General features: G+C 68.3%; 55 protein-coding genes (2 of these 55 cut by a window edge). 25 read left to right on the top strand and 30 right to left on the bottom strand.

Translation table 11 applies throughout. From position 1 onward, the window contains the following. Positions 1 to 383 carry the 3' portion of a hypothetical protein gene (locus BM133_RS06830; protein WP_143100087.1) on the top strand. The gene continues 91 nt to the left of window position 1, outside the view, so only the last 383 of its 474 coding nucleotides appear in the window; its start codon lies off the left edge, out of view; its stop codon occupies positions 381 to 383. Positions 384 to 402: 19 nt separating this feature from the next. On the opposite strand, the gene BM133_RS06825 is transcribed toward BM133_RS06830, so the two are convergent. Further along, entirely contained in the window at positions 403 to 1890 is a 1488-nt protein-coding gene (locus tag BM133_RS06825; RefSeq protein WP_093432537.1) for an MFS transporter, read from the bottom strand. Between the two features lie 277 nt (positions 1891 to 2167). On the opposite strand from BM133_RS06825, the gene BM133_RS06820 reads away from it, so the two are divergent. Continuing rightward, the gene (locus BM133_RS06820; protein WP_093432536.1) at positions 2168 to 2569 is read left to right on the top strand and encodes a VOC family protein; all 402 of its coding nucleotides are present in this window, start codon (positions 2168 to 2170) and stop codon (positions 2567 to 2569) included. Positions 2570 to 2588: 19 nt separating this feature from the next. On the opposite strand, the gene BM133_RS06815 is transcribed toward BM133_RS06820, so the two are convergent. The 3 genes from BM133_RS06815 to BM133_RS06805 all read right to left on the bottom strand — a co-directional run bounded on the left by BM133_RS06815 (position 2589) and on the right by BM133_RS06805 (position 5893). Next, the gene (locus BM133_RS06815) at positions 2589 to 3821 is read right to left on the bottom strand and encodes an SAM-dependent methyltransferase (RefSeq protein WP_093435106.1); all 1233 of its coding nucleotides are present in this window, start codon (positions 3819 to 3821) and stop codon (positions 2589 to 2591) included. A gap of 123 nt (positions 3822 to 3944) precedes the next feature. Further along, on the bottom strand, positions 3945 to 4886 hold the full coding sequence (locus BM133_RS06810) for a cation diffusion facilitator family transporter (RefSeq protein ID WP_093432534.1): 942 nt from the start codon (positions 4884 to 4886) through the stop codon (positions 3945 to 3947). 14 nt (positions 4887 to 4900) lie between these two features. Continuing rightward, a complete protein-coding gene (locus BM133_RS06805) occupies positions 4901 to 5893 on the bottom strand; it encodes an AraC family transcriptional regulator (RefSeq protein ID WP_093432533.1) in 993 nt (330 codons plus the stop codon). 231 nt (positions 5894 to 6124) lie between these two features. On the opposite strand from BM133_RS06805, the gene BM133_RS06800 reads away from it, so the two are divergent. Continuing rightward, positions 6125 to 7159, top strand: coding sequence for an aldo/keto reductase (locus BM133_RS06800; RefSeq protein WP_093432531.1), 1035 nt, complete (start codon positions 6125 to 6127; stop codon positions 7157 to 7159). 5 nt (positions 7160 to 7164) lie between these two features. On the opposite strand, the gene bioD is transcribed toward BM133_RS06800, so the two are convergent. The 6 genes from bioD to BM133_RS06770 all read right to left on the bottom strand — a co-directional run bounded on the left by bioD (position 7165) and on the right by BM133_RS06770 (position 12995). Next, on the bottom strand, positions 7165 to 7893 hold the full coding sequence (gene bioD / locus BM133_RS06795) for a dethiobiotin synthase (protein ID WP_093432530.1): 729 nt from the start codon (positions 7891 to 7893) through the stop codon (positions 7165 to 7167). Further along, positions 7890 to 9122 carry an 8-amino-7-oxononanoate synthase gene (bioF, locus tag BM133_RS06790; RefSeq protein WP_093432528.1) on the bottom strand — a complete coding sequence of 411 codons (1233 nt, stop codon included), beginning with the start codon at positions 9120 to 9122 and terminating at the stop codon, positions 7890 to 7892. Before bioF ends, bioD begins: the two co-directional genes overlap by 4 nt. Further along, complete coding sequence (gene bioA, locus BM133_RS06785) at positions 9106 to 10494, bottom strand: adenosylmethionine--8-amino-7-oxononanoate transaminase (protein ID WP_093432527.1); 1389 nt, start codon at positions 10492 to 10494, stop codon at positions 9106 to 9108. The genes bioF and bioA overlap by 17 nt, the downstream gene beginning before the upstream one ends. Before the next feature lie 304 nt (positions 10495 to 10798). Next, entirely contained in the window at positions 10799 to 11662 is an 864-nt protein-coding gene (locus tag BM133_RS06780; RefSeq protein WP_093432525.1) for an NmrA family NAD(P)-binding protein, read from the bottom strand. A 10-nt stretch (positions 11663 to 11672) separates the two neighbouring features. Then, a complete protein-coding gene (locus BM133_RS06775) occupies positions 11673 to 11984 on the bottom strand; it encodes a plasmid stabilization protein (protein WP_093435104.1) in 312 nt (103 codons plus the stop codon). 117 nt (positions 11985 to 12101) lie between these two features. Further along, positions 12102 to 12995 (bottom strand): LysR substrate-binding domain-containing protein, encoded by an 894-nt coding sequence (locus BM133_RS06770; protein WP_093432523.1) that lies wholly within the window; start codon positions 12993 to 12995, stop codon positions 12102 to 12104. Positions 12996 to 13133: 138 nt separating this feature from the next. On the opposite strand from BM133_RS06770, the gene BM133_RS06765 reads away from it, so the two are divergent. From BM133_RS06765 to BM133_RS06740, 6 genes are read left to right on the top strand one after another with little or no spacing between them, the layout of a single operon-like run. Next, on the top strand, positions 13134 to 14267 hold the full coding sequence (locus BM133_RS06765; RefSeq protein ID WP_093432521.1) for a C45 family autoproteolytic acyltransferase/hydrolase: 1134 nt from the start codon (positions 13134 to 13136) through the stop codon (positions 14265 to 14267). A 45-nt stretch (positions 14268 to 14312) separates the two neighbouring features. After that, on the top strand, positions 14313 to 15200 hold the full coding sequence (locus BM133_RS06760; RefSeq protein ID WP_093432519.1) for an alpha/beta hydrolase family protein: 888 nt from the start codon (positions 14313 to 14315) through the stop codon (positions 15198 to 15200). A 30-nt stretch (positions 15201 to 15230) separates the two neighbouring features. Next, on the top strand, positions 15231 to 16175 hold the full coding sequence (locus BM133_RS06755) for an ABC transporter permease (protein WP_093432517.1): 945 nt from the start codon (positions 15231 to 15233) through the stop codon (positions 16173 to 16175). 5 nt (positions 16176 to 16180) lie between these two features. Beyond that, positions 16181 to 17008 carry an ABC transporter permease gene (locus BM133_RS06750; protein ID WP_093435102.1) on the top strand — a complete coding sequence of 276 codons (828 nt, stop codon included), beginning with the start codon at positions 16181 to 16183 and terminating at the stop codon, positions 17006 to 17008. Continuing rightward, on the top strand, positions 17005 to 18666 hold the full coding sequence (locus tag BM133_RS06745) for an ABC transporter ATP-binding protein (protein ID WP_093432515.1): 1662 nt from the start codon (positions 17005 to 17007) through the stop codon (positions 18664 to 18666). Before BM133_RS06750 ends, BM133_RS06745 begins: the two co-directional genes overlap by 4 nt. Before the next feature lie 34 nt (positions 18667 to 18700). Beyond that, positions 18701 to 20269 (top strand): ABC transporter substrate-binding protein, encoded by a 1569-nt coding sequence (locus tag BM133_RS06740; protein WP_093432513.1) that lies wholly within the window; start codon positions 18701 to 18703, stop codon positions 20267 to 20269. Here the strand turns inward: BM133_RS06740 and BM133_RS06735 are convergent. Genes BM133_RS06735 through BM133_RS06720 form a run of 4 tightly spaced genes read right to left on the bottom strand, consistent with a single transcriptional unit; the run spans position 20256 to position 23324 of the window. Continuing rightward, entirely contained in the window at positions 20256 to 20954 is a 699-nt protein-coding gene (locus BM133_RS06735) for a glycosyltransferase family 2 protein (protein ID WP_093432511.1), read from the bottom strand. The two genes, BM133_RS06740 and BM133_RS06735, sit on opposite strands and share 14 nt — an antisense overlap. Continuing rightward, positions 20951 to 21571 carry a class I SAM-dependent methyltransferase gene (locus tag BM133_RS06730; protein WP_093432509.1) on the bottom strand — a complete coding sequence of 207 codons (621 nt, stop codon included), beginning with the start codon at positions 21569 to 21571 and terminating at the stop codon, positions 20951 to 20953. Before BM133_RS06730 ends, BM133_RS06735 begins: the two co-directional genes overlap by 4 nt. Next, a complete protein-coding gene (locus BM133_RS06725) occupies positions 21568 to 22326 on the bottom strand; it encodes a PIG-L deacetylase family protein (protein WP_093432507.1) in 759 nt (252 codons plus the stop codon). The genes BM133_RS06730 and BM133_RS06725 overlap by 4 nt, the downstream gene beginning before the upstream one ends. Continuing rightward, a complete protein-coding gene (locus BM133_RS06720) occupies positions 22314 to 23324 on the bottom strand; it encodes an acyl-CoA dehydrogenase family protein (RefSeq protein ID WP_093432505.1) in 1011 nt (336 codons plus the stop codon). The genes BM133_RS06725 and BM133_RS06720 overlap by 13 nt, the downstream gene beginning before the upstream one ends. 260 nt (positions 23325 to 23584) lie before the next feature. Between BM133_RS06720 and BM133_RS06715 the strand changes: the two genes are divergently transcribed. Then, positions 23585 to 23797 carry a hypothetical protein gene (locus tag BM133_RS06715; RefSeq protein WP_256219071.1) on the top strand — a complete coding sequence of 71 codons (213 nt, stop codon included), beginning with the start codon at positions 23585 to 23587 and terminating at the stop codon, positions 23795 to 23797. Beyond that, positions 23794 to 24123, top strand: coding sequence for a four-helix bundle copper-binding protein (locus tag BM133_RS06710; protein WP_093432504.1), 330 nt, complete (start codon positions 23794 to 23796; stop codon positions 24121 to 24123). The genes BM133_RS06715 and BM133_RS06710 overlap by 4 nt, the downstream gene beginning before the upstream one ends. Positions 24124 to 24180: 57 nt before the next feature. Here the strand turns inward: BM133_RS06710 and BM133_RS06705 are convergent, their stop codons facing one another. The 9 genes from BM133_RS06705 to BM133_RS06665 form a co-directional block, all read right to left on the bottom strand. After that, positions 24181 to 24810, bottom strand: coding sequence for an ANTAR domain-containing response regulator (locus tag BM133_RS06705; protein WP_093432502.1), 630 nt, complete (start codon positions 24808 to 24810; stop codon positions 24181 to 24183). Positions 24811 to 24870: 60 nt separating this feature from the next. Then, complete coding sequence (locus BM133_RS06700) at positions 24871 to 26019, bottom strand: transporter substrate-binding domain-containing protein (RefSeq protein ID WP_093432500.1); 1149 nt, start codon at positions 26017 to 26019, stop codon at positions 24871 to 24873. A 92-nt stretch (positions 26020 to 26111) separates the two neighbouring features. Beyond that, a complete protein-coding gene (locus tag BM133_RS06695) occupies positions 26112 to 26831 on the bottom strand; it encodes a branched-chain amino acid ABC transporter ATP-binding protein (protein ID WP_093432498.1) in 720 nt (239 codons plus the stop codon). Then, complete coding sequence (locus tag BM133_RS06690) at positions 26828 to 28621, bottom strand: branched-chain amino acid ABC transporter ATP-binding protein/permease (RefSeq protein WP_256219195.1); 1794 nt, start codon at positions 28619 to 28621, stop codon at positions 26828 to 26830. The genes BM133_RS06695 and BM133_RS06690 overlap by 4 nt, the downstream gene beginning before the upstream one ends. Positions 28622 to 28631: 10 nt before the next feature. Then, positions 28632 to 29465, bottom strand: a complete 834-nt coding sequence (locus tag BM133_RS06685; protein ID WP_093432494.1) for a branched-chain amino acid ABC transporter permease — start codon at positions 29463 to 29465, stop codon at positions 28632 to 28634. A 34-nt stretch (positions 29466 to 29499) separates the two neighbouring features. Then, positions 29500 to 30627, bottom strand: coding sequence for a substrate-binding protein (locus BM133_RS06680; protein WP_256219194.1), 1128 nt, complete (start codon positions 30625 to 30627; stop codon positions 29500 to 29502). Positions 30628 to 30724: 97 nt separating this feature from the next. Beyond that, positions 30725 to 31612: a nitrilase family protein gene (locus BM133_RS06675; protein ID WP_256219070.1), complete on the bottom strand. Its 888-nt coding sequence runs from the start codon at positions 31610 to 31612 to the stop codon at positions 30725 to 30727. Positions 31613 to 31827: 215 nt separating this feature from the next. Next, complete coding sequence (locus tag BM133_RS06670) at positions 31828 to 32478, bottom strand: alpha-ketoglutarate-dependent dioxygenase AlkB (protein WP_093432491.1); 651 nt, start codon at positions 32476 to 32478, stop codon at positions 31828 to 31830. Then, on the bottom strand, positions 32465 to 34792 hold the full coding sequence (locus BM133_RS06665; protein ID WP_093432489.1) for an ATP-dependent DNA helicase: 2328 nt from the start codon (positions 34790 to 34792) through the stop codon (positions 32465 to 32467). Before BM133_RS06665 ends, BM133_RS06670 begins: the two co-directional genes overlap by 14 nt. A gap of 144 nt (positions 34793 to 34936) precedes the next feature. Here BM133_RS06665 and BM133_RS06660 point away from each other — a divergent pair, with 144 nt between their 5' ends. The 13 genes from BM133_RS06660 to BM133_RS06600 all read left to right on the top strand — a co-directional run bounded on the left by BM133_RS06660 (position 34937) and on the right by BM133_RS06600 (position 48654). After that, positions 34937 to 38422 carry a response regulator gene (locus BM133_RS06660; protein WP_093432487.1) on the top strand — a complete coding sequence of 1162 codons (3486 nt, stop codon included), beginning with the start codon at positions 34937 to 34939 and terminating at the stop codon, positions 38420 to 38422. A 62-nt stretch (positions 38423 to 38484) separates the two neighbouring features. After that, positions 38485 to 39267, top strand: coding sequence for a CheR family methyltransferase (locus BM133_RS06655; RefSeq protein WP_177224827.1), 783 nt, complete (start codon positions 38485 to 38487; stop codon positions 39265 to 39267). Then, complete coding sequence (locus tag BM133_RS06650) at positions 39264 to 39887, top strand: chemotaxis protein CheB (RefSeq protein ID WP_093432485.1); 624 nt, start codon at positions 39264 to 39266, stop codon at positions 39885 to 39887. Before BM133_RS06655 ends, BM133_RS06650 begins: the two co-directional genes overlap by 4 nt. Further along, positions 39877 to 41094, top strand: coding sequence for a hybrid sensor histidine kinase/response regulator (locus BM133_RS06645; protein ID WP_093432483.1), 1218 nt, complete (start codon positions 39877 to 39879; stop codon positions 41092 to 41094). The genes BM133_RS06650 and BM133_RS06645 overlap by 11 nt, the downstream gene beginning before the upstream one ends. A gap of 73 nt (positions 41095 to 41167) precedes the next feature. Further along, entirely contained in the window at positions 41168 to 41530 is a 363-nt protein-coding gene (locus BM133_RS06640) for a response regulator (protein WP_093432481.1), read from the top strand. A gap of 21 nt (positions 41531 to 41551) precedes the next feature. Further along, positions 41552 to 42070, top strand: coding sequence for a hypothetical protein (locus BM133_RS06635; protein ID WP_143100086.1), 519 nt, complete (start codon positions 41552 to 41554; stop codon positions 42068 to 42070). Positions 42071 to 42165: 95 nt separating this feature from the next. Further along, positions 42166 to 42897, top strand: coding sequence for a FadR/GntR family transcriptional regulator (locus BM133_RS06630; protein ID WP_093432479.1), 732 nt, complete (start codon positions 42166 to 42168; stop codon positions 42895 to 42897). 71 nt (positions 42898 to 42968) lie between these two features. After that, positions 42969 to 43799 (top strand): substrate-binding periplasmic protein, encoded by an 831-nt coding sequence (locus BM133_RS06625; RefSeq protein ID WP_093432478.1) that lies wholly within the window; start codon positions 42969 to 42971, stop codon positions 43797 to 43799. 31 nt (positions 43800 to 43830) lie between these two features. After that, a complete protein-coding gene (locus BM133_RS06620; RefSeq protein WP_093432476.1) occupies positions 43831 to 44496 on the top strand; it encodes an amino acid ABC transporter permease in 666 nt (221 codons plus the stop codon). After that, a complete protein-coding gene (locus BM133_RS06615; RefSeq protein ID WP_093432475.1) occupies positions 44496 to 45155 on the top strand; it encodes an amino acid ABC transporter permease in 660 nt (219 codons plus the stop codon). Before BM133_RS06620 ends, BM133_RS06615 begins: the two co-directional genes overlap by 1 nt. Continuing rightward, entirely contained in the window at positions 45155 to 45919 is a 765-nt protein-coding gene (locus BM133_RS06610) for an amino acid ABC transporter ATP-binding protein (protein WP_177224734.1), read from the top strand. The genes BM133_RS06615 and BM133_RS06610 overlap by 1 nt, the downstream gene beginning before the upstream one ends. Before the next feature lie 33 nt (positions 45920 to 45952). Beyond that, positions 45953 to 47164 (top strand): D-mannonate dehydratase ManD, encoded by a 1212-nt coding sequence (manD, locus tag BM133_RS06605; RefSeq protein ID WP_093432471.1) that lies wholly within the window; start codon positions 45953 to 45955, stop codon positions 47162 to 47164. A gap of 2 nt (positions 47165 to 47166) precedes the next feature. Next, entirely contained in the window at positions 47167 to 48654 is a 1488-nt protein-coding gene (locus tag BM133_RS06600; protein ID WP_093432469.1) for a mannitol dehydrogenase family protein, read from the top strand. 33 nt (positions 48655 to 48687) lie between these two features. Here the strand turns inward: BM133_RS06600 and BM133_RS06595 are convergent, their stop codons facing one another. The 6 genes from BM133_RS06595 to BM133_RS06570 all read right to left on the bottom strand — a co-directional run bounded on the left by BM133_RS06595 (position 48688) and on the right by BM133_RS06570 (position 54633). After that, on the bottom strand, positions 48688 to 49323 hold the full coding sequence (locus tag BM133_RS06595) for a CAP domain-containing protein (protein WP_093432467.1): 636 nt from the start codon (positions 49321 to 49323) through the stop codon (positions 48688 to 48690). Positions 49324 to 49370: 47 nt separating this feature from the next. Then, positions 49371 to 49724: a hypothetical protein gene (locus BM133_RS06590; RefSeq protein ID WP_093432466.1), complete on the bottom strand. Its 354-nt coding sequence runs from the start codon at positions 49722 to 49724 to the stop codon at positions 49371 to 49373. Beyond that, a complete protein-coding gene (locus BM133_RS06585) occupies positions 49721 to 51196 on the bottom strand; it encodes a DUF1501 domain-containing protein (RefSeq protein ID WP_093432464.1) in 1476 nt (491 codons plus the stop codon). Before BM133_RS06585 ends, BM133_RS06590 begins: the two co-directional genes overlap by 4 nt. Before the next feature lie 18 nt (positions 51197 to 51214). After that, positions 51215 to 53041: a DUF1800 domain-containing protein gene (locus BM133_RS06580; RefSeq protein WP_093435096.1), complete on the bottom strand. Its 1827-nt coding sequence runs from the start codon at positions 53039 to 53041 to the stop codon at positions 51215 to 51217. Positions 53042 to 53251: 210 nt separating this feature from the next. Beyond that, complete coding sequence (locus BM133_RS06575) at positions 53252 to 53614, bottom strand: hypothetical protein (protein ID WP_093432463.1); 363 nt, start codon at positions 53612 to 53614, stop codon at positions 53252 to 53254. Positions 53615 to 53685: 71 nt separating this feature from the next. Continuing rightward, positions 53686 to 54633: an adenylate/guanylate cyclase domain-containing protein gene (locus BM133_RS06570; protein WP_093432461.1), complete on the bottom strand. Its 948-nt coding sequence runs from the start codon at positions 54631 to 54633 to the stop codon at positions 53686 to 53688. A gap of 361 nt (positions 54634 to 54994) precedes the next feature. Here BM133_RS06570 and BM133_RS06565 point away from each other — a divergent pair, with 361 nt between their 5' ends. Beyond that, positions 54995 to 55237: a hypothetical protein gene (locus BM133_RS06565; RefSeq protein WP_256219069.1), complete on the top strand. Its 243-nt coding sequence runs from the start codon at positions 54995 to 54997 to the stop codon at positions 55235 to 55237. A 42-nt stretch (positions 55238 to 55279) separates the two neighbouring features. Here the strand turns inward: BM133_RS06565 and BM133_RS06560 are convergent, their stop codons facing one another. Further along, on the bottom strand, positions 55280 to 55462 hold the 3' portion of the coding sequence (locus tag BM133_RS06560; RefSeq protein ID WP_093432459.1) for an LD-carboxypeptidase. Its footprint extends 771 nt past the window's final position; 183 of the gene's 954 nt are visible here — the last part of the coding sequence; its start codon lies beyond the right edge, outside the window; it ends in the stop codon at positions 55280 to 55282.

Raw genomic sequence — 55462 nt, 5'->3', positions numbered from 1 at the left:
TGCAGATCTTCCCCGGGTTCGGTGCAGGCGCCGTCGCCACAGTCACGCTGCTCGCGCTGTTCGGCGGTGTCATGTGGCATGCATCGGTGATTGCCGCGGCCGCGCCGGCGGGCGCGCCCAAGCCCGAGCAGCAGCCGATATCGCGCCCCATCGCCTTTCTGGGCATCGCGCTCGTCGGCCTTCTGGTCGGCGGCGTGTACGACTACCTGCTCTCGTCGGGCCTGATCGCGCTCTCGGTCCTGGTCGTCTCGTCGATCGTGCTGGTCTCGGTGGGCGGGGCGATCACGAAAACGCTCGTCTATCTCAAGGACCTGCTGTTCATGGTGACTGCCCTTGTCGCTGGCTTCGCGACGCCGTGGGCCATCGCCACGCTTCTGGGCTGAGTCGAAAGCCCTTCGCCTGCTACTTCTGCGCCGCCTTGGCTTCCCGCGCCGCCGAGCTTTCCAGCCCTTCCTTCGGCAGCCACAACGCCAGCGCCACCACGCCCAGGCTCACGACCAGCATCATGAGGAACGTGAGGTGCAGCGAACTGCCCAGCGCGAGGCGGATGCCCGCATCGCCCGCGGCGGAGCCGTGCACGCCTTGCAGCAGCAGGCGCAGTTCGTCGTCGGTGAACATCATGCTGCCGTCGCCGCGCGTCAGGCCGAAGTTGAAGACCGCGCCGAAGAACGCCGCGCCCAATGCGCTGCCCAGGTTGCGCGAGAACACGTTCGAGGCCGTGGCGATGCCGCGCTGCGAGAGCTCCACGCCCTCCTGGATCAGGATCAGCGAAGCCAGGCTCATCACGCCCATGCCCAGGCCGATGACGAACGAGCCGATGGCCGGCAGCACCGGCGAGCTGCCGGCACCGAGCAGTGCGAAGGTCGACGTGCCCACCGGAATCAGCGCGGCGCCCACGACCACCATGCGCCAGAGCCCGATGCGGTGAAAGGTGCGCGATGTCAGTGTCGCGCCGATGGGCCAGCCCAGCATCACCATCGTGAGCGTGAGGCCGGCCGTGACCGACGAGCGCTCCAGCACCACCTGCACGTACATCGGCAGGAAGGTCGTGATGCCGATCAGCACCATGCCGGCGAGCATCGCCGCGCCGTTGACGGTCGCGATCATCCGCGCGCCCCAGAGCTTGAGCGACACCATCGGGTCGGCCGCGCGGCGCTCCTGCGCGATGAACAGCGCGAGCGTGACCACGAAGAGCCCCGCCCATGCGAGCGCGACGCCCGAATTGCCCACGCCGAACTCGGTCAGCGCGATCATCAGCGACGCGATGCCGACGGTGAACAGCACGGCGCCCACCATGTCGATGGACGAGCGGCGCACCGTGGGCGCCTCGTGCAGGAAGAACCAGAAACCGGCAGCAGCGGCAAGGCCGATGGGCACGTTGACCCAGAAGATCCAGGCCCACGACAGCTTCTGCACGATCAGCGCGCCGATCATCGGCCCCACGACGGCCGACACGGCCCACACGCTGGCCAGGTAGCCCTGCACCTTGCCGCGCTCGCGCACCGGATAGAGGTCGCCCACGATGGTGAGCGACACGGGCTGGATCGCGCCCGCCCCGATGCCCTGGATGAGCCGAAAGCAGATCATGGCCGGCATCGACCACGAGAAGCCCGCCAGCACCGAGCCGATGATGAAGATGGCGATGCCCACGAGCATGATGGGCTTGCGGCCGTACAGGTCGGAGAGCTTGCCGAACACCACGGTCATCGCGGTCTGCGCGAGCAGGAACGAGGCGAAGACCCAGCTGTAGAGATGCAGCCCGCCGAGTTCGGAGGCGATCTGCGGCATGACGGTGGAGACGATGGTGGCTTCGATGGCGACCATGGCCATGGAGGCCATGATCGACGCGATGACGAGGGGGCGTTTCGTTGTTTTGGTGCTGGCGCTCATGGGGTGTCTCGGGCCCGAAGCTGCCCCGGACGGAGGTGTCCGGCAAGCTGAGGTGAGGTGGCGGGGCCGCGAGGCGTCGATGCTATCGGGGCGCGCGGATTCGTGCTGGCGCTCGGGCACTCGCGCTGTCTTGTTCGCGCGATTCATTGGGCGCGAGATATCGCCTTGGCGCCACGCAGCACTCACCGGCGTAGGCGCCTTCTTTCAGAACGATGCGCCGTGCGCCGCACCCGCCTCGGCATCCGCGAACGAACATGGCTCCTCAAAGGAGACAACCATGTTCGACCACGTCGGCTTTCGCGTGCGCGACCTGCACGCGTCACGGCGCTTCTACCAGGCGGTTGCTGCATCGTTGGGCCTGCAGGTCATCGACAACAGCGACACGTCGTTCCTCGTCATCCGCAGCACCGACCAGCGCATACCGTTCATATGGATCGGCACCGAGGAACCGAAGTTCTGGACACCGCGGCACCGGGTCTCGAACAGCCCGATCCACGTGGCCTTTTCGGCGCGCGGGAAGGCCGACGTCGATGCCTTCCACAAGGCGGCCCTGCAGGCCGGCGGCGCAGACAACGGCAAGCCCGGCCCGCGCGGCCCCGAAGAGGCCCATTACTACGGCGCCTACGTGCTCGATCCGGACGGCAACAACATCGAAGCCGGATTCCGCGGCCCGGCGTAACGCCCGGAGGAGCGCCGGTTCAGCCCGCGTTCAGCGCCGAGGTGCCGTCGTAGATGTAGCGGCGCGACCAGGGCAGCGTCTTCGCCGGCCGCCCGGCCTTGCGGCCCACGATCTGGTAGATCGCCACGTCGTCGTTCTCGAACGCATACGCGCAGCCCGCGAGGTACACGCGCCAGATGCGGAATTTCTCCTCGTCGACCATCGCGTGCAGCTTGTCGCTGTTGGCCTCGTAGCTGTCGCTCCAGTGGCGCAGCGTCTGCGCGTAGTGGCGGCGCAGGTTCTCGATGTCGAAGGCTTCCAGCCCGCCCTGCTGCATGGCCTGCAGCGCGAGGCTGATGTGCGGCAGCTCGCCGTTGGGGAACACGTAGCGGTCGATGAAGTCGCCGCCGCCGTAAGAGACGCCGCCGCCCTCGGGGTCGGACGAGGTGATGCCGTGGTTCATCACCACGCCGTCATCGGCCAGCAGTTCCTGCACCCGCTTGAAGTACGCGGGCAGGTTCTTGCGGCCCACGTGCTCGAACATGCCCACGCTGGTGATGCGGTCGAACTGGCCGGTCACGTCGCGGTAGTCCTGCAGGCGGATCTCGATGCGGTCTTGCAGGCCCGCGGCCTTCACGCGTTCGGTGGCCAGGTCGAACTGGTTCTGCGAGAGCGTCACGCCCAGGCAGCGCGCGCCGAACTTCTGCGCCGCGCGGATCGCGAGCGCGCCCCAGCCGCAGCCGATGTCCAGCAGCGTCTGGCCCGGGCGCAGGTCGATCTTGGTGAGGATGTGGTCGATCTTCTTGAGTTGCGCGGTGGCGAGGTCTTCGTCGCCGTTCTCGAAGTAGGCGCACGAATAGACCATGTTCGGATCCAGCCACTGCTGGTAGAACTCGTTGGACACGTCGTAGTGGTACTGGATGGATTTCTTGTCCGACGACTTGGTGTGCGTGAAGTAGCGCGCCATGTTCTGCAGCGCCCCGCCCTGCTTGTCGATCGATGTCTTTGCCAGGCCGTAGGCGATGTCGATCACGTCGCTGAGCTTGCCCTCGATGTCGATCTTGCTCTTGACGTAGGCCTCGCCCAGGTTGTCGAGCGTGGGCTGCAGCATCAGCGACAGCGCGGCGGGCGACTTGACGTGCAGCGTGACCGAGGGTCCGCTGAAGTTGCCGAAGTCATAGGACTGGCCGTCCCACAAGGTGAGCCGCGCCGGCAGGTTGGCGCGGTCACGAACGGCGGCGCTCCACTGCGCCAGTTTTTTTTCCCAAAGCATGCATCTCTCCGTGTTGTTTGGTTCACCCGGCGCCAGTGCGCCGGGGTGCTGCAGCGAGCAAAACAATAACGAAAAAATTTGAAACCTGCATGGTCGTGACGACGCAAGAAATTGCAGTAAGTGCTACAAGGCGGCGCCGTCTTTCGACGGCGCCGCGTCGGCCTGCGGTGCCTCGGTCGCCTCGATGAAGATGCGCTTGATCGTCGGGAAACGCGCGCGCACCTGGGCCTCGATGGCGGCGATGGCCTCGCCCGCCTCGCCCGTGGAAATGTCGTCCTTGAAGTTCACGTCGACGATCACCAGCGCCTCGTCGGCACCGATGTACATCGACAGCACGTGGCCCACGTCTTCGACGCTGGGCTCGCCCATCGCGATGGCGCGGATGGCGCGCGCCGTCTCGGGGCGGATGCCCTCGCCGATCAGCAGGCCCCGCGCCTGCGCGATGAGCAGCACCGCCACGCCGGCCAGCAGCACGCCGATGACCACCGAGGCCACGCCGTCCAGCGCGGGCATGTCGAGCGCGTGGCTGAAATAGATGCCCAGCGCGGCCACCAGCAGGCCCACCAGCGCGGCGGAATCCTCGGCCAGCACGGTGTAGGTGGTCGGGTCCTTGCTGCGGTCCAGCGCCTGCCAGAACGGCGTGCCCTTGGCTTGCGCGCGGAACTGCTTGAGCGCGATGAGAAAGCTCGTGCCTTCGAACACGAAGGCGGCCGCGAGCACGACGTAGTTCCATGTCGGATCGCGCATCGGCTCCGGTGCACGGATGTGCTGGATGCCTTCGTAGAACGACACGCCGCCACCCAGCCCGAAGATCAGCACCGCCACGATCAGGCTCCAGAAATAGAGCTCCTTGCCGTGGCCGAAGGGGTGCTCGGGCGTCGCGGGCCGCTTGCTGAGCTTCAGGCCCACGAGCAGCAGCACGCCGTTGAAGGTGTCGACCGCCGAGTGGATGCCCTCGGACAGCATCGCCGAGCTGCCGGTGACGCCCGCGACGATGAACTTGGTGATGGCGATCGCAACGTTGGCGCCGATGGCGCCGTAGATCGCGATCTTCGATTCGGCCATCCGGCTCAGGCCACCTAGGCCGCTTCCATCGACGCAGCGCCCATCGCGTCGTTGCCCGCCTCGGAGAGCCAACGCTGCTTGTCGCGCAGCGGCGGCGCACCGAACATGCGGCCGTACTCGCGCGCGAACTGCGACGGGCTTTCGTAGCCCACGCTGTGCGCCGCGCTCGCCACGTCGATGCCGGTCACCAGCATCTGGCGGCGCGCCTCCTGCAGGCGAAGCTGCTTCTGGTACTGCAACGGGCTCATCGCGGTCACGGCCTTGAAATGGTGGTGGAACGACGACACGCTCATGTGCACCGCGCGCGCCATGTCTTCCACCCGCAGCGACTGCGCATAGTTGATGCGCAGCGCGCTGATGGCCTTGGCGATGCGCTGGGTGTGGCTGTCCTGCAGCGCGATCTGGCGCAGGCGCGCGCCCTCGCCGTTCACCAGCAGGCGGTACATGATCTCGCGCTTGATGAGCGGCGCCATGATCGGCACGTCCTCCGGCGTCTCGACCAGCCGCAGCAGCCTCAGCACCGGCTCAAGCACCGGCATCGCGATGCGGTTGACGTACATGCCGCGGGACGCCGGCGCGTTGGCCTTGGCGGGCAGCTTCTCGTCGCCGATGAGCTCGCCGATCTCGTCGAGCGCCAGCTCCAGCCTGAGGCCCAGGTAGGGTTCGTTGTCGCTCGTGAGGCGCACCTGGCCACACACCGGCAGGTCCACCGAGGTCACCAGGTAGTGCATCGGGTCGTACACATAGATGTCGTCGCCCATGATGATTCGCTTGGAGCCCTGCGCGATCAGCCCGAGCGCCGGGGTGGCGAAGGCGTGCTTGGGGCGGTCGGGCTTGCTGATGCAATACACCTGCAGGCCGGCCACCGGCGTTTCCACGGTGCCGTCGCGCCCGCCGGTGATGCGGTTGATCAGCGCCACCAGTTCCTTCCTGGCTTCATCGAGTTCGGGCTCCAGCGGCATCGGCTGGGCAATGGCTGCAGCGATTTCGGGTGTTTCGTCGGACATGTAGAGGGCCTTGTCGCGGTGGGGAACACGGTGGCGCGCACCGTGGAGGATCGGGTGGTTTGCAGCTTAGCGCCGCTCCCATGAAACTGCACGCCCCTGGAGGAAGGTCTGGAGAAATAGGCAAAGACTTTGCAGGAACGCGCTCGCCGCGCCGGGGGCAGCGGGCGGATACTTTTTGCCAACGGCGCTCCCCACACCCTCCAACACCTCTTCCAACACAAAGGACCTCTCATGCAGTACCGCAAATTCGGCCGCACCGGCCTCCTGGTTTCCGAACTCTGCCTCGGCACGATGACCTTCGGCGGCGCCTCGGGCATCTGGGGCCAGATCGGCGATCTCCAGCAGGCCGAGGCCGAAGGCCTGATCGGCCGCTCGATCGACGCCGGCATCAACTTCATCGACACCGCCGATGTGTACTCCGAAGGCCAGTCGGAAGTCATCACCGGCCAGGCGCTCAAGAACCTCAAGATCCCGCGCGACAGCGTGGTGGTGGCCACCAAGGTGCTCGGCGAAACCGGCAGCAAGGGCCCCAACGCCAGTGGCGCCTCGCGCTTTCACATCATGGACGGCGTCAAGGCGAGCCTGAAGCGCCTGCAGCTGGACCACATCGACCTGTACCAGATCCATGGCTTCGATCCGCTCACGCCCATCGAGGAAACCGTGCATGCGCTGGACAACCTCGTGCAGCAGGGCCATGTGCGCTACGTGGGCGTGTCCAACTGGGCGGCCTGGCAGATCGCCAAGGCGCTGGGCATCGCCGAGCGCGACCGGCTCGCGCGCTTCGAATCGCTGCAGGCCTACTACACCATCGCCGGGCGCGACCTGGAGCGCGAGCTGGTGCCGATGCTGCGCAGCGAGAACGTCGGCCTCATGGTCTGGAGCCCGCTGGCCGGTGGCCTCCTGAGCGGCAAGTTCGACCGCCACACCGAAGCCGAAAAGGGCACCCGCCGCGCGAGCTTCGACTTCCCGCCGGTGAACCGGGACCGCGCCTACGACTGCATCGATGCGATGCGCGTGCTGGCCGATGCCCGCAAGGTGTCCGTCGCGCAGATCGCGCTGGCGTGGCTGCTGCACCAGCCGGTGGTGACCAGCGTGATCATCGGCGCCAAGCGCGTGGAACAGCTGGACGACAACATCGCGGCCACCACCATCAAGCTCTCAGCCGACGAGCTGGCCACGCTCGACAAGGCGAGCGCGCTGCCGGCCGAGTACCCGGGCTGGATGCTCGAGCGCCAGCGCGCGAACCGCGACAAGCACCTGGCCTGAGCGGTTCAGGCCAACGCCAGCGCGGCCGAGCGCCGCGCGGCGTGGGCCGCAGTCGCGCGCAGGGCGCGCAGGTCGAGGTGCCGGGCGGCGCCGGCCGCATCGGGCGCGGCCAGGTGCGGCACCACGCCGAGCAACGGCGCACCGAGCCGCTCGCGCAAGGTCTGCAGGTTGGCCTCGGGCGACAGCATCTGCGGCTCGATGACGCTCGCGACCCACCCCGCGAGCACGAGGCCGCGTGCGCGGACCGCCTCGGCGGTCAGCAGCGCATGGCTCAGGCAGCCCAGCCGCAGCCCGACCACGAGGATCACCGGCAGTTCGAGCGCCACCGCAAAGTGGGCGCTGTCCAGGTCGTCGCCGAACGGCACGCAGAACCCGCCCACGCCTTCGACGACCACGGCATCGGCACGCTGCGACAACGCCGCGAAGGCCGACAGCAGCGGCGGCAGTTCGATGCGCACGCCCTCTTCCCGCGCCGCGAGGTGCGGCGACATCGGCGCGCGCAGCAGGTACGGGCAGCGCAGGGCCAGCGGCGCATCGACATTGCCGGCCGCGCGCAGTTGCTCGACGTCTTCGTTCTGCCACGCACCATTCACCCGTTCCAGGCCCGCGGCCACCGGCTTCATGCCGACCGCGCGCAGGCCCGATGCGGCCAGCAGGCTCAGCATCGCGCTGCTCACCAGCGTCTTGCCGACACCCGTGTCGGTGCCCGTGACGAACCAGCGGCGCGGCGTCATGCGGCCTCCTTCCAGGGCTGCGCCAGGGCTTGGCCCAGCGCGTCGACCAGCCGCGCCACGTCGGCCTCGCCGTGGCTGGCCGACAGCGCGATGCGCAGGCGCGCGGTACCCACCGGCACGGTGGGCGGGCGGATCGCGCCGACGCGCAGGCCCTGGGCATCCAGCTGCGCCATCGTCCGCATCGCGCGCGCGTTGTCGCCGACGATCAGCGGCTGGATCGCCGTGGGTGAATCGGGCAGCCAGGCACTGCCATCCGGCGGGAGGATCGCCTTCAGGCCCCGGCGCAGCTGGGCGATGCGGGCCTTCAATTGCGCACGGCGCACGTCGCCCTCCTCGCCTTCGATCAGCGTGAGGCTTGCGAGCAGCGCATGCGCGATGGCCGGTGGCGCGGCCGTGGTGAAGATGTACGGCCGCGCGCGCTGCACGAGGTAGTCGATGACGGTGCGATGCGCCGCCACGAACGCGCCCGCGACGCCGGCCGCCTTGCCCAGCGTGCCGATGAGCACCAGCCGCTCCGAGCGCAGCCCCAGCGCCTGCAGCACGCCCCGGCCCGTGGCGCCCAGCACGCCGAAGCCGTGCGCATCGTCGAGCACCAGCCAGGCGTCGTGCCGCTCGGCCAGTGCGAGCAGCTCGGCCACGGGCGCGATATGGCCGTCCATGCTGAAGACCGCATCGCTCACGATCAGCTTGACCGGCGCATTGCACGCGCCGAGCTGCGCATCGAGCGCCGCCACGTCGCAATGCGGATAGCGCTCCACGCGCGCCTTGGCCAGCCGCGCGCCATCGATCAGCGAGGCATGGTTGAGCGACTCGGAAAAGATCACCGCCTCCGCAACGCCCAGCGCCGACAGCACCGCGAGGTTGGCCATGTAGCCCGTGCAGAAGAACAGGCTGCGCGCCTCGGGGATGAACGGCGCCATCCAGCCGGCCAGCCGCTCCTCGAGTTCGGCGTGCGCGCGCGAGTGGCCCAGGATCAGGTGCGAGCCGCCGCTGCCCGTGCCGTAGCGCGCCGCGCCTTCGGCCAGCGCCGCGGCCAGCGCCGGATGCGCGGCGAGGCCCAGGTAGTCGTTGCTGCTGAAGCCGAGCATGGCGCGCGGCGCGGCCGCGCCGGCCAGCGTCAGCGTCTGCGCGGGCGCGCAAGCCGTTTCGGCGATCTGCCGGCGGCGGCGCAGCGCCTCGGCATCGAGCGTGGCGATCTCGTCCTGCAGGCGTTCAAGCAAGCGCAGCATCGCGGACTCCTTCCTCTTGCGCGAGGCCTGGGACGGACACCGCCTGCAGCGTGGCCAGCGTGCCATCGACCAGCAGATCGATCTCGTCGTCGCCGATCGCATAGGGCGGCATGAGGTAGACGGTCGCACCGATGGGACGCATGAGCAGCCCGTTCGCACGCGCTGCAAGGTGGAAGCGCTCCGCGAACCGGGCGCCGGGTTCGCGCACGTCGAAGGCCGCGATCATTCCGCGCTGGCGCAGGTGGTCGACGGGCATGCCGCGCAGCCCTTCGCGCAGCCGGTCGATCAGCCGTTCGGCGCGGCCGTGGTTGCGCCGCAATGCGTCTTCGCGCTCGAACAGGTCGAGCGTCGTGAGCGCCGCGCGACAGGCCAGCGCATTGCCGGTGTAGGAATGCGAATGCAGGAAGCTGCGTGCCACGTCGTCGTCCACGAAGCCTTCGTAGATCGCATCGCGCGTCATCACCAGCGCAAGCGGCAGGTAGCCGCCGCTGATGCCTTTGGAAAGGCACAGGAAATCGGGCCAGATGCCCGCCTGCTCGCACGCGAAGAAACTGCCGGTGCGCCCACAGCCCACCGCGATCTCGTCGGCGATGAGGTGCACGCCGTAGCGGTCGCACAGCGCGCGCACGAGCCGCAGGTATTCGGGGTCGTGCATCGCCATGCCGGTGGCGCACTGCACCAGCGGCTCGACGATCACGGCCGCGATGGACGCATGCCTTTCGGCCAGCAGCGCTTCGAGTTCGCCGGCGGCACGCCGCGCGACCGCGCTTGCATCCTCGCCCGGCAACGCGGCTCGCGCATCCGGCGATGCCACGAGGTGCGCATTCGCGAGCAACGGCGCATAGGCATCGCGAAAGACCGGCACGTCGGTCACATGCAGCGCGCCCAACGTTTCGCCGTGGTAGCCCTGTCGCAGGGCGACGAAGTTCTGCTTGGCGCTGCGGCCCGCGTTGCGCCACGCGTGAAAGCTCATCTTCAACGCGATCTCCACCGCCGAGGCGCCATCGGAGGCATAGAAGCAATGGCCCAGCGCATGCCCGGTCAGCGCGGCAAGGCGCTCTGCCAGCTCGACGGCCGGCGCATGCGTGCAGCCGGCGAGCATCACGTGCGAGAGCGTGTCGAGCTGGTCCTTCAGCGCGGCGTTGATGGCCGGGTGCGCGTGGCCGAAGAGATTGACCCACCACGAACTCGTGGCATCGAGGTAGCGGCGGCCGTCGTGGTCGAAGAGCCAGACGCCCTCGCCCCGCGCGATCGGCAACGGCGGCACCGCTTCGAGGCGGATGCTCTGCGTGCACGGATGCCAGACGTGGCGCCGGCTGCGCTGCTGCCAGTCGGTGTTGGCGGAGGGTGAAAAAGCAGTCGATGGCGGCATCCGCGCATTCCTTTGTGGGAGCAAGGCGCGGGATCGTATCGACGCTTGCCAGGCGCGACAAACCACGTCGGCGCCTGTCGATTGCCACGTGCTTGGACGACGATGGATGGCGTAGCGCTCGCGTTGCGAACAAGCTCGCGCAACGCGACAGCAATGCGCCGAAGGGGTCCCCGCGTCCTGACTGCAAGTTGTCCGGTCGGCAACAAAGAAAACTGGCGAATGTCGGAGATGCGCCAGATATCAGGTCCACGGCACCTCATCGGACACGCCGATGTCCGATTGAGGCAACCGTCTTTCCAGCCTCTCAGGCCGTGCTCTTTTTCACCAGCGCCGTGATGTAGTCGCGCAGCGAAGTGGCCCCGCGCTCGGGCTTCTCGGGCTCTTCCTTGTTGTCCAGCGTGATGCGCGTCATCGCCGCATAGGACTTCGCCGCCGCCTCCGAAAACCCCAGCGACCGGTACGCCTGCTCCCATTGCTCGGGCGGCGTCACCGCCACTTCCACCGGCCGCCCCAGCGCGTCCGCAAAGGCTCGCGCTACATCGCCCGGCGAATAGCGCTCCGGCCCCTCGACGTAGTGCGGCCCCGAGGCTTCGGCCGCGCCCAGCATCAGCCGCGCAGCGAACTCGCCCAGGTCGCGCGGCGCCACCATCGGCAGCTTGAAGTCGGGCGGGTACATGCTGTGCACCTTGCCTTCCTTGCGCGCGGTTTCGAGCGAGGCATCCCAATTGCTCATGTAGTAGGCCGCGCGGAGGGGGCTGACCGGCACCTTGCCGGCCTGCAGCGCCTGCTCCATGTCGTACAGCACGCCGAGGTCGCCGATGCCGTTGCCCGGCTGCGCGCCGTAGGCCGATTCGCAGACGATCTTCTCCAGCTTGCAGCCCTCGAGCGCGTCCACGATGGCGTACAGGCTCCTGCGCTCTTCGGCGACCGTGTCGGTCGACGGCGGCGCCGGCGGATTGAGCGCAAAGAGCCGGTGCCCGCCCGCGATCACGCGGTGCAGCGCGGCCGTGTCGAACACGTCGACCTCGGCCACATGGGCGCCCTTGGTCTTCAGCGACTCGGCCTTGCGCGCATCGCGTGTGACCACGGTGACCGGCTCGTTGCGCGCCAGCAAGGCTTGCGCGAGTGCCGAGCCGACGTGGCCCGTTGCTCCCAGGATGATGTGCATGGCTGTTTTCCTAAGAGCGCTTCTCGGCGTTGCGCTTGCGCGTGGCAGCGCCCTTCTTCGCGGACGCCGAGCGTTCCGCGGCGGTACGCGATGCCGCAGCCGCGCCGCCCTTGTGGCCGCCCTTGCGCGAAGGCGCGTGGCTCTCGGCCTTGCCGCGGCCCGAGCCGCTCTTCTTGCCGCCGCCGGTCTCGGCATTCACCGTGGCCCAGGCGCGGCGCTCGGCCTCGCCTTTGCCGACACCGCGGTGTTCGTAGCCATCCTCGATGTGCTCGGCCTTGCGTTTCTGCTTGTCCGTATAGGACGACTTGTCACCTCTGGGCATGTTCATCGCTCCTTCAGGTTGAGAAGCTTCACATGCTGGGCGCCTGAACCGCGCCGCGGGTAAGAAGACGGACGCGATGCGCGTCAGCGTTGTCTGTCGCGAGACCGGCGAGACCGGTCAGCCACCGGACTTCATGCGCCGCAGGTGCGCCAGCATTTCCTCGCGGACCACGCTGGTGATGTGGCTGCGCTTGCCGTTCTCCAGCATGCCCAGGCTGCGCGCCACCGGCCGCCCCGGCAGCTGCAGCACGCACAGCGCGGGATCGCTTTCCCAGTCGAAGTTCTTCAATAGCGGCGCCATCGTGAAGCCCACGTTCTTGCGCACCAACTGCGCAATGGCGAGCAGCGAGTTGAGCTCCAGGAATTCCTTGGGCACGTACTGCAGCCGCCGCAGGACCTTGTCGATGCGCGCACCGGTGGGCGTGCGCCGGTCGAAGCGGATGAAGGGATGGTTCGCGAACAGGCTCGCGATGGGGGTGTCGGGCGAGGCGATGCTGGAGTGCGCGATGACGGTGAGCGCCTCGTCGTAGCAAGGCGTCCACAAGAGACCGGGCACCTCGGGCCATTGCCGCTCGACGACCACGGCCGCATCGAGCTCGCCGCTGATCACGTCCTGCATGAGTTGCGTCTGCTCGCGCACGCGCAGCTCGACCTCCAGGTTCGGGTGCAGCGACTTGAGCACCGCGAGCGTGCCCGACAGCAGCCCCATCGCCGAGATGAGCGAGCCCAGCTTGATGGTGCCGGCGATCTGCCGCTGGTCCTGCAGGTCGCGCCGCATCGACTCGTACTGCGCGATCAGTTCCTCGGCGCGCGGCAGCAGCAGGTGGCCGGCGGGGCTCAGCACCATGGTGCGGCCGGTCTTGTCGAACAGCGTTTTCTTCATTTCGGCTTCCAGCGCGCGCATCTGCTGGCCCACGGCCGCCTGCGTCAGCGCCACTTCGTCGGACGCCGCGGCAAAGGAGCCGCCACGGGCCGCGGCCACGAAGGTGCGAAGGAAACGGATGGAGCTCATGGCTGGAAGATAAATAAATCCTTTATCAACTCTAAATGATTTTTAAATTTATTTTTTCCCATTCTTGAAAAACAATGCGATCCATGACGGCGCACTACCGCGTTCCCGCGGCAGGCCGATGACAACCCGCAGCAGCCAATGACCACTCCCGAATACTTTCCCCTCGTCGATGTTTCCGGCACGCCGCATACGCGCGGCGTGCAGCACGGCCGTGCCGTGCCCGAGCGCGTGGCGGGGGGCGTCGCGCTCTACCGCGCCCAGCTGGGCCGCCGCGGCCTGGACGAAGCCACCATCCGCCAGCTCGCGCAGTCGATGCTGCCAATCATCGAGGCCTACGACGCGAGCTATCTCCAGGAGATGCGCGGCATCGCCGAGGGCGCGGGCGTATCGCTCGAAGACATCGTGATGATCAATTGCCGCACCGAGATGCTGTTCGGCTATGCCGACATGAAGCAGGCCGCCACGCCACCTGCCGAACCCGCATCGGGCGAAGACGGCGACTGCACCGGCCTCTTGGTGCTGCCCGCGCGCTCGGCCACCGGCCGCCTCATGCACGCCCACAACTGGGACTGGCGCCAGGAATGCGTGGACACCGGCATCGTGCTGCGCATCCGCGGCGAGCACGGCCCCGACATCCTCACCTTCACCGAAGCGGGCGCGCTCGCCCGCCATGGCTTCAACACGAACGGCGTGTCGCTGACCGGCAATTCGCTGACCTGCGACGAAGACTTCCGCAAGGGCGCCGGCGTGCCACTGGTGCTGCTGCGCCGCCGCGTGCTCGAAGCCGCCAACCTCGCCCAGGCGATGAAGACCATCTGGGCTTCCAAACGCTACTGCGCCAACAACATGATCCTGGCGCAGTCCACCGGCAACGACGGCTCGGGCATCAGCCTGGAGACCTCGCCCGGCGAGATCTTCTGGACGCTGCCCGAGAACGACCTGCTGGTGCATGCCAACCACTGGATGTCGCCTTCGGCCGTGATCAAGCTGCGCGACCCGGGCCTGCCGCAGCGGCCCGACAGCATCTACCGCCAGCACCGCGTGGAAAACGCGCTCGGCCGCATCGAGGGGCGCATCGACTGGACGCATGTGAAGGCCGCGCTGGCCGACGAGTTCGGCAAGCCCGACGGCGTGTTGCGCACGCCCAAGCCGGCGGACTTCAGCAGCATCTCGGCCACCGTGGCCACCACGCTCATGGATGCGGCCAACCGCGTGATGTGGGTGGCGCGCAAGCCCTACGAGGCGCGCAACTTCCAGGAATACACGCTGTAGTTCGCACCCCGACGCCCTTCCCTTTCATCCGCAGATTCCTTTTTCATGAACGCCCTCATCGAAGTCCCCGAAATTCCGCCGATCCAGGCCGAGCAGCGCGCCCGCGCCATCTACGACCTGGGCCACAGCACCATCTATTCGTCGCGCAGCGATGCACGCTTTTCGTACTGCACCTACGTGCCCGAGCACATCGGCCAGGCCGGTGCGCGGCCGATGCAGCTGGTGGTGGTGGTGCACGGCACCGGCCGCGCCTTCGTCAACTACCGCGAGGCCTTCAGCGGCTTTGCCAAGTGGAACGACTGCATCGTGCTGTGCCCGCTGTTCCCGGCCGGCGTGCGCGGCGACGGCAACCGCGACGGCTTCAAGCACCTCATCGAGGCGGACATCCGCTACGACCAGATCCTGCTGGACATGGTGGCCGAGGTGGGCGAGAAGTTCGACTGCGACTTCAGCCGCTTCGCGCTCTTCGGCTATTCGGGCGGCGGGCAGTTCGTCAACCGCTTCGCGATGCTGCATCCCGAGCGCCTGTGGGCCGCGTCGATCGGCGCGCCGGGCTCGGTCACGCTCATCGACCCCGAGCAAGGCTGGTGGGTCGGCACGAAGGATTTCGAAACGCGCTTCGGCAAGCCGATGGACCTCGCGGCCCTGCGCCGCCTGCCGGTGCACATGGTCGCGGGCAAGGCCGACATCGAGACCTGGGAGATCACGCACCGCGAAGACGGCAAGTTCTACATGCCCGGCGCCAACGACGCCGGCCGCACGCGGCCCGAGCGCCTGGAAACGCTGCGCCGCTCCTTCGAGGCGGCTGGCGTGAAGGTTGCGTTCGACCTGCTGGACAACGTGCCGCACAACGGGCTCGCCTGCGTAGGGCATGTGCAAGACTTCTTCGCGAAGGCCCTGCACGACCTGCGCGCCACGCCGTCGCCGGCCTGACGTCCACCACCTCACCAGGAAAGAAGACCCATGTTCCGTTTTGCAGCGGCCCGCATCGCGATGGCGATTCCGACACTGCTCATCGTGGCGGTTTCGGTGTTCGTGCTGATCCGGCTCATTCCCGGCGACCCCGCGCAGTTGCTGCTCGGCGACCTGGCCACGCCCGCGAGCCTGGCCGACCTGCGCGCCCGGCTCGGCCTGGACCGCTCGGTGCTGGCGCAGTTCGGCATCTGGTTCGGCCATGTGCTCCAAGGCGACCTGGGCACCTCGATCAACAGCGGGCAGGAAGTGCTGCCGCTCGTGGCCGACCGCTTCCTCATCAGCGGCCGCATCGTGCTGGTGGCGGTGGCTGCGGCCGCGATGGTGGCGGTGCCCGCCGGCATGATCGCCGCGTGGAAGCAGAACCGCGCGCCCGACCTCTTGCTGGTCGGCTCGGCCACGCTGCTGGTGTCGATCCCGACCTTCTGGCTCGGCCTGTTGCTGCTGCTGCTCTTCGGCCTGAAGCTGGGCTGGCTGCCGGTGGTGGGCTACGTGGGCATCGCCGAAGACTGGAAGAACGGCCTCCTGTACCTGGTGCTGCCGGTCCTCACGCTCTTCCTGCACGAGATCGGCGTGCTGATGCGCATGGCGCGCGCGAGCACGCTCGAGGTGCTGCGGCTGGACTACATCACGCATGCGCGCGCCAAGGGTCTGTCGGAGCGCGCGGTGCTGATGCGCCACGCCTTCAAGAACGCCTTCGGTCCCACATGGACGCTGATCGGCCTCGTGCTGGGCAACCTGCTGGGCGGCATCGCGGTGGTCGAGACGGTGTTCACCATTCCGGGCCTGGGCCGGCTGCTGGTCGATGCGATCTTTGCGCGCGACTATCCGGTGATCCAGGGCTGCCTGCTGTTCGTGGCGGTGATCTACGTGGTCGTGAATCTGGTGATCGATCTTTGCTACCCCTTGTTCGACCCCCGCGTCGCCGTCGAGTGAACACGATGACCCGCAAGAAACGCATTCCCCTCAACGCCCTGATCGGCATCGTCATCGTCGGCCTGATCGTGGCCGCGGCGCTCATCAGCCTCGCGTGGACGCCGCACGATCCGCTGCGCATCAACTTCGGCTCGCGCCTGAAGCTGCCGGGCGGCGCCTACCTGCTGGGCACCGACGAATTCGGCCGCGACGAGCTCTCGCGCCTCATGGCCGGCGCCGCCACCAGCGTGTGGATCGCCGTGCTCACGGTGACTTTCTCCATCGTGGTGGGCAGCATCGTCGGCGTGCTGACGGGCTTTTTGCGCGGCTGGACCGACCGCATCGTGATGGCCTTCAACAACGCCCTGCTGGCGTTCCCGGGCCTCTTGCTGGCGCTGGGGCTGCTCGCGGTGGTGGGCGCGAACCAGTACGGCATCGTGCTCGCGCTCGGCCTGGCCTACACGCCGTCGGTGACGCGCATCGTGCGCGGCACGGTGCTGTCGCTGCGCGAGAAGGAGTTCATCGAATCCTCGCGCGTGCTCGGCAACTCCGAGCTCTACACGATGGTGCGCCACGTGCTGCCCAACTGCACCGCGCCGCTCACGGTGCTGGCCACCTCGATGTTCGGCTGGGTCATATTGGCCGAGAGCGCGCTCTCGTTCCTCGGCCTGGGCGTGCCGCCGCCGGCGCCCACGTGGGGCAACATGCTCGCCTCGGCCCGCCCGTTCATGGCGCAGGCCAGCTACCTCTCCATTCTTCCGGGCCTGTGCATCGCGCTGACGCTGCTGGGCATCAACCTGCTGGGCGACGCGGTGCGCGACTGGCTCGACCCACGCATGAAGGGCGTGCAATGACGACCACCACGAACACCCCACTGGTCAGCGTGCAGGGCCTGACGCTCGCCGTGGGCCTCGGCGGCCGCGAGATCGTGCGCAACGTGTCCTTCGACATCGCGCCGGGCGAGATGGTCGGCATCGTCGGCGAATCGGGCAGCGGCAAGACGCAGGCCGCGCGCGCCCTCATGGGCCTCACGCCGCCGCCGCTGGTGCGCACGGCCGGCCGCATCCTTTTCGAAGGCGAAGACCTGGCGCTCGCCAAGCCATCGCGGCTGCGCGAGCTGCGCGGCGCGCGCGTGGGCATGGTGTTCCAGGAGCCGATGACCTCGCTGAATCCGTCGATGACCATCGGCAGGCAGCTGGGCGAAGCGCTCGCGCTGCACCGCCGCGACCTCTCGCAGTCCGCGCGCGACGCACGCATTCTCGACATGCTGGCGCGCGTCGGCATCCGCGACCCCAAGGGTGCGCTCGCGGCCTGGCCGCACGAGTTCTCGGGCGGCATGCGCCAGCGGATGATGCTGGCCTCGGTGATGCTGCTGGAGCCCGCACTGCTGATTGCGGACGAACCCACCACCGCGCTGGACGCCGTGGTGCAGCGCGACGTGCTGGAGCTGATGGTCGGCCTCACGCGCGAGCATCGGACGGCCGTGCTGATGATCAGCCACGACCTGCCGATGGTCGCGCGCTTCACGCAGCGCATGGTCGTGATGCGGCATGGCGAAGTGAAGGAAACCGGCAACACCGACGACCTGCTCGAACATCCGAAGCACCAATACACCCGCGAGCTGCTGCAGGCCATGCCGCGCCGCCTGCCCGCGCGCGAGGTGGTGGACGATGCGCCCGTCGTCCAGGTGCGCAACCTGGTCATCGACTACCCCGGCCACCGCCGGCTGTTCGCCAAGGCGGTGCCCAAGCGCGCGCTGCACGGCATCGATCTCGTGGTGCGGCCGCGCGAAGTGGTCGCGGTCGTCGGCGGCTCGGGTTCGGGCAAGACCACGCTGGGCCGCGCCATTGCCGGGCTGCTGAAGCCGAGCGGCGGCGAGATCCTTTTTCGCGGCCGCTCCATCGCACGCTCGGACGCGGGCTGGCTCGACTACCGGCTGCAATGCCAGATGGTGTTCCAGGACCCGTACGCCTCGCTCGATCCGCGCATGACCATCGGCCAGCTCGTGGGCGAAGGGCTGCGGCTGGTCAAGGGCATGTCTTCTGCCGACAAGGCCAAGCGCGTGGCCGAGGTGCTCGACGAAGTCGGGCTCGGCACGGCCTATTCGCCGCGCCATGCGCACGAGCTCTCCGGCGGCCAGCGGCAGCGCGTGGCGATTGCGCGGGCGCTCGTGCGCCGGCCCGCGTTCGTGATCGCCGATGAGCCCGTGTCGGCCCTGGACGTGACGGTTCGCGCGCAGGTGCTCGAACTGTTCGCGCAGCTGCAGAAACGCCACGGCTTCTCGTGCCTGTTCATCAGCCACGACCTGGGCGTGGTCGAGCAGGTGGCCGACCGCGTGATCGTGATGCAGGACGGCCGCATCGTCGAACAAGGCTCGCGCGACACCGTGTTCGATGCGCCGCAGCAGGACTACACGCGCAAGCTGCTCTCGGCCATTCCGGCGCTGGAGCCGACCGATACCGGCGGCGTGCGGCTGCGCTGGCGCTTCGGCGCCGAAGCCGCCCTCGCCTGACCGCCCATCTTTTCTTGATCGCAGGAGTTCCCCCATGCCTCGTCCCCTCTTCCGACTCGCAGCCCTCGCCGGCGCCGGCCTCGCATGCGCCACGGCACTGGCCCAGACCACCGTGACGGTCGCCCAGCCGGCCGACATCCGCTCCACCAACCCCGGCGTGAACCGCGACAACACCACCGACGGCATCGTGCTCAACATGGTCGAGGGGCTGGTGGGCTACAGGCAGGACGGCAGCGTGGGCCCGCTGCTCGCGCAGTCGGTCGATGTCTCCAAGGACGGCCTCACCTACACCTTCAAGTTGCGCCGGGGCGTGAAGTTCCACAACGACGCGCCGCTCACCTCGGCCGATGTCGCCTGGAGCTGGAAGCGCTACATGGACCCCAAGACCGACTGGCGCTGCCTGAGCGAATACGACGGGCGCGGCGGCCTGAAGGTGGTCGAGACCTCGACGCCCGACGACGCCACCTTCGTGATGAAGATCAACCGCCCCTCGGCCGTATTCCTGGACACGCTGGCGCGCGCGGACTGCGGCATGACCGCCGTGCTGCACAAGAGCTCGGTCAAGGCCGACGGCAGCTGGGACAAGCCCGTGGGCACCGGCCCCTTCAAGTTCGGCGAATGGAAGCGCGGCGAATACGTCACGGTGACGGCCTTCAAGGGCTACACCTCGTCGCCGGGCGCCACCAAGGCCGACGGTTACGTGGGCCTGAAGGCGCCGCTGGTGGACACGGTGCGCTTCCTGGTCGTGCCCGATGCGGCCACCGCCGCGGCGGGCCTGAAGTCCGGCGCCATCGACGCGGGACAGATCACCTCCAGCGACGCGCAGGAACTCAAGACCGACCGCAACCTCGTCGTGCAGGCACCCACCGAGGCCGTGAAGAACACCTTGCTGTTCCAGACGCGCGACCCGCTGCTCAAGAACGTGAAGCTGCGCCAGGCGATCGCGGCCTCGCTGGACATGGAGCAGATCGTGGCCGCCGCCTCCGAGGGCCTGGGCTCGGTCAACAACTCGGCGATCCACAAGGGCTCGGCCTTCTACGGCGCGGCCGAGAAGAAGGGCTACCACTACGACCCCGCGCTGGCCGCGAAGCTCTTGCGCGAGGCCGGCTACAAGAACGAGAAGATCACCATCCAGACCAACAAGCGCGCCCACGTGCCCAGCTACACGGTGGCGGTGCTGGCGCAGGCCATGATGCAGTCGGTGGGCATCAACGCGCAGATCGAGGTGCTCGAATGGGCCACGCAGCTGGACCGCTACAACAGCGGCAACTACCAGATGAGCTCGTTCAGCTACTCCTCGCGCCTGGACCCGTCGCTGAGCTTCGAGCAGTTCTCGGGCCCCAAGGACAAGCAGGCGCGCAAGGTCTGGGAAGACCCGCAGGCCCTGAAGCTGCTGGACGAGAGCTTCACCGAGACCGATCGGGCCAAGCGGCAGGCGCTGTTCGACCAGCTCCACGCGCTGATGATCCAGCAGGTGCCGATGGTCATGCTGTTCAACGGCATCGACGCCTGGGGCGTGCGCAAGCGCCTCAATGGCTTCTCGGTGTGGGAAGGCAAGCCGCGGCTGTGGGGCGTGTCGGTGGCCGCGGCTAAAGCGGGCTGAGCCCCGCCTCGGGCGGCTTCGCGAGCGACGCGACCATGGCCAGGATGGTGTCGCCGAAGCCGCCGCGGGCGCGTGCATCGGTTCTGGCACTGGTCGTCACGCGCGGCCCCGCGCTCCATGCGATGCGGGCGCCGGCGGCCTGCAGCGCCTCGACCAGCGCCACGTCTTCGCTGCAGGCGAGCGGCTGGAAACCGCCCACGCGGCAGTAGGCCTCGGCCGATACCCCCAGGTTGGCGCCGTGGATGTGCCGGTGGCCATCGGCATCGACATAGTGCCGCGCGAAATGCGCCTGCACCGCGCTGCCTTCCAGACCGCAGACGCCCCAGTCTTCCACGCCGATAGAGCCGCAGACGACGTCGGCGTCCTCGGCCAGCTGCTTCACGAGCCAGTCCGGCGAGACGAGCGTGTCGGCATCGGTGAAGGCGAGCCAGCGCGCGCCGCTGGCGATGAACAGCTCCGCACCGCGGGCCCGTGCGATGCCGACGTTGCGGGCATCGAGCGCGACGCCGACCACCGGGTACTGCGCGACCACGGCGTCCGTCGAATCGCTGCAGCTGTCGAGCACCACCGCCACGCCGACCGGCTCGCCCAGCAGCGCCGGATGCGCCGCCGCACGCAGCACCGCCTGGAGCGCCGCGCCGATCCGCTCGGCCTCGTTGTGCGCGGGAATGACGACGCCGATCACCGGATGCCCTCGCGTTCGGCCACCGAGCGGCTGTCGCGCGTCCAGACCTGCAGCACGAAATCGTCCTCTTCATGCAGCGCCAGCCGGGCAAGCCCGAGCGCGGCGAGCGCGCCGTGCACGTCCTTCGTGGACAGGCTGCGCTGCGCGAAATCGGGACGCCAGTCGCAGGCGACGAGCGTGCCGTCGGCCTCCAGCGTTTCTTCGCAGCACCGGGCCAGGCGTTGCATGTCGTTGCGGTCGAGAAAGTAGCCCAGTTCGCTCAGCACGATGAGGTCGAAGCGGCCGTCCTCGCGCGGCCAGTCGGCGGGCAGCACGTGCCGGGCGACGCGCACGTTGGCGCGGCCTTCGGTGCGCTTGCGCGCGATCTCCACGGCGTGCGTCGAGAAATCGCTCGCCAGCAACTGGTCGCAGCGGTGCGAGAGCGCCAGCGTGAGTTCGCCGATGCCGCAGCCCGGTTCGTACACCCGGCGGTAGCGCGCCTGCGGCAAGGCGGCCAGCAGCAATGCCCGCTTGCGCGCCTCGTACCAGCGCTGGCGCAGCGCATAGGGGTCTTCGCTGGCCGAATAGAGCGCATCGAAATAGGGCCGCTGGTCATTGCTGGTGTTGTTGGTACTCACAGGAAGATCACCTCGAAGGGACGCGCCGCGCGCTGGACGGTGGTGGCGCGAAGCACCGGCCCGGAGCCGGTGGATGCATCGCGCCGCAATTGGCTGGTGAACGCCTTGACCGCCGCGCGCTTGCGCCGCACGGCCTCTTCGCTGAGCGGCAGCCGGAAGGCGTGCTGCCAGGGCATGCGCACGTCGCCGGGGCGTGACCAATGCCAGCCCCACACGGGCACTTCCGCCAGCCGCGCGCCGGTGCTCGCGGCGGCCAGCGCGCAGGCCTCGCCGGTCGCCTCGTGATCGGGGTGGCCATCGCGGCGCCAGGTGGTGAACACCACATCGCCGGGCCGCAGCAATGAAACCAGCCGCGCCGCGAGCACGGCGCGCAGCGCTTTCAGGCCGCCATCGGGCAAGCCCAGGCGGATGGGCTCGATGGCCAGGCCCAGGCACTGCAGCGCCTTCAGGCTCTCGCGCGGCCGGGTGCGTGCGAGACGTTCGACGGGCCATTCGGTCGAACCCCGGTGGCTGGCGGTGCCGTCGGTGACCGCGATCACCTCGACGGCCCGGCCGCACGCGGCCAGTTGCGCGAGCAGGCCGCCGACCGAGAGCACCTCGTCGTCGGGGTGCGGCGCGACGACCACGGCGCGGGCGTTCTTCGGGACCAGGTCCTGCGGAGCGATGACGGGCAGGCGTGCAAGACCGGGCCAGCGGCTCCACTCGGCCTCGGTCGTGCCTTCTCCGCGGATTGCGCGTTGCGCTACAGCGTCCATGACGACGGCTCCTCTTGCTCGTTCGCGGCGAATTGGCCGAGCGCGGCGAGGTCGCGCTCGGCATGGCTCTGGCGCAGGAACACCGGCAGGTCCGCCATTGCGCGGGCAAAGCGCGGGTCGCGGCACAGCGGACCGGCACCGACCGCGCGGCCGGCGTGGTGCATCACCTCGTTGGCGGCCTGCTCGACGGCCAGGCGGGCGCGCAAGGCGACGCGTTGCGCGTTGTCCTCGGGATGGCGATCGATCCAGGCGGCGGCTTCGCGCAACTGCGCCGCCGCGGCGGTCAGGGCCACGTCGATGGCGCCCAGGTGCGCGAGGCGGTGGGCGTCGGGCTTGGGCCCCCTGCGCTGCCAGACCCCGCGCGCAATGCCGAGCGCGCCGCCGAACCAGCAGGCCGCGATGCCGGCGCCGCCCTGCCAGAAGCCGGCACGGTTCACGTAGTCGCCGGGCCGGCCGATCTGCGTGGCCACCGCGCGGTTGAACCGCACGTCGACGCTGCCGCTCGCGGCCATGCCGACGGCGTGCCAGCCGTTTTCAGTCACCCAGACAGTGGGCTGGTCCATCGCAACGGCGGCGAGGCAGGGCTCGCCAGCCGCGTTCCAGCAGCTGACGACGGCGTGCGACACGCTCGCAGCGCCCGAGCACCAGGCCTTGGTGCCGGTCAGGCGGACGCGGCGGCCTTCTTCGGCGTGGAGCGTGACGCGCGCATCGGGCGGCTCCGCACACCATGTGCCCCAGGATGCGCCTGCCGGGGTGTCCGGGGCGCCGCCGAGTTCGGCCAGGATCGCGAGCGCATCGGTGTGTCCTTCGAACAGCTTCACCAGCGAGAGGTCGTGCGCTGCCACTTCGGCCAGCACCCGCCAGCGCGACAGGGTCTGGCCGGCACCGGGTCGCGCGAGCGCATCGATGTGCGCATCGACCAGATGCTTCAGCGCCAGGTCACCGCCGTGGCGAAGCTGCAACTGCAGGAGGGCATCGTCGGGGACGCGTTGAAGCATGGGGATGTGGCCGCGTGAATCGAAAGAAAAAGAAACTTCGAGCCAAGGTAGGCAAGCCATGCAACGCGAATCGTCGGTGGGCGGCTTTCCACCGTGTAGGAGGAACTGCGGAACCCCGCCATGGCCGCGCGCAGCCCCACGCAACCACACGCGCGGCATGACCGACGCCCGGGGTCGGCCTCCTCCCACATGGCATGGCCCACAGCGGGAAGAGAAAGAAGTTTTTCACCCCCCGACGTCTACCCCCACAAGGAGCCCCGATGACAAAGCCCAGCACCATCGACACCCGCGACGACACGAACGAACGCGACGAGAGCGACACCACGCAACCCTCGGCGCACAACAAGGCCGGCCACCAGCAACCCACCTCCCGCAACGAACCGCGCCGCACGCCCGAGAGCCGCCACGACCGCGAAAGCCACGTGGGGGGCGGCAACCAGATCCAGTCCCGCCGAAGCGGGGGGACGCGATGACGCCCGCGGATTTCTCGCGCTGCATCGCACTGTGCGATGCCTGCGCGCTCGCGTGCAACCGCTGCGCCGCCGCGTGCATCGGCGAAGCATCGGACGCGATGACGCGCTGCATCGGCCTGGACCTGGATTGCGCCGCCATCTGCACCACTGCCGCGGGTGCCATGGCGCGAAACAGCGAGAACGCCGGCCTCATCTGCGGGCTGTGCGCCGATATCTGCCAGCTCTGCGGCAACGAATGCGCGACGCACGACATGGACCACTGCCAGCGCTGCGCCGAAGCCTGTAGGCAATGCGAGGCCGAATGCCGCCGCATGGCGACTGCCTGACGACGACAGCCTCGGCTGCCGACGGCGCGCGATGGTCTACCGGCGCGTGGGCACCGCTCAACTCCCGCCGCCGCCCTCGCGCAAGCGCCCGAGACCCAGCTTCTCCATCGCCTCGTGCGCCTCCACCACCATCAACGCCACTTCCGCCACCGTGACCCGCAGCGTGGTGGCGCGCGTGCGCATGTGTTCGTAGGCCTTGGCCTCGGTCAGTGCCTGCGTCTCGGCCAGCATGCGAACGGCCTTCTCGATCTGCCGGCGCGACTTGATCGTCTCTTCGAGCTTGCTGACTTTGCTCTGCAGCCGTTCCTGGTAGCCGCGCGACGAACGCGCGAGCACCAGCGTGCTCAGCACGCCCGACGAACGGAATGGCCGGGTCAGCACGCCGTGCGCGCTGGTGTCCAGCAGCAGCTTCAGCGTGGTCGGGCTCTCGTAGTCGGACAGTGCGATCAGCGTCGCCTCCACCGCGCTGGCGCACCAGCTGGTGCTGTCCTGCAGCTCTTGCGAGACCTGGAAGAAGATCACGTCGCACCCGGTGGGCGGCGCAGGGGGAAAGGGCCAGATGATCTTGAGCCGGCAGCCGATTCGCTTGAGCTGGTCGAGAAGGATGTCGCGGTCTTCGCCGGGCGGATACACCACCGCGACGCAGATGCTGCGCAGGTCATCGTAGAGGCGACGCAGGCTGCTCATCGGGCAACCTCCGCCTTCGGTTGCGGTGTTCGACGTGGAGCGGCCCGATGGCTCATGGCGTCAGCTCAGCCAGAACTCGGAAAAACCGAAGGTCGACAGGTACGGGTCGGGCTTGACCGGGCCCGCCCCCTCCCACAGCAGGTCGAACTGCCCGTCGCTGCGGCACACGCCGATGCGGGGGGTGAGGAAGGTGTGGTTGTTCTCGGCATCGATGGACAGCGGCCCCTCGGGCGACTCGAAGCGCACCGTGCGCACCGCGTTGACGAGCTTGCGCGTGTCCAGGCTGCCGCTGCGCTCCAGCGCCCGCGCGAACAGGTGGACCTGGCTGTAGGCCGCCGCGGACCACATGCTGGTGGGCCGGTCGCCGTAACGCTTGCGCCAGAGCGCGCTGAAGCGGTCGTTGTGCTCGTTCTTCAGCGAGCTGAAATAGGTGGCCGAGGTGATGTGGCCCGCGCAGGCCTGGGCGCCGGTCATGCGGACCTCTTCCTCCACCATCGACAGGCTGGCGATGGGCATGCGCTGCGGATCGAGCCCGTGCTCGCGGTAGATCTGGTACAGGCGCCGGGCCGACTGGCCGACGATGGTGCAGAAGATGACGTCGGGCTGCGCGTCGGCGATGTCGCGCATGACGTCCTGCAGCTGCGTCTCGGAGGCCTCCAGCGGCACGTAGACCTCGTCCAGGATCTCGCCGCCGTGCTGCTCGACCATCTCGCGCATCACGCGGTTCGACTCGCGCGGAAAGATGTAGTCGGCGCCGATGAGAAAGAAGCGCCGGCCCCGGTTCTTCAGCAGGTAGGCCGCCAGTTGCGCGCTGTTCTGGTTGGGCACCGCGCCGGTGTAGATGACGTTGGACGAGTATTCGAAGCCTTCGTAGAAGGAGCAATACCAAAGGAGCGCGTTGTTGCGCTCGATCACCGGCAGCACGGCCTTGCGGCTGGACGAGCGCGAGCAGCCGAAGATCACGTTGACCTCGTCCTCCAGCAGGAGCCGGGTCGCGAGCCGCCGGTATTCGTCGGCATCGCCCTTGGGGTCGTAGGCCACCGGCAGCAGCGGGCGGTCGAGCACGCCGCCGAGGCCGTTGATTTCCTCGATGGCCAGCACGGTCCCGAAAAAATGCTCCGACTCGGTCACGCCGGTCGCGCCCGAGCGCGAGTGCAGCACGCCGATGCGCCAGCCGTCTTCGGCCGGGGCGGGTTTGTCAGTGGTCATCGGCTTTCTCCATCGTCATTCAGGAAGGCACCAGCAGAATCCGTGCCTTCGTACCCCTCTCTCTGTCCATCTTCGGCACCCCGGGTTCAAAGTCAAACCCTCAGGTGGTCGAAAACGGATGCCGCGGCACCCGCGGCCTTGGCGTTGCCCTCGTCGACCAGCTCGCCCTGCTTGAGCACCACGTAGCGGTCTGCCACCTGGAGCGCGAACGGCACGTTCTGCTCCACGACCAGCATCGCGGTGCCGCGCCGGGCGCGTTCGTCCAGCAGCGCGCGGGCCAGCCGGTCGATGACCGAGGGCTGCAGCCCTTCGGTGATCTCGTCCAGCAGGATCATCGCGGGCCGCATCATCAGGGCGCGGGCGAGCAGCAGCATTTTCTGCTCGCCGCCCGACAGCGTGCCGGCGTCCTGCTTCAGCCGGGCCTTGAAGACCGGGAACAGCGGCTCGATGTCCGCAAAGCGCTCGTCGAACACCGACTCTTTCGCCAGGCCGAGCCGCAGGTTGTCGCGGATGCTCAGGTCGGCGAACAGCGCCTGCTCCTGCGCCGCATAGGCGATGCCCTGGCGCGCGATGCGGTGCGGCGGCTGCCGCGTGATGTCGTGTCCGTTCAGGTGGACGTGGCCGCCCTTCTTGGGCAGGTAGCCCATCACGGTCTTGAGCAGCGTGCTCTTGCCCATGCCGTTCTTGCCCAGGAGCGCCACGGCCTCGCCGGCCGCGACGTCCAGCGACAAACCGCGCAGCACCACGGAGGCCCCGTAGCCGCTGCTCAGGCGCTCCAGCCGCAGTGCCTGCCGGCTTTTTTCTTCGCTCATGCGGCCTCCTGCGGTGCATGCGCACTGCCGGCGTAGATGGTCTTCACAAGCGGCGAATTCACCACCTCCTCGAAGCTGCCCTGCATCACGATGGTTCCCTGGTGCAGCACCACGATGCGCGTGGCGATCTGTTCGACGAAATCGAGATCGTGTTCCACCAGCAGGCAGCACAGGCCATGCCGGTGTGCGAGCGACGAGAGCACGTCGCCGATCTGCGCGCGCTCGGCCTGGGTCAGGCCCGCGGTCGGCTCGTCGAGCAGCACGATGCGCGGCGCCAGCGCCAGCACCATCGCGAGTTCGAGCGCCTGCTGCTCGCCGTGCGAGAGATCGCGCGCGACGGTGGCCAGCTTGGCGTCCAGCCCGGTGGCGCGCACCACGTCCAGCGCATAGGCCGGCAGGCGCAGCGCGGCATCCTGGCGCACCAGCGAGGGCTTCTCCAGCAGGGTGCCCGCGATGCGAAGGCACTGCGCCACCGTCAGCGACTCGAAGATGTTGGCGTTCTGGAACTTGCGCCCGAGGCCGAAACGCACGCAGGCCTCGGGCGGCAGGTCGCGGACGTCGTGGCCGCACAGCCGCACGGTGCCGGCGCTGCGCTCGGCCCCATCGCTCATGCAGCGCATCAATGTGGTCTTGCCCGCGCCGTTCGGCCCGATCAGCCCGACCAGTTCGCCGGCGCGCGCTTCCAGGTCGATGCCCTGCAGCACCTTGAGCGCACCGTAGTGCTTGGCCACCTGCTGCATGGACAGGGCCGGCACGGTTGCCTGTGCGGCCGCGCTCCTGGCCTCGCGCACTTCGAGCACCGGAAGGCGCGCGGCGATGCGGCCCAGCCCGAAGGGCTTGAGCAGGAGCGGCACCAGCCCCTGGGGCAGCAGCACGATGACCCCCACGAAGGCCACCCCGACGATCAGCTGCCAGGCGAACGGCATGCTGCCGCTCAGGTAGGCGGTGGCCACGTTGATCAGCACCGCGCCGATCAGCGGTCCCCAGAGCGTGCCCCGCCCGCCCAGCGCGACCCAGATGATCAGCTCGGTGCCCAGCGCGAAGCCGGTGAGCTCGGGCGCCACCACGCCGCTGAACGCGCCGTAGCCGAAGCCCGCGACGCCCGCGACCATCGCCATGACGGTGAGCAGCGCGATCTTGACCGCTGCGGTCGGAATGCCCAGGTAGGTGCAGCGCGATTCGTTGTCGCGAATGGCGGCCAGCACGCGCCCGGCATCGCTGCGCACCAGCAGCCAGCCCAGGAGGCCGAACAGCACGAGCATGCCGCCGGCCACCCAGTACCAGGCCTCGATCGAGAGGTCGAAGCTCTCGTAGCCGGTCAGGCCCGAGCTGGAGCCCGTCCACTGGCCACCCGACAGCAGCAGTTGCGTCAGCACGATCGGCAGCACCAGCGAGATGACCGTCGCGAAGAACGGCGAGGCGCCCCGGTAGAACGACAGCCAGCCCACCAGCGCCCCGACCGCCGCGCTGACGGCGATGGCGGCGCCCAGCGCCAGCAGCGCCGTCGAGACGCTGAAACCGCTGTGCGTGAACACCAGCCCCGCCGCATACGCGCCGATGCCGAAGAAGGCCGACTGGCCGAAGCTCAGGTAGCCGGTGTAGCCCCACAGCACATCGACCGTGATCGCGGCGATGGCGAAGAAGAAGGCCTTCACCAGGATGTTGAGCAGGTAGGTGTCGAACACCCAGGGGCCGGCCACGATGAGCGCCAGGCCGATGCCGCCCAGCACCGAGAGCCCGCGCCCCGAATGCAGCGTGGCGCGCAGCGAAGAAGGCGCCGCGGCAGCCATTGCCATGCGCTCAGCCACGGGCAAACCCCTTCGGACGGATGCGCAGCGTGACCGCCGCGAGCACCGCGATGGTCAGCCCGCCGAGCACCGGGTTGGCATACGTGCTCACCAGCACCTGGCAGGCCCCGAACACCACGCAGGTCAGCAGCAGGCTGGCCATCGAATGGCCCGACACCATGACCAGCATGAAGGCGCTCACCAGCCAGGGCAGCCCCATGTTCGGATCGACGCTGGACAGCGGCGTGATCATCGTGCCCGCCAGCGTGCCCAATCCCGCACCCAGGCTGAAGGTGATGAAGCGCACGCGCCCCGCATGGATGCCCAGGCCGCTGGCCAGCGCCTCGTTCATGATCACCGCGCGCGTCCGGATGCCGAAGCGCGTGCCGTTCAGCAGCGCGGTGAGCAGCAGGCACAGCGCGACGGCCACCGGCACCAGCAGCAGGCGATAGGCCGAATAGTCCACGCCGCCGATCGACCAGGTGCCCGCGAGCGGGGCGTCGACGAACTGCACCTCGCGCCCGAACGCCATCACGACGAGTTGCCCGATGACGATGCCCAGCCCCCAGGTCGCCAGGATGGCGTCGAGCGGACGCTTGTAGAGCGGCTTCACGATCAGCCACTCCACCGCCATGCCCGCCACCACGCCGACCGCCAGCGCCAGAGGCCAGCTCAGCCATGGATCCAGCTTCAACTGGGTCACCACGTAGCTCGCATAGCCGCCCAGCGTGAGCAGCGCGCCGTGGGCGAAATTGACGATCTTCATGACCCCGAAGATCATCATCAGCCCGGCGGTGACGATGAAGAGCATCGCGGCGGTCGTGAGCAAATCCAGCAACAGCACCATGTAGCGGCCTTTGTGTGTCTCTGTGTCTGCGACGTTATTTCAGGTTCGGGCACTGGGCACCGGGATCGACGCTCGCGAAGGTCTCCAGGATCCTGATCGATCCGTCCGCCTGCACTTGGCCCAGGCGCATCGACAGCGGCGTGTGGCGGCTCTTGTTCATCGACACCGCACCGCGCGGGCCGGTGAACGACACCTCGCCCAGCGCCTTGACCACCTTGGCCGCATCGGTCGAGCCGGCCTTTTCGACTGCGGCCTTGTAGAGGAAGAAGGCCTCGTACTGCGGCTCCGACAATTCGTTGGGCGTCTTCAGGTCGGCGCCGAACTTCTTCTTCATCGCATCGAGGAATTTTTTGTTCTCGGGGATGTCGATGCCCGTGAGGTACGAAGCCGACATGTACATGCCGCTGGCCACGTCGCCCATGGTCTTTGCCGTGCCCTCGTCGATCGCCAGGTTGCCGTAGGGCAGCGCGAGGCCCGCGCCCTTGAGCTGCTTGGCCAGCGAGACGTTGGGCGCGCCGCCCGCGGTGGCGCTGACGAGCGCATCGGGCTTGGCGGCGCGCAGCTTGGAGATCACCGAGGTCCAGTCGCTGCCGTCGATCGGCAGGTATTCCTCGCCCACCACCTTGCCGCCCTTCTGCTCGATGTACTTGCGGGTGAAGTCGAGCATGCCGCGGCCGAAGGCGTAGTCGTTGCCGACCAGGAAGAAGGTCTTGGCGCCCTTGCTCTTCTGGAAGTAGTCGACCACCGGCGCGACCTGCTGCTCGGGCACCCAGCCGTTCACGTACATCCAGTTGTTGCACGAGCGCCCCTCGTAGAACGAGGTGTAGATGTAGGGCACCTTGCCCTTGCTCACCACCGGCAGCGCCGCATTGCGCGCCGCGCTGTTTTCCATGGCGATGATGGCCGCCACCTTCTTCTGGAACACCAGCGTGTCGAAGGCCTTCTGCGCGCCGACGGCGCCGGAGGCGTCGTCCACGATCTCCAGCTCGACCTGGCGCCCGAGGATGCCGCCGGCGGCATTGATCTCGTCCACGGCCAGCTGCGACGACTGCACCGCGGCCGGCGCCACGACGCTGTTGGCGCCCGACAGGCCCACCGCCACGCCGATGCGCAAAGGGTCGGCGGCCTGGGCGTGGGCGGCCAGCAAGGCGGCGGCCGTCATGGCGCCGAAGCGCAGGAGGGAAGCGATCTTCATGTTCAAGGTCCTCTCGGGGTCGATGGAAAAGTGTCTGGGGGAGTGACAGCGGAAAAAAACAGATTCAGTGCCGCGGAAGCGGCCAGCCGGTGCCCAGCATGGGGTCGTAGATGTCGTCGCGGCGGTCGCGCAGCACGTCGTTGAACGCGTTCAGGTGGCGCGCCTGGCGCGATGCCTTGAGGTTGATGCGGGCATAGAGAATTTCCTCGCCATCGTGCGAGGCGGGCCCCGCCAGCGGCCAGCCCTGCGCGCCCACGATCACGCTCTGCCCGACGAAGGGCTGGCCGCGCTCGGTGCCCGTGCGGTTGGCGCAGACGATGTTCATGCCGTTGCTGTGGGCGCTGGCCATGGCCAGCGTGGTGGCCATGGCCGGGCGGTCCGCGGGCTGCTCGGGCATGGGCACCCAATTGGTGGGCATGCAGACGATGTCGACGCCCTGCATCGCGAGCAGGCGATAGGCCTCGGGGAACCAGCCGTCGTAGCAGATCATCACGCCCAGCCGGCCGAGTTCGGTGTGGAACACCGGCAGCCCCTTGTTCCCCGGCTCGAAGAACAGGTGTTCGTCGCCCCAGAGGTGCAGCTTGCGGTAGGTGCCGAGCCAGCCGCGCGGACCGAGCACCGCGGCCGCGTTGTAGAGGCGGTCGTCCTCGCGCTCGGCGATGCCCGCGACCACGTGCACGTTGCAGCGCCGGGCCGCATCGGCCCAGGCCTGCGTGCTCGGCCCGCCCGGCACCGGCTCGGCCAGCGCGAAGGCCTCGGCGCGGCTGGCGAACACGTAGCCGCTGTTGGCCAGTTCGGGCAGCACCACGATCGATGCGCCCTGCGCGGCGGCCTGCTCGATCAATTGCACCGACCTCGCGACGTTGGCCGCCGTGTGGCCCACGTGCGGCTCCATCTGCACGCTCGCCACGACGAGGTCGGGAAAACCCAAGCCTTCTTCCTGCACTGTCATTCAAGCTCCAAAAAGCAAAAAGCCCTCGACCCCGCTTGCGCGTTGTTCGAGGGCTTTCATAGCCGGTATGTGAAGCAGCGATGTTGCTGCCCGACGCGCACTCAATGGCGAGTGCTGTCGTGGGGTCGGAGATTAGAAGAAGGTATTCGCGGTGTCAATTGGAATTTTCTACAGCGCGCAGAAAGCACGATGGCTCGCGCTCGCCGTGCCCGCACTCACCGTGCAAGCGATGCGCCCGTGTGCTGTCCCGGGCGCCTGCGGGACGGCGTGCGCAGCGTGATCGAATAACGCAAGGCTTCGGTCGGCGCAATGGCGTGCTGCCAGGCCCAGCGCGCCGGACCGCGCAGGAGATAGATCGAGCGCGGCTCGATCAGGAACTGCACGTTGCCCGCGTCGGAGCGCGACGCGCCATCCGGCCGGTACGGCCGGAACTGCATCACCGCGTCGTTGCACAGCGAGACGCCCACGATCTCCTGGAAATCGGGCACGTCGCGGTGCCAGCCGAGCGGCGTGCCGGGCTGGTATTCGGCGATCAGCACGTGGGTGAGTTCTTCGGACGCAACGCCCAGCCATGCCGCCGCCCTCGCCCGCAGCGGATGCAGCGCCTCGGGCAGCGGCGCGCCGGGCTTGAGGCGGTTCGTGTCGAAGTCGTAGCTGCCGCCGAAGCCGATGCCGCGGCGGCGCGCGGTGTATTCCTTGTAGCGCATCTCCTTGAGCGGCAAGGCCTGCACGATGCGCAAGAGCCCGGCCTCTTCGTCCCTCGACAGGAATTCGCGCTCGTAGCGCAGGCCCTCGATGACGGCCGTGGGCGTTCCGCCGAACAGGTCGTCCTGTCCGGCGTGTTCGAGGCGTCTAGCGGCGCGCATCGTCGGCCCTCTTCTCTTGCCCCACCTGCACATGCCACCAGCGCGGCAGCAGCTCGCGGATCTCCGTTCGTGCAAAACGATCGTCCAGCAGATGCAGCACGCCGCGGTCTTCCTCGGTGCGGATCACGCGCCCGGCCGCCTGCACCACCTTCTGCAGGCCGGGATAGAGATAGGTGTACTCGTAGCCCTTGCCGAAGCGCGACTGCATGCGCTCGCGCGTGATCTCGTTGAGCGCGTTGTACTGCGGCAGTCCCAGGCTCGCGACGAAGGCGCCGACCAGGCGGCTGCCCGGCAGGTCGATGCCCTCGCCGAACGCGCCGCCGAGCACGGCGAAGCCGATGCCCCGGCCGCCCTCCTCGAAGCGCGCGATGAAGCCGTGGCGGTCGGCTTCGAGCATGCCGCGCGTCTGCGTCCACACGGGCACGCCGGGGTGCCGCGCCGAGAAGGCGGCGCGCGCGTTCTCCAGGTACTCGAAGCTGCTGAAGAAGGCCAGGTAGTTGCCGGGCATGCGCTCGAACTGGGCGCCGATGATGCCCGCCACGTTGCCGAGCGATCCGGCGCGATCGCGAAAGCGTGTGGAGACATCCATCGCCACTTCCACGCGCAACTGCTGGCTGCTGAAGGGCGAGGCCACGTCGAGCAGCGCGGTGTCCGGCGGCAGGCCGAGTGCATCACGGTAGAAAGCGAACGGCGAGAGCGTGCCCGAGAAGCAGGTGACCGACACCGCATCCGCGAAGCGGCCTTCCAGGAACGGCGCGGGCACGAGGTTGCGGATGGCCAGGGTGCGGTCTTGCTGCGCGAGGCCGAGCGTGCGCTCGAACACCGAGTGGTCGTCGAACACCTCGGCGAGCCGGGCGAAGTGCAGCGCATCGAAGAAGAAGCGTTGCAGCGGACCCTGCGCCGCCTCGGGCTTGGCGGCGAAGTACTCGGCCATGGCCGTGTTGGCGGCCTGCAGTGCGCGCACGAAGCGCTCGGGAATCTCGTCGGCGGTTTCGTAGTTGTCGGTCTGCGATTGCTGCACGGTGTCCCACTCGCGGAAGAGCCGCGCGAGCGGGCCGCGCACCGGTGCGGGCGCGATGCGGTGCGCCTCTTCGAGCGCCCCGCCCTCCAGCTGCGCGGTGTACATGCCGCGCGCGCGCTCCAGCAGGTTGTGCGCTTCGTCCACGAGCACGGCGACGCGCCAGCCGGCGTCCTTCATGGTGGCGAAGAGGAAGGCGCTGCCGTCGAAGTAGTAGTTGTAGTCGCCCACGATCACGTCGCTCCAGTGGGCCATTTCCTGCGCGAGGAAATAGGGGCACACCGTGTGCCGCAGCGCGACCTGCCGCAGCGCCTGCCGGTCGAGCCAACGGACCTCTGCGGCTTCTGCGCGGGCGGCGGGCAGGCGGTCGTAGAAGCCCTTGGCGAGCGGGCACGAGTCGCCGTTGCAGGCGCGGTCGGGGTACTCGCAGACCTTCTCGCGCGCCGCGAGTTCGAGCACGCGCGGCTGCGCGCCGTCCGCTGCGCAGCCTTTGCCCAGCACCCGCAGCGCATCGAGCGCCACCGGGCGGCCGGAGGTCTTGGCGGTGAGGAAGAAGACCTTGTCCAGCTTCCCCGCCGCGCGGGCCTTGAAGAGCGGAAAGATGGTGGCCAGCGTCTTGCCGATGCCCGTGGGCGCCTGCGCCATGAGGCAGCGCCCGCCGGCGGCGGCGCGGTAGACGGCTTCGGCCAGTTCGCGCTGGCCGGTGCGAAAGGCCTGGTGCGGGAACGCGAGCTGCGCCAGCGTCCGGTCGAGCGCGCCGTGGTGGTCGGCTTCCTGTTGCGCCCACGCGGCGTAGCGATCGCACAGCGACTCGAAGTGCTCGCGCAGCGCGTCCCACGTGTGGCGTTCTTCGAGCACGGTTTCCTCGCCGGTGGCCAGGTCCAGGTAGACGAGCGCGACCGTCATCTGCGCATGCCCATGCTGCTCGCACAGCATCCAGCCGTAGGTGCGGGCCTGCGCCCAGTGCAGCGCGCGGTGGTTGCCGCGGATGGCGTCGAAGTCGCCGCGGAAGGTCTTGATTTCTTCCACGCGGGGTTCGCCGGGCTCGTAGCCATCGGCGCGGCCGCGAACGCGCAGCGCGCCGTGCCGGGATTCGAGCGACACCTCGCTCTGGTAGCTGCCGCCGCGCCGCCCCTGCACGAGCGCATGGCCGGCCATGCCTTCGAGCGCGCTGGGCGCGGGCACGAAGCGCAGGTCCAGGTCGCCCGCCTTCGCGCCGAAGGCGCAAAGCGCCTTGACGGAAACAACGTAAGCAGCGGGGGCCCGTTCGGGCGGAGTGGAGGAAGCCGGGGCCATCTCTCGGATCACTGTATGAAACTACAGTATAGCGAGCGACAAGGTGTTGCCGTTGAGGTTCAATCGACGGTCTCGGGGTCTTCTCCGACAGGACGACCCTCCCTTTTCGGCAAAACTTGACAAGTTTTGCTTACAAATGTGCCGATGAAAACTCCCTCCGCCATCGATCCCCACGACTTCGACCGTCTGCTCAGTCGCAACCTCAAGCTCCCGCTGCTGGGGGGACTGTTCGGCGCCGTGGTGTTCGTCGGGCTCATCCTGTTCCTGCTCTCGACCATCAGCTGGGTGGAGCACACCGACCGGGTCACCCGCTCGGCCAGCGAGCTGCAGCGCCGCAGCATCGACATGGAGACCGGCCTGCGCGGCTTCCTGCTCACCGGCGAAGAAAGCTTCCTGGAGCCCTACCAGAGCGCCCTGCCACGCCTGAAACCCGACACCGATGCGCTGCGCAAACTGGTGTCGGACAACCCGCAGCAGGTGGAACGCATCGACCGCATCGCCGGCCTGCAGGAAGCCTGGAACGACTTCGCCCGCGACATGATTGCCGCCCGCCGCGCCGGCGGCGACATCCAGGCCATCGTGCGCCTGGGCCGCGGCAAGCGGCTGACCGACGACATGCGCGCCGAATACACCGCGTTCATGGACACCGAGCAGGCCCTGCGCTTCCAGCGCAACAACGACGCCAACCGCACCAGCTGGTGGACGGTGGGCCTGTTCCTTTTCTTCACGCTGACGCTGACCGGGCTCATCGCCTACTTCGGCCGCCGCCAGCTGGTGCGGCTGTCGGACAGCTACGACGTCGTGCTCAAGGAGCAGGCGGCGCATTCGCAGCGGTTGTCCGAAGAGGCCTGGCTGCGCGGCGCGCAGACCGAGCTGGTGGGCGAACTGGTCGGCGAGCTGAGCGCGCCCGACATGGGCCGCAAGATCCTGGCCTTCTTCTCACGGCACCTGGGCAGCAGCGTCGGCGCGATGTATGTGCGGGAGCGCCACGGGCCGCTCCGCCGGGCCGCGAGCTACGGGTTCTCGGCCGATGCGGAGGCCTCGCCGCAGGTCTTCTCGCCCACCGAGAGCCTGGTGGGCCAGGCTGCGGCCGAGCGGCGCCGCATGCTGATCGACCCGATCGATGCCAGCTACCTGAAGGTCAACTCGGGCCTCGGCGCCATGGCACCCACTACCGTGCTGCTGATGCCGGTGATGAGCGACGGCGCGGTCAACGGCGTGGTCGAGCTCGGCCTGCCCGGCGCGCCCGACGAGCGCGCGAGCCAGCTGCTGGAGGTGGTGTGCGACGACATCGGCACCTCGCTCGCCGCCGCGCGCTACCGGGAGCAACTGCAGGACGTGCTGGCCGAGACCCAGCAGCTCAACGAGGAACTGCAGGTGCAGCAGGAAGAACTGCGCACCGCCAACGAAGAGCTCGAAGAGCAGTCGCGCGCGCTGCGCGCCTCGCAGGCCATGCTGGAGAACCAGCAGGCCGAGCTGGAGCAGACCAACAGCCAGCTTTCCGAGCGCACCGAGGCGCTGGACCAGCGCAATACGGCCCTGCGCCGCGTGCAGCGCGACCTGGAAGACCGCGCCGACGAACTGCAGCGCGCGAGCCGCTACAAGTCGGAGTTCCTCGCGAACATGTCGCACGAACTGCGCACGCCGCTCAACAGCGCGCTGATCCTGGCCAAGCTGCTGGGCGACAACCCGCAGGGCAACCTCACGCTGGAGCAGGTGAAGTTCGCCGAGTCGATCTATTCGTCGGGCAACGACCTCCTGGTGCTGATCAACGACATCCTGGACATCGCCAAGGTCGAGGCGGGCAAGCTCGAGGTGGTGCCCGAGGACGTGTCGCTCGCACGGCTCGCCCAGAGCCTGGAGAGCACCTTCAGCCCGCTCGCGATGCAAAAGAGCCTCGGCTTCCGGCTCGACGTGCAGCCCGGTGCGCCGGCCTCGCTGGTCACCGACCGGCAGCGGGTCGAGCAGATCCTGAAGAACCTGCTCTCGAACGCGCTGAAGTTCACCGACAAGGGCGAGGTGGCGCTGGCGGTGTCCGCCACGGCCGATGGCGGCGCGGCCTTTGCGGTGTCCGATTCGGGCATCGGCATCGACCCGCAACAGCACGAGCTGATCTTCGAGGCCTTCCGCCAGGCCGACGGCACCACCAGCCGGCGCTATGGGGGCACGGGGCTGGGCCTGTCGATCTCGCGCGACCTCACGCACCTCCTGGGCGGCACGCTCACCGTGCGGAGCGAGCCCGGCAAGGGCAGCACCTTCACCCTGTATCTGCCGGCGCTGGCGCCCCAGGCCTCTGCGCAGCAGGCCACGGCCCCCCGCAGCGTGCCGACCTATGTGCCGGGCAGCCGGAGCCCCGCCGCCGCCGTGCCGCTGGCCCCCGCGCCGAAGGCCGTGGTGCCGGCGCCGCAGTTCGACGACGACCGCGCGATCCCGCGCGACCAGGTGCGCCGCGTGCTGGTGATCGAGGACGAGCCGCAGTTCGCGCACATCCTCTACGACCTGGCGCACGAACTGGGCTACCGGTGCCTGGTGGCGCACGGCGCGGCCGACGGCTTCGAGCTGGCCACGCAGTTCGTGCCCGATGCGATCCTGCTGGACATGCGCCTGCCCGACAGCACCGGCCTGGACGTGCTGCAGAAGCTGAAGGACTCGCCGCACACGCGCCACATCCCCATCCACGTGGTCTCGGCCGCCGACAACGCGCAGGCCGCCGCGCTGCACATGGGCGCCATCGGCTTTGCGCTGAAGCCGGCCACGCGCGACGAACTGATGAAGGTGTTCGGCCGGCTCGAGGACAAGCTCACCCAGAAGGTCAAGGTCGTGCTGCTGGTGGAAGACGACGCGCTGCAGCGCGAAGCCGTGATCAAGCTGATCGGCGACGACGACATCGAGATCGTCGCCGTCGGCTCCGGCGAGGAGGCGCTGGAACTGCTGCGCACCCGCGTCTTCGACTGCATGATCACCGACCTCAGACTGCCGGACATGCAGGGCAGCGAACTGCTCAAGGCGATGGCGGCCGAAGAGATCGTGTCGTTCCCGCCGGTCATCGTCTACACCGGGCGCAACCTCACGCGCGACGAGGAAACCGAGCTGCAGCGCTACTCGCGCTCGATCATCATCAAGGGCGCCCGTTCGCCCGAGCGGCTGCTGGACGAGGTGACGCTGTTCCTGCACAAGGTGGAGGCCTCGCTCTCCACCGAGCGCCAGGGCATGCTGAAGACCGCGCGCGGACGCGACCGCATCTTCGAGGGCCGCACCATCCTCCTGGTGGACGACGACGTGCGCAACATCTTCGCCCTGACGAGTGCGCTGGAGCAGCGCGGCGCGGCGGTCGAGATCGGCCGCAACGGCCGCGAGGCGCTGGAGAAACTCGACCAGGTGCACGACATCGACCTGGTGCTGATGGACGTGATGATGCCGGAGATGGACGGCCTGGAAGCCACGCGGCGCCTGCGCGCCGACCCGCGCTTCGAGAAGATGCCGGTGATCGCCATCACCGCCAAGGCCATGAAGGACGACCGCGACCAGTGCCTGGCCGCCGGCGCCAACGACTACCTGGCCAAGCCGGTCGACCTGGAGCGGCTGTTCTCGCTGCTGCGCGTGTGGATGCCCAAGATGGAGCGCCTGTGACCGAAAAGCCGCCCTCGCCCCTGCAACCCCTGAGCGACACCGAGATCGAGCTGCGCCTGCTGATGGAGGCCATCTACCTGAAGTACAGCTACGACTTTCGCAACTACACGACGGCCTCGCAGAAGCGCCGCGTGCTCTATGCGCTGGACCAGCTCGGGCTGCCCAGCATCTCGGCGCTGCAGGAAAAGGTGCTGCGCGATGCGGGGCTCTTCGGGCGGCTGCTGCAGTTCTTGACGATCCCGGTGAGCGAGATGTTCCGCGACCCGTCGTACTTCCTCGCGCTGCGCGAGCACGTGGTGCCGATCCTGCACACCTACCCTTCGGTCAAGGTGTGGGTGGCGGGCTGCAGCACGGGAGAAGAGGTGTTCTCGCTCGCGATCCTGTTGCGCGAAGAAGGGCTCCTGGAGCGCACGCAGATCTACGCGACCGACATCAACCCGGCCTCGCTGGAGAAGGCGCGCCTGGGCATCTTTCCGCTGGAGGCGATTCGCGGCTACACCACCAACTACCAGCGCGCGGGCGGCCGGAGTGCCTTCTCGGACTACTACACCGCCGCGTATGACGCGGCGCGCTTCGACCCCACGCTGTGCGCCGACGTGATCTTCGCGGACCACAGCCTGGCCACCGACGCCGTGTTCGCCGAGACGCAGCTGGTGTCCTGCCGCAACGTGCTCATCTACTTCAACCGGCTGCTGCAGGACCGCGCGCTCGGGCTCTTTCACGAGTCGCTGTCGCACCGCGGCTTTCTGGGCCTCGGGTCGAAGGAGAGCATCGATTTCTCCGCGTACGCGGACCGCTTTGCGCCCCATGCCCGCGCCGAGCGCATCTACCGCAAGGCGACATGACCGAGCCGCTCAAGCCCCTGTCCCCTGCCCGCCCCTACACCCGCAAGCGCGTGGACGCCATCGTGCTCGGCGCCTCGGCCGGCGGCATCGATGCGCTGCTGTCGTTGCTGGCGGACCTGCCCGCGAGCTGGCGCATCCCGATGGCGGTGGTGCTGCACCTGCCCGAGAACCACGACAGCCACCTGGCCGAGATCTTCGCGCTGCGCCTGCCGATCACCGTGCGCGAGGCGGCCGACAAGATGCCGCTGGCCGCCGGCAGCCTGTACTTCGCGCCGCCCGGCTATCACCTGTCGATCGAGCGCGAGCGCTGCTTCTCGCTCAGCTGCGAGGCGCCGGTGCTGTTCTCGCGGCCCTCCATCGACGTGTTGATGGCCTCGGCCGCCGACGCCTACGGCCCCGCGCTGGCCGGATTTCTGCTGACCGGCGCCAACGACGACGGCGCCGAAGGCCTGTACCGCATCCACCTGGCCGGCGGGCTCACCGCCGTGCAGGACCCCAAAGAAGCCCTGATTCCCATCATGCCCAACGCCGCCATCGCGCGACACGCCCCCGACCACGTGCTACCGCTGCGCGAGCTTCGCGCCCTGCTCCTGCAACTGGAGGCCGCCCATGCCCATTGACGTCCAAAGCAAGCTGCTGATCGTCGATGACCTGCCGGAAAACCTGCTGGCACTCGAGGCGCTGATCCGCGCGCCGGACCGCGTCGTGTACCGCGCGGGCTCCGCCGAGGCGGCGCTCTCGCTGCTGCTGGAGCATGAATTCGCGCTCGCCATCGTCGACGTGCAGATGCCCGGCATGAACGGCTTCGAGCTGGCCGAGATGATGCGCGGCACCGAGCGCACGCGGCACATCCCGATCATCTTCGTGAGCGCCGCGGGGCGCGAGCTGAACTACGCCTTCCAGGGCTACGAGAGCGGCGCGGTCGACTTCCTGCACAAGCCGCTCGATCCGCACGCGGTGGTCAGCAAGGTGAACGTGTTCGTCGACCTGTACCAGCACCGAAAGGCGCTGCGCCACGAGATGGAACTGCTCGCCGCCGCGCACCGCAAGCAAGAGGAACTGGTGCAGCAGCTGCAGCACACCCAGCACGAGCTGGAGCGCGCGGTGCGCATGCGCGACGACTTCATGTCGATGGTCTCGCACGAGCTGCGCACGCCGCTCAACACGCTGTACCTGGAGGCGCAGCTGCGCCAACTGCATCTCTCCAAGGGCAACCTGGCCAACTTCTCGCCCGAGCGGCTGCCCGCGATGATCGAGCGCGACCAGCGGCAGATCCGCAACATGGTGCGGCTGATCGACGACATGCTCGACGTGACGCGCATGCGGCGCGATGCACTGTCGATCCAGACCAAGCCGGTCGACCTGGCGGTGCTCGCCCGCGCCGTGGTCGAGAACCTGCGGCAGCAGGCCGAGGCCGCGGGCTCGGCGATCACGCTCGAGGCGCCGGCCGAACTGCGCGGCGTGTGGGACGAGTTCCGCATCGAACAGGTGCTCACCAACCTCCTGACCAACGCGCTGCGCTACGGCGGCGGCAAGCCGGTCGAGATGGTGGTTGAGCAGGCCGGCAGCACGGCGCGCGTGCGCGTGCGGGACAACGGCATCGGCATTGCGCCCGAAGACCAGGGGCGCATCTTCGAGCAGTTCGAGCGCACCGAGCACAGCCGCCAGCATGCGGCGGGCCTGGGCCTCGGGCTCTACATCACGCGCAAGATCGTGGACCTGCACGCCGGACAGATCGGCGTGGAAAGCGCAGCCGGCCAGGGCGCGCGCTTCACTGTCGAGCTGCCGCTGCACAGCGATGCCGCGGCCCCGGGCCCGGCCGCGTAGGAACACCCCTACGGCGCCCAGGACACAATCCGTTGATACTGCTTCTTTCGCCTTACGAGAAAGACAAACCGCCGTGAACGTGCTGATCGTCGACGACAACGAAGCCGCTGCCGACCTCCTGCAGGAACTGCTCACGCTGCAGGACCACACGGCCCGCTGCACCTACACCGCGCAGCAGGCGATGGACGCGGCAGCCGCCGAGAGCTTCGATGCCGCGCTGATCGACCTCACCCTGCCCGACTTTCCGGGCACCGAGGTGGCGCGGCGGCTGCGTGCGAGCACCGCCGAAGGCACGCCGCGGCTCCTGGTCGCGATCTCGGGGTTCTCGGCGCAGGACGCGGCGGGCGAATCGGCCAAGGGCCTGTTCGACCACCACCTGCAAAAGCCGATCGACATCGCGCAGCTCGATCGCATCCTCGCGCAGCCGGCGCGCTAGGCGCCAACGGAGGCTCTGCCGATGCGCCGCCTCCTCCTTGTTCTCTCGCTTCTCATGCCGCTTGCATCGACGGCGGGATGGACCGATGGCGCCGGCAAGCCGATTCCGGATTCCGAGTCCATGCGAAGCGATGGCGAGTTTCTCGTCCAGCTGGTCATCACCCCGGACGAGGCCGAGCTTCGCAAGGCCTGGAACACCTCCAGCCGGGCGCCGGCATTGCGCACCATCGACAGCGTGAAGCGCGAGATCAGTTCCAGCGCGATGCTGATCCTGCGCGGCTGCGCGCCGAACGCGATCGGCCAGTGCGATGTGGTCGTCGAGTTCTTCGTGGTCACGCCCAGCGGAAAGCGCGTGCCTGCCGGGGGCGGGCCGCTCTGGACTTCCGAGCCGCCCCGGGCCACGCTGGTGCTGGGTTCGGCGAGCATGAACTTCGGCTTCGGCGCAACGGATGAAGCCGGGCCGTACAGCGTGCAGGCCAAGGTGACCGACCGGATCGGGCGCCGCACGCTCGAGCTTTCCAGGCCGCTTCGGCTGGAGTAGCGCGCGGGCCGCGCGTTGCCCGACGCGCCTTCAAAGCCTAGTGGTAAACCACGAAGGCAAAATTGGTGAACCACTTTTAGACTGGCTCACCAATCATGGCCACGCTCATCGAATCCCCCACCCCGCCGGCCGCCGATGCGGACACCGACCGCACCTACCAGAAGCTAGCAGCCAGCATTGCCGGCCTCATCACCGAGGGCGAATTCAAGGTAGGTGACCGCCTGCCGTCCGAGCGCGCGCTGGCCGATCGCTTCGGCGTGAGCCGCACGCTGGTGCGCGAGGCGATCATCGTTCTGGAGATCCAGGGCGCTGTCGAAGTGCGTGGTGGCTCGGGCATCTACATCTGCGCCCCGTCGCCGGGCGCCGTGCCCGCGGCCTCCGCCTACACGCTGTCGCCGGGCCCCGGCCCTTTCGAGCTGTTGCGCGCGCGCAGCCTGATCGAATCCGAAATCGCCTCCGTCGCGGCCGAGAACCGCAAGGACAGCGACATCGACCGCATCTACGCCGCGCTCGCCGCGATGCGCGAGCACATGCAGGACAAGGCAGCCAACGAAGCGGCCGACCGCCTCTTTCACCTGCGCATTGCCGAATCGACCGGCAACAGCGTGCTGCTGCAGATGGTGACCGCGCTGTGGGACCACACCAAGGCGCCCATCTGGTCGCAGATGGAAGCGCACTTCCACACGCCCGAGTTGCGCCGCGCCTCCCAGGACGACCACCAGCGCGTGTTCAACGCGCTGCTCGAGCGCGACCCGGCGGCCGCCCGCGCCGCGATGCGCGGCCACATCGATCGCGTGATCGCCGAGTTCGCGCAGGCCTGGCGCTGAACGGCCAGTCCGGCGGGCGGCCCCCTTTCCCCTCGCCCGATCCGGGCCATACCTAGAACTGGAGACTGAAGATGACAACGACGAAGACCCTGCTCGCAGCCCTCGTGGCCGCAGCATTTGTCGGCCACGCGGTGGCGCAGACCGTGCCCTTGCCGGCGCCTGGCACGAGTGCGCGCATCGACGCCATCAAGAAGTCCGGCGTGCTGCGCGCGGGCGTGCTGTCGAACCCGCCGTGGCTGGTCGAGAACACCACCGGTTCGGGCGATGCCTGGGCCGGCCCGGCCTGGCTGCTCGCCAATGAAGTGGCCAGGCAATTGGGCGTGAAGCTGCAGGCGGTTCCCGTCTCGCACGAGACCAAGGTGCCGGTGCTCGCATCGAACCAGGCCGACATGACGATCTCGCCGCTGTCGGTGACGCCCGAGCGCCTGAAGGTGGTCGACTTCGTGACCTATTCGCGCACCGCACTGTGCGTGTTCGGCCGGGCCGACAACCCCAAGGTGGCCAACGCCAAGTCGATCGACGACTTCAACAACCCGAACATCACGGTCGCCTACTTCACCGGCGGCGGCGAAGAGAACTGGGTCAAGAAGCGCTTTCCGAATGCCAAGCTGCGCGGCGTGTCCACCGCCGGCACCGCGGCGCCGGTGGAAGAAATCATGGCCAAGCGCGCCGACGTGACGCCGATCAACCGCGTGCCATGGCAGGCGCTCACCCGCAAGGTCAAGGGCCTGAAGGCACTGCCCGATGGCAACAACTGCCAGGACTCGACCGAGATGGCCACGCCCATCGGCCTGGCCATCGACAAGAACCAGCCCGAGTACCTGAACTGGCTCAAGGCCGTGAACGACCAGATGAAGCCCAAGCTGGACGCGGACGAGGCCCGGATCATCAACACGATGTGAGCTTCGGCTCCGGCCGGACCTTTGCGATTTCATGGACCTCGATTTCTCTCCCCTGCTCGACAGCTGGCAGTACCTGCTGGGCGGGCTGGGCATCACGCTGCTGCTGTCGGTGCTCACCGCCGCCGGCGCGCTGGTGCTGGGCACCGCGCTGGGGCTGGGCCGCGTCTACGGCGCGGCCTGGCTGCGCATTCCCATCGTCTTCTACATCGACACCCAGCGCGCGATTCCGGTGCTGGTGATCCTGGTGTGGTTCTATTTCGCGGTGCCCATCCTCACGGGCATCAGCTTTCATCCGTTCTGGGCGGCGCTGATGGCCCTCACGCTGCACATCGCGGCCTACGTGGCCGAGATCGTGCGCGCGGGCATCGAGTCGATCCGGCCCGGCCAGGTGCGCGCGGCGCTCGCGCTGGGCATGTCGCGCGCGCAGATCGTGCGCAAGGTGGTGCTGCCGCAGGCGCTGGTGCGCATGCTGCCGGCCTTCGGCTCGATCCTCTCGATCACCATCAAGGACACGGCCATCGCCACGGTGATCGCGGTGCCTGAACTCATGAAGCGCGCCGAGACCATCGCGGGCCAGAGCTACCGGCCGATCGAGGTGTTCACGGTGGTGATGTGCATCTACTTCATCATCCTGTTCCCCGGAACACGGCTGATCGATGCGCTCTACAAGCGCGTTGCGCACCTGGGGAGGTCGTGATGGCGCTGGACTGGAGCATCGTCTGGGACCACCGCCTGGACCTGTTGCACGGCGCGATGCTGACCGTGCTGCTCACGGTGCTGACCATGGTGGTGGCCGTGCCGGCGGGCATCCTGCTGGCGCTGATGCGGCTGTCCAGATCCAGGGTGTTGTCGGGCGCGAGCCAGGCCTTCGTGGAGTTCTTTCGCAACCTGCCGCTGATCCTGGTCGTGTACTGGGCGTTCTACGTGATGCCGGTGCTGCTGCACATCGAGTTCTCGGCCTTCACCACGGGCCTCGTCGCGTTGTGCCTGAACGTGTCGGCCTACAACGCCGAGACCTTCCGCGCGGGCATCAACTCCATCCGCAAGGGCCAGACCGAGGCCGCCATCGCGGTCGGCATGAGCCGCTGGCAGGCCATGCGCAAGGTGGTGATTCCGCAGGCCTGGCGGCGTGTGCTGCCGGTGCTGGCGAGCACCTGGGTGTCGCTCTTCAAGGACACCTCGCTGGTGTCGGTGATCGCGGTGGGCGAGCTCGCGCACGTGGCGCTGCAGATCCGCTCGTCGAGCTTTCGCGTGCTGGAGATGCTCACGGCCATGGCCGCCATCTACTGGCTCATGGGCTATCCGCAGGCCAAGCTGGTGGACTGGGTACAGAAGAAATTCGAGGTCAAGGAATGATGAGCGAACGCAAATCGGCGGGCCAGGCGCCGGTCGTCGTGTATGACAACGTGCGCAAGCTCTACGGCGACTTCGTCGCGCTCGACGGCATCACGGTGCAGGTCAACAAGGGCGAGGTCATGTGCCTCATCGGCCCCTCGGGCTCGGGCAAGTCGACGCTGCTGCGCTGCACGAACGCGCTGGAAACCATCGACGGCGGCCGCGTGCTGATCGACGGCGTGCCGCTGCCCACCGACGAGCGCCAGGCGCGCAAGGTGCGCCAGCGCATGGGCATGGTGTTCCAGAACTTCGAGCTCTTTCCGCACAAGAACGCGCTGGACAACGTGGCCATCGGCCCTGTCACCGTGCTGGGCATGAGCGAGGCGAAGGCGCGCGAGCGCGCGATGAAGCTGCTCGAGAAAGTGGGCCTGGCCAGCAAGGCGCTCAACTTTCCGAACGGCCTCTCGGGCGGCCAGCAGCAGCGCGTGGCCATTGCGCGCGCGCTGGCCATGGAGCCGGAGGTGATGCTGTTCGACGAGCCCACCTCCGCGCTGGACCCCGAGACCATCGGCGAAGTGCTCAACGTGATGAAGAAGCTGGCCGACGAAGGCATGACCATGGTCGTGGTGACCCACGAGATGGCCTTCGCCCGCAGCGTGGCCGACTGGGTCGTGGTGTTCGACCACGGCAAGGTCGTCGAGCAGGGGCCGCCCCGGCAGATCTTCGAAGCGCCGCACGCCGAGCGCACGCGCGACTTTCTCGGCCATCTCGGCTGGCAAGGCTAGTCCACCCCCTCCTCTTTCCTGAACCGCAATCTCATGAAAATCACCAACGCCCGCATCATCGTCTGCAGCCCGGGCCGCAACTTCGTCACCCTGAAGATCGAAACCGACGAGGGCCTGACCGGCATCGGCGACGCCACGCTCAACGGGCGCGAACTCTCGGTGGCGGCCTACCTCACCGAGCACGTCATTCCCTGCCTGATCGGCCGCGATGCGCACCAGATCGAAGACATCTGGCAGTACCTGTACAAGGGCGCCTACTGGCGCCGCGGCCCGGTGACGATGACCGCGATCGCCGCGGTCGACACGGCGCTGTGGGACCTGAAGGCCAAGGCCGCCAACATGCCGCTCTACCAGTTGCTCGGCGGCAAGAGCCGCACCGGCGTGATGGTGTACGGCCATGCCAACGGCCGCGACATCCAGGAGACCGTCGACGAGGTGCTGCGCTACAAGGAAGACGGCTACCTCGCGATCCGCGCGCAAAGCGGCGTGCCGGGCCTGGAGAAGGTCTACGGCGTGGGCGGCGGCACCATGTTCTACGAGCCGGCCGATGCCGACCTGCCGGGCGAGCACGACTGGTCCACGGCCAAGTACCTGGAGCACACGCCGAAGCTGTTCGAGGCGGTGCGCAGCGCGGTCGGGCCCGACACTCACCTGCTGCACGACGTGCACCACCGGCTCACGCCCATCGAGGCGGCGCGGCTGGGCAAGGCGCTGGAGCCTTTCCGCATGTTCTGGATCGAGGACGCCACGCCGGCCGAGAACCAGGAGGCCTTCAAGCTCATCCGCCAGCACACCACCACGCCACTGGCCGTGGGCGAGATCTTCAACAGCATCTGGGACTGCAAGGACCTGATCCAGAACCAGCTGATCGACTTCATCCGCACCACCGTGGTCCACGCGGGCGGCATCACGCAGCTGCGCCGCATCGCGGACCTCGCCTCGCTCTACCAGGTGCGCACCGGCTGCCATGGCGCGACCGACCTGTCGCCGGTGTGCATGGGCGCGGCGCTGCACTTCGACCTGTGGGTGCCCAACTTCGGCGTGCAGGAGTACATGCGCCACACCGACGAGACCGATGCGGTGTTTCCGCATTCCTACACCTTCGCCAACGGCATGCTGCATCCGGGCGAAGCGCCGGGCCACGGCGTGGACATCGACGAAGCGCTGGCCGCCAAGTACCCGTACCAGCGCGCCTACCTGCCGGTGAACCGGCTGCAGCACGACGGCACGCTCTGGAACTGGTGAGCATGAGCCGCCTGAACCCCGACGCTTTGCCCGGCCTTCCTTCGGACGTCGCGCGGCCTCGCTACCGCCGCGAGGCGCTGCAGGCCGGCATCGTCCACCTGGGCGTGGGTGCCTTTCATCGCGCGCACATCGCGGTCGTCAACGAGGCGGCGCTTCATGCGGACGGCGACCTGCGCTGGGGCACGGTCGGCGTGTCGCTGCGCGCCGGCGACACGCGCGATGCGCTGCGCCCGCAGGGCGGGCTCTACACGCTCGCGCTGCGCGATGCGGCCGAGGACGGCAGCCCGCGCGAGTCGCTGCAGGTCATCGGCAACCTGCGCGAGGTGCTGGTAGCGCCCGAAGACCCGCAGGCCGTGCTCGAACGCATCGCCCATCCGGACACGCGCATCGTCAGCCTGACGATCACCGAGAAGGGCTATCACCACGATCCGGCCACGGGCGCACTGCGGCTGGATGATGCCGGCATCGCGCACGACCTGGCGCACCCCGAGGCGCCGCGCACCATGCCCGGCTTCGTCGTGCATGCGCTGAACCTGCGCCGCGGCCGCGGGCTCGCGCCGCTCACGCTGCTGTCCTGCGACAACCTGCCCGCCAATGGCGAGACGACACGGGGCATCGTGCTGGCGTTCGCGCAGCAGGTGGACGCTGGCCTGCGCGAATGGATCGAGGCGCACTGCACCTTTCCCAATTCGATGGTCGACCGCATCGTGCCGCGCACCACCGACGCAGACCGCGCGCGCATCTCGGCGCGCCTGGGCGTCGAGGACGCGTGGCCGGTGATCGGCGAGCCCTTTCTCGAATGGGTGGTGGAAGACCGCTTCGCGAACGGCCGGCCGGATTGGACCGCGGGCGGTGCGCGCTTCGTCGAACACGCCGAGCCCTTCGAGCGCCTGAAGCTGCGCATGGTCAACGGCAGCCACTCGGCGCTCGCTTATCTCGGCGCGATGGCCGGGCTTCGCACGGTGGACCGCGCGATGGCCGAGCCGGCGCTGCGCAACTACATCGATGCGCTGATGCGGGAAGAAATCGCGCCGACGCTGCCCCAGATGCAGGGCATCGACCTGGACGGCTATCGCGCGCGGCTGCTGCAGCGCTTCGCGAACCCCGCGTTGCAGCACCAGACCAAGCAGATCGCGATGGACGGTTCGCAGAAGCTGCCGCAGCGCCTGCTCGGCACGGTGCGCGACCGGTTGCGCGCCGGACAACCCATCGACCGGCTCGCCCTGGCGGTGGCGGCATGGATCCACTACCTGCGCGGCGTCGACGAAACCGGCGCGCCGCACGAGATCCAGGACCCGCTGGCGGGCGCGTTGGCGGCACGGCGTGCAGAGGCCGGCACGGCCCGTTCGGTGCAGGACCGCGTCGCGTTCTTCACTGGCTTTGCGCCGGTCTTCGGCGAACTGGGCGGGGAACCGCGTTTTGTCTCGGCGGTGGCCCATCACATGCGCCTGCTCGAAGAGCGCGGCGTGATGGCGACGCTGGAGTCATGACCTGACGCATCGCCTCGCAGGCGTAGTTGCAGATCAGGGCGTCCCGAGCACCATCGTCCAGTAGTACGGGTAGGCATTGCCCGAGCCGCCGCGCACGCACGCGAGCGCCACGTGCTTGTAGTTCGCCCCCATCAGGTTGCGGCAGTGCCCTTCACTGCCCTGCCACGAATTCATGGCCGAGGCGACGCTGTTCTGCCCGGCCGCGATGTTCTCGCCGACGCCCGACCACTTGTAGCCCGCGTCGGTGGCACGGGTGCCCACGGTGCTGCCGTCCGAGCCGGTGTGGTCGAAGAAGTTCTTGGCGACCATGTCGCGCGAATGGCGTGCCGCGGCCGCATCGAGCTGCGCGTTCCATGCGACGGGCGCGGCCGCCGGGAACGAGGAGGCGCCGCAGGTCTGTGCCTGGCTGCGGAACTGGTTGACGCGGGTGATCGTGTCCTGCACGAAGTCCGGCAGGCCGCAGCTCTCCAGTGCGGTGGGGCCGGGCACCGGAGCCGGATCGGCCACCGGCGCAGGCGCAGGTGCCGGCACGGCTGCGGGTGGAATGCCCAAGCCGACCGGCACTGCGCCGCCACCGCCGCCGCCCCCTCCTCCACCGCAGGATGCAAGCAGCGCGATTGCGAGAGGGCCGAGAGTGCCGATGGCGGCGCAATGGAATTTCGAACGCATGGTTTCCGGGAATCCTTCTGAAAGAGAAAAAGACAAAGGCAACGGGTTCAGGCCCGGCGCATGGCCTTGAAGCGATAGCGCCGGAACCCGTTCTTCTGCATGAAGCTGATGGGCTCCCAGCCGCGCGCGAGCGCCCGGTCGGTGATCTGCGCCATCTGCACGCCCAGGTAGTCCTGCAGGTTGTCGGACACCGAGAGCTCGAACTCCCGCAGTCCGCGGTCCAGCGCGTCGATGGCCGCGATGGCGCCCTCGACGCTGGAGAACGGGTGCATGGGCGTCAGGTCCGCACCGTGAACGCGCAACGACGTCTTCCTGGCGCCATCGGACGGGAAGGACACGCGCGTGCCGCCGTCCTGCCCGTTCAAGCCCTTCATCCCCTTCATGCCGCTCGCGTCGTTCATGCCATGAACCCCACGTTGCGCGGATAGGCGATGCCGCTGGGCGCGGTCATGCCGAAGTTCCTGAGGTTCGGCAGGATGCCGTCGAGCTGGTCGTCCGGCACACCGAACCAGCGCGCGAGCGTGCCTGCGTACTGGTCGACCGAGGTGGTGGGCAAAAGGCGCCCCTGCCCCACGTGCCACTGGTCGATGTCGGAGGCGGTGTTGGTGATGCTCACCGGCGGCGCCGTGCCGTACAGCGCCTTGCCTTTCACCGCGCCGCCGACCACCAGGTGGTGGCTGCCCCAGCCGTGGTCGGAACCATTGCTGTTGCTGGAGAGCGTGCGGCCGAAGTCGGAGGCGGTGAACGCCGTGACCTTGTCGGCCACGCCGAGCACGCCCATCTGGTTGTGGAACGCGACCAGCGCCTCGGACAGCCCCTTCATGAGCCCGGGCTGGCGCGCGATCAGGTCGTCGTGCAGGTCGAAGCCGCCCATCGAGACGAAGAACACCTGGCGCTTGACGCCGAGCGCTTCGCGCCCGCGGATCAGGCGCGCCACCATCTTGAGCTGGTCGGCCAGGTTGTTCTGCGCCGGGAAGGTGCCGGACGGGAAGTCCGACTGGATCGCCTCGGTGATCTTTCCCTCGGCCGAGACCGCGCGCCGGATCACCTTGGTGTATTCGTTCTCCAGCGTGTGGCCGCTCTCGCGCTGCGCGATCTGCTGCATCGCGGCCTTCACCGTGGCCGAGCCGAAGAGATTGCCGCCCGTGCCGCTCACCGCGCCGATGCGCACCGCGCCGCCCGTGCCCACCTGGTACTGCAGCGCCTGGTCGCCCGAGAGAAACACCGCGTTGCCCGCGACCGACATGCAGGTGAAGAGCGAGCCCGAATTCGGCGCGAGCGCCAGGTCGCCCAGGTTGCCGCCCCAGCCGACGGTCGAGCCTTCGGGCGAGGACGACTGCCACACCGATTGCTGGTCGTTGTGCGAGAAGAGCTTGGGCGGAATCGGAAAGTCGCGGCGGTTGCTGCTGTTGTATTGCGCCCGCGTCAGCGGCTTGATGAGCGGGCCGACGTTCAGCTGCACCGCCACCTTGCCCTGGTTGTTGAAGAGGTCGGCCAGCCCCGTCATCGACGGGTGCAGTGCGTACACCCGGCCTCCCGGCAGCGCCTGCGTCGGCTTGAGCTCGGTCGCGGCCAGCGCGGCGCGCGCGATGGCGATGCCGCCGCCCGCCTCGCCGTCGCCGCCGCGGATCAGGCTGTACTGGCCGTAGCTGTCGGCGTCGTAGGTGACGACGGTGTTCGCATAGTCGTTGCCGCCGAAGAGAAACACGCACACCAGCGCGCGGTAGTCGTCGCCGGGCGCGGCCTGCGCGGCGGCCTCGCCCATGGCGGCGAGGTTCAGGGCGAACGGCAGCGCGGTGCCGGCCATCGCGAGCTGGCCGGTGCGGCGCAGGAACGCGCGGCGCGTGTGCTCGGCGGGATTGATCAGGTACATGGACGAAGGGCTCCCGCGTTATTTCTGGACAAGGTATTCGGGCGAACCCATCACCAGGAGGATGGCGGCACAGATGCGATTGAGCTTCGCGCCGTCGTTGCTCGCCGTCGTGAGGTTGGGCGTGGCGAGCGCGGTGGTGATGAGGGTGACGGTCGAGGGCAACAGCTGGTTGCCCGTCAAGACGAGGTTGAGCCGCCGCACCAGCGCCGCGGGGTCAAGCACCAGCGCCTTCTCGACCGCGTAGCTGGCCATCACGTCCTTGCCGTTGAAGCCGTTGGGCAGCACGCCCTGCATGAAGTTGAGGTAGCCGCCCACGCTGCTTTCGTTGACCAGCTGGAACTCGGGCGCGACCAGCTTGTTGCCGGCGATGGCGGTGGACGGCGGCACGTAGCCGGGCCGGAAGAAGTTGAAGACCGAGGGCGAGCGCAGCGGACTCTGGCCGAGGCCGAAGCTCGCGTCGCTGAGGATGCCGATCTTCCAGGCGTCGGTGGCCGAGGCGATGCCGCAGGTGCGGCCCCACTGCACGAAGCGCAGCATGGGCTCGCGCAGGCGTCCGAAGTTCGGGTCCGAAAGACCGGCCGGGCTGCGCGCGTCGTCGTCCAGGAGGATGGCCGCGAACACGCTCTTCATGTCGCCGCGCACGCCGGCGCCGTTGTTGGCGAAGACATCGGCCACGCGCTTGACGTAGCCCGGGCCCGGGTTGCTGGTCACCAGCCGCTGGATCAGCTGCTTGCCGATGAAGGGGCCGACGTTCGGATGGTTGAAGAGCGCATCGAGCGCGATCTTCAGCGCCGCCGGGCCGGGCGTGCCGCCGGGCACGGTGGTGCCCAGGAACTTCGCCTCCATCATGGAATGGTTCGCGGCCAGGTAGGCCATGGGGCGCGTGGTCCAGTCCTTGGTGTCGATGGCGCCGCCGCCGTTGGGCGGGGTGAAGCCGGTGCGCTCGGCGCCGCGGATGTCCAGCACGTAGCCGGTGAACACGCGCGCGAGATTCGTCACGTCGTCCTGCGTGTAGCTGTCCAGCGGCTGGCCGTCGGGGCCGGTCTTCACCGTGCCGTCGGCGTTGAGCTGCGACAGGCCGATGGTCATGAGCTGCATGACTTCGCGCGCGTAGTTCTCGTCGGGCTGCCGGCCGCGGCCGTCTTCCTTCCTGTTGTCGCGGGTGTTCAGGTAGAAGCCCATCGCGGGGTTGAGCGTCACGTCTTCCAGCAGGGTGCGGAAGTTGCCCGTGACGCCGGCCACCAGCGTGTCGAAGTACTGGGCCATCATGAAGTGAGACCAGTTCGAGCCGATCTCGTTGGCCGAGACCACGAAGATCTCGCTGAACGCGAGCGCCATGCGCTTGCGCACCGGATCGACCGATGCCATCAGCTGGCGCCAGACGGCGGCGTCGATCGCGGCGGTGTCGAAGGGCTTGCTGTCCAGCCACTCCCAGGCCGATTGCGCGCGCGGTGCGCCGAACTGCTCGCTGAGCCAGGGCAGGTAACCCTTGTTGCGCACGTCGGCGATCTCGGCGTCCGAGGCCGAGAACTGCGCCTGCAGCAGGAAGCGCGCGGCTTCGTCGTCGGTCTTGGCCTGCGGGTAGCGGTAAGGGCCTTCGTCCGTTCCGGTGCCGGAGCCCGGCGGGGGAAAGCCGCCGGCAAATCCGCCTGCGCCGCCGCCGCTTCCGCCGCCACCCCCACCGCAGGCCGCGAGCGCGGCTGCGATGGAGAACGTCGCCAGGGCCTTCAAGGGCACGGGCGCGGACGGGGTTTCGCTCGCGGCTGTGTCTGTTTTTGTCGGCGCATCGATGTACGCCAATTCGTCGGCCACGCTCGCGCAGCCGGCTTCGATCCGTTCCACCATGTTTCCTCGCTCCTGCGGCGTCCCGACGCCGGTAGCGCTGATCAAGGCAAGTGCCGTGCCCTGTGGATTTCGGTGGTGAGAACCTTTGACGACGGGGTCGTCAATCCAATATTTGTGACTTTATGTGACTTTTTCGTCACTTCTGAAACAAAATTGACAACCTCAGAGACCTATTTGAGCAAGTCTTAAGTTAACGCGGTGTTCGCGGCTTCAATCCCGCTCGTCGTCCCATTCATCGCCGTTCGGCGGACGGTACGGATAGCCGGGACCGTAATAGATGTGTCCGGGCGGCGGGCTATAGATCGGTGCCGGACGGTAATAAACCGGCGGCGGTGGCCGGTAATAGACCGGCGGTGCGGGCTGGTAATAGATCGGCGCCGGGTAATAAACCGGCGGCGGCGCGTAATACGGCGCCGGATAACCACCGTAGCCGCCGCCCGCATAACCGGGCGTGCCGATCTGCACCGACCAATGGCCGCGCGCATTGGCAGCGCCCGCGGCGAGCAAGGCGCCGGCAGCGATCGCGCCGAGGGTTGCCCATTTGAAAACAGAAGAATGTCGTTTGAAGTTCACAGCGGCTCCAGGACCAAGGGCGGACAGCGCCCGGGTCGACAAGCAACGCCCGACGCGCAGCGCCGGTGCACTCAGGGCCCCACCTCGCGGCGCGAGAGCATCACCTCGCCGCCGGTCGTGTTGAAGGCGATGGTCGGGGCGCTGAAGTCGCTCAGCGGCGCGCCCAGGCCGATTTCGCCGCGGCCGTGCAGCACGCATTCCTCGCGGCGCAAGGCGATCTCGGTGCTCGGGCCGCCGTTGCCGTGAAAGCGCACCCAGGTGCCGTAGGTGCTGATGTCGATCAGCACGCAACTGCCCTGCCGCATCTCGATGCGCGCATGCAGCCGCGAGACGCGCGGGTCGTTGACCACGAACTGCGCGTCGTCCACGCGGCCCAGGTGGATCGGCAGCTCCTCGCTGCTGAACATGGAGCGCACGTCGAGCCAGGACAGCTCGATCTGGCCGAACGACGAGTCCGGCATGCGCAGCGGCGCCAGCGCGGCCGGCACGGTGAGAAAGGAGGTCACGTCCTCCTGCCAGTCGATGCGGTGCACCACCGACATCTCGCTGCGCCCGCGGATGTTGATGAGCCCGAGGTCGCGGTGCTGCACCGCGCCTTCGCGCAGCTGCGAGATCACCGCATCGGTGACCCAGATCTGTCCCGGCCCGGCCAGGTCGCTCAGCCGCGACGCGAGGTTGACCGCATCGCCGAAGCAGTCGCCCTCCAGCTCGACCACCTCGCCGCTGGCCACGCCGATCTGCAGCGCCATGCGCAACGGCGCGGGCCAGACCTGCAGGCGTTTCTGGTGGTAGCGCTGCAACTCGATCACCGCGTGCGTGGCGGCCGCGCCGCTCGTGAAGATGGCGAACACGCCGTCTCCCAGCGACTTCACCACGCGGCCACCGTGCGCCTGGCAGACGCCGCCGATCCACTGGGTCAGGCGCGTCACCGTTTCGGTGGCTCGCGCATTTCCCATGGCTTCGAAGACCCGTGTGCTTCCCGTCAGGTCCGCGAAAACGACTGTGGCATTGACACCCATACTGTTCTGCATCTCGGTAGCGATCGCTGGTTGATTATGGTCAGGAAGCCTCGCGGACTCCCGTCGGTGTTTTGTTTGACATATGCCCAATCACTAGCGTGCTGGAAGATGTAGTACTTTTGATATCAAATTTCAATACACGCTTTAAGTGATACGTAAAGGTTGTTGTTTACAAACAAGAAACACTGTTTCATACCTTGTGCATTGATTAACGTGAGCTTAAGGTAGCGACCGTCCTGGCTTCCGGCAATACGCTATTCGTCTCATGGTGCTCCTCCGCCGCATTTTTCGTTTGCTGAACGTGCCCGGTTTCGGATCGCGCCAGGCGTCTGAAAGCCAATTGGGGCGAATTCGCACGGCCATGCTGTCGGTGCTCCAGGCCCATGGCGGCCATTCGATCCAGCGCGTCAGCCAGCGCGTGCGCTTCGCGGTCGACGTCGAAGCCCTCTGGTACCTGCGCCAGGACGTGATGACCGCGCTGAGCGCCATCGACGGCGAATCCGCCGCGCGCCGCCAGATGAAATCCATCAACAGCATGTTCAAGGGCGGCCTGCCCGGCTCGATGGGCCCGCGCGCCCATCAGCGTTTCACCAGCAACAGCTGAAGGCCGCGCGGCCTCCGAGGGCCGCGGCCGGCCAGGCTGCACTCAGTGCGCGTGGTCATGATCGTGCGAGTGGGCATGCCGATGCCCCCACACGAGGAACACGTCGCGCCCTTCGGCCGCCATCGCCACCTTCGCACCCACCGGCAGCAGCACCTTGGTTGGCACGTGGCCGAACGGCAGGCCCGTGAGCACGGTCACCTTCTTCAATGACGCGCGCAGCCGGTC

Origin of the sequence: Variovorax sp. 770b2, from assembly GCF_900115685.1 — a bacterium.
In the GTDB taxonomy this organism is placed as follows: Bacteria; Pseudomonadota; Gammaproteobacteria; order Burkholderiales; family Burkholderiaceae_C; genus Variovorax.
Note: the sequence above shows the minus strand (reverse complement) of the source record. Positions and strands in the feature narration are given on the sequence as shown.

Bases quoted from the DNA above. Each gene is read 5' to 3' on its own strand.
- BM133_RS06825 (WP_093432537.1), bottom strand. From the start codon at position 1,890: ATGAGCGCCAGCACCAAAACAACGAAACGCCCCCTCGTCATCGCGTCG.
- BM133_RS06820 (WP_093432536.1), top strand. From the start codon at position 2,168: ATGTTCGACCACGTCGGCTTTCGCGTGCGCGACCTGCACGCGTCACGG.
- BM133_RS06815 (WP_093435106.1), bottom strand. From the start codon at position 3,821: ATGCTTTGGGAAAAAAAACTGGCGCAGTGGAGCGCCGCCGTTCGTGAC.
- BM133_RS06810 (WP_093432534.1), bottom strand. From the start codon at position 4,886: ATGGCCGAATCGAAGATCGCGATCTACGGCGCCATCGGCGCCAACGTT.
- BM133_RS06805 (WP_093432533.1), bottom strand. From the start codon at position 5,893: ATGTCCGACGAAACACCCGAAATCGCTGCAGCCATTGCCCAGCCGATG.
- BM133_RS06800 (WP_093432531.1), top strand. From the start codon at position 6,125: ATGCAGTACCGCAAATTCGGCCGCACCGGCCTCCTGGTTTCCGAACTC.
- bioD (WP_093432530.1), bottom strand. From the start codon at position 7,893: ATGACGCCGCGCCGCTGGTTCGTCACGGGCACCGACACGGGTGTCGGC.
- bioF (WP_093432528.1), bottom strand. From the start codon at position 9,122: ATGCTGCGCTTGCTTGAACGCCTGCAGGACGAGATCGCCACGCTCGAT.
- bioA (WP_093432527.1), bottom strand. From the start codon at position 10,494: ATGCCGCCATCGACTGCTTTTTCACCCTCCGCCAACACCGACTGGCAG.
- BM133_RS06780 (WP_093432525.1), bottom strand. From the start codon at position 11,662: ATGCACATCATCCTGGGAGCAACGGGCCACGTCGGCTCGGCACTCGCG.
- BM133_RS06775 (WP_093435104.1), bottom strand. From the start codon at position 11,984: ATGCCCAGAGGTGACAAGTCGTCCTATACGGACAAGCAGAAACGCAAG.
- BM133_RS06770 (WP_093432523.1), bottom strand. From the start codon at position 12,995: ATGAGCTCCATCCGTTTCCTTCGCACCTTCGTGGCCGCGGCCCGTGGC.
- BM133_RS06765 (WP_093432521.1), top strand. From the start codon at position 13,134: ATGACCACTCCCGAATACTTTCCCCTCGTCGATGTTTCCGGCACGCCG.
- BM133_RS06760 (WP_093432519.1), top strand. From the start codon at position 14,313: ATGAACGCCCTCATCGAAGTCCCCGAAATTCCGCCGATCCAGGCCGAG.
- BM133_RS06755 (WP_093432517.1), top strand. From the start codon at position 15,231: ATGTTCCGTTTTGCAGCGGCCCGCATCGCGATGGCGATTCCGACACTG.
- BM133_RS06750 (WP_093435102.1), top strand. From the start codon at position 16,181: ATGACCCGCAAGAAACGCATTCCCCTCAACGCCCTGATCGGCATCGTC.
- BM133_RS06745 (WP_093432515.1), top strand. From the start codon at position 17,005: ATGACGACCACCACGAACACCCCACTGGTCAGCGTGCAGGGCCTGACG.
- BM133_RS06740 (WP_093432513.1), top strand. From the start codon at position 18,701: ATGCCTCGTCCCCTCTTCCGACTCGCAGCCCTCGCCGGCGCCGGCCTC.
- BM133_RS06725 (WP_093432507.1), bottom strand. From the start codon at position 22,326: ATGGACGCTGTAGCGCAACGCGCAATCCGCGGAGAAGGCACGACCGAG.
- BM133_RS06720 (WP_093432505.1), bottom strand. From the start codon at position 23,324: ATGCTTCAACGCGTCCCCGACGATGCCCTCCTGCAGTTGCAGCTTCGC.
- BM133_RS06715 (WP_256219071.1), top strand. From the start codon at position 23,585: ATGACAAAGCCCAGCACCATCGACACCCGCGACGACACGAACGAACGC.
- BM133_RS06710 (WP_093432504.1), top strand. From the start codon at position 23,794: ATGACGCCCGCGGATTTCTCGCGCTGCATCGCACTGTGCGATGCCTGC.
- BM133_RS06705 (WP_093432502.1), bottom strand. From the start codon at position 24,810: ATGAGCAGCCTGCGTCGCCTCTACGATGACCTGCGCAGCATCTGCGTC.
- BM133_RS06700 (WP_093432500.1), bottom strand. From the start codon at position 26,019: ATGACCACTGACAAACCCGCCCCGGCCGAAGACGGCTGGCGCATCGGC.
- BM133_RS06695 (WP_093432498.1), bottom strand. From the start codon at position 26,831: ATGAGCGAAGAAAAAAGCCGGCAGGCACTGCGGCTGGAGCGCCTGAGC.
- BM133_RS06690 (WP_256219195.1), bottom strand. From the start codon at position 28,621: ATGGCTGCCGCGGCGCCTTCTTCGCTGCGCGCCACGCTGCATTCGGGG.
- BM133_RS06685 (WP_093432494.1), bottom strand. From the start codon at position 29,465: ATGGTGCTGTTGCTGGATTTGCTCACGACCGCCGCGATGCTCTTCATC.
- BM133_RS06680 (WP_256219194.1), bottom strand. From the start codon at position 30,627: ATGACGGCCGCCGCCTTGCTGGCCGCCCACGCCCAGGCCGCCGACCCT.
- BM133_RS06675 (WP_256219070.1), bottom strand. From the start codon at position 31,612: ATGACAGTGCAGGAAGAAGGCTTGGGTTTTCCCGACCTCGTCGTGGCG.
- BM133_RS06670 (WP_093432491.1), bottom strand. From the start codon at position 32,478: ATGCGCGCCGCTAGACGCCTCGAACACGCCGGACAGGACGACCTGTTC.
- BM133_RS06665 (WP_093432489.1), bottom strand. From the start codon at position 34,792: ATGGCCCCGGCTTCCTCCACTCCGCCCGAACGGGCCCCCGCTGCTTAC.
- BM133_RS06660 (WP_093432487.1), top strand. From the start codon at position 34,937: ATGAAAACTCCCTCCGCCATCGATCCCCACGACTTCGACCGTCTGCTC.
- BM133_RS06655 (WP_177224827.1), top strand. From the start codon at position 38,485: ATGGAGGCCATCTACCTGAAGTACAGCTACGACTTTCGCAACTACACG.
- BM133_RS06650 (WP_093432485.1), top strand. From the start codon at position 39,264: ATGACCGAGCCGCTCAAGCCCCTGTCCCCTGCCCGCCCCTACACCCGC.
- BM133_RS06645 (WP_093432483.1), top strand. From the start codon at position 39,877: ATGCCCATTGACGTCCAAAGCAAGCTGCTGATCGTCGATGACCTGCCG.
- BM133_RS06635 (WP_143100086.1), top strand. From the start codon at position 41,552: ATGCGCCGCCTCCTCCTTGTTCTCTCGCTTCTCATGCCGCTTGCATCG.
- BM133_RS06630 (WP_093432479.1), top strand. From the start codon at position 42,166: ATGGCCACGCTCATCGAATCCCCCACCCCGCCGGCCGCCGATGCGGAC.
- BM133_RS06625 (WP_093432478.1), top strand. From the start codon at position 42,969: ATGACAACGACGAAGACCCTGCTCGCAGCCCTCGTGGCCGCAGCATTT.
- BM133_RS06620 (WP_093432476.1), top strand. From the start codon at position 43,831: ATGGACCTCGATTTCTCTCCCCTGCTCGACAGCTGGCAGTACCTGCTG.
- BM133_RS06615 (WP_093432475.1), top strand. From the start codon at position 44,496: ATGGCGCTGGACTGGAGCATCGTCTGGGACCACCGCCTGGACCTGTTG.
- BM133_RS06610 (WP_177224734.1), top strand. From the start codon at position 45,155: ATGAGCGAACGCAAATCGGCGGGCCAGGCGCCGGTCGTCGTGTATGAC.
- manD (WP_093432471.1), top strand. From the start codon at position 45,953: ATGAAAATCACCAACGCCCGCATCATCGTCTGCAGCCCGGGCCGCAAC.
- BM133_RS06600 (WP_093432469.1), top strand. From the start codon at position 47,167: ATGAGCCGCCTGAACCCCGACGCTTTGCCCGGCCTTCCTTCGGACGTC.
- BM133_RS06595 (WP_093432467.1), bottom strand. From the start codon at position 49,323: ATGCGTTCGAAATTCCATTGCGCCGCCATCGGCACTCTCGGCCCTCTC.
- BM133_RS06590 (WP_093432466.1), bottom strand. From the start codon at position 49,724: ATGAACGACGCGAGCGGCATGAAGGGGATGAAGGGCTTGAACGGGCAG.
- BM133_RS06585 (WP_093432464.1), bottom strand. From the start codon at position 51,196: ATGTACCTGATCAATCCCGCCGAGCACACGCGCCGCGCGTTCCTGCGC.
- BM133_RS06580 (WP_093435096.1), bottom strand. From the start codon at position 53,041: ATGGTGGAACGGATCGAAGCCGGCTGCGCGAGCGTGGCCGACGAATTG.
- BM133_RS06570 (WP_093432461.1), bottom strand. From the start codon at position 54,633: ATGGGTGTCAATGCCACAGTCGTTTTCGCGGACCTGACGGGAAGCACA.
- BM133_RS06565 (WP_256219069.1), top strand. From the start codon at position 54,995: ATGCTGTCGGTGCTCCAGGCCCATGGCGGCCATTCGATCCAGCGCGTC.